This is a genomic window from Nonomuraea sp. NPDC001684, assembly GCF_053596515.1.
Genome location: NZ_JBSFGJ010000014.1, coordinates 1 through 55,815, shown reverse-complemented (window position 1 = coordinate 55,815; position 55,815 = coordinate 1). Strand labels below are relative to the sequence as shown.

At 72.2% G+C, this 55,815-nt stretch carries 52 protein-coding genes (1 of these 52 only partly in view); 36 read left to right on the top strand and 16 right to left on the bottom strand.

Annotated features, from left to right (window positions below; all coding sequences use genetic code 11):
• Positions 1-665: the 5' portion of a dimethylargininase gene (ddaH, locus tag ACWCSD_RS05220; protein ID WP_358292070.1), read on the bottom strand. It extends 94 nt beyond the left edge of the window; only the first 665 of its 759 coding nucleotides appear in the window; its start codon is at positions 663-665; its stop codon lies beyond the left edge, outside the window.
• A gap of 38 nt (positions 666-703) precedes the next feature.
• On the opposite strand from ddaH, the gene ACWCSD_RS05215 reads away from it, so the two are divergent.
• The 6 genes from ACWCSD_RS05215 (at position 704) to ACWCSD_RS05190 (ending at position 7,524) form a co-directional block, all read left to right on the top strand.
• Positions 704-949, top strand: coding sequence for a DUF2630 family protein (locus tag ACWCSD_RS05215; RefSeq protein ID WP_352327988.1), 246 nt, complete (start codon positions 704-706; stop codon positions 947-949).
• A 58-nt stretch (positions 950-1,007) separates the two neighbouring features.
• A complete protein-coding gene (locus tag ACWCSD_RS05210) occupies positions 1,008-1,982 on the top strand; it encodes a GNAT family N-acetyltransferase (RefSeq protein WP_449913183.1) in 975 nt (324 codons plus the stop codon).
• Between the two features lie 26 nt (positions 1,983-2,008).
• Positions 2,009-4,108, top strand: a complete 2,100-nt coding sequence (locus tag ACWCSD_RS05205) for a glycoside hydrolase family 6 protein (RefSeq protein ID WP_449913181.1) — start codon at positions 2,009-2,011, stop codon at positions 4,106-4,108.
• A gap of 108 nt (positions 4,109-4,216) precedes the next feature.
• Positions 4,217-5,527, top strand: coding sequence for an MFS transporter (locus ACWCSD_RS05200; protein WP_449913180.1), 1,311 nt, complete (start codon positions 4,217-4,219; stop codon positions 5,525-5,527).
• 9 nt (positions 5,528-5,536) lie between these two features.
• Positions 5,537-6,202, top strand: coding sequence for a response regulator transcription factor (locus ACWCSD_RS05195; RefSeq protein WP_358292061.1), 666 nt, complete (start codon positions 5,537-5,539; stop codon positions 6,200-6,202).
• Entirely contained in the window at positions 6,199-7,524 is a 1,326-nt protein-coding gene (locus tag ACWCSD_RS05190; RefSeq protein ID WP_397160633.1) for a sensor histidine kinase, read from the top strand. Before ACWCSD_RS05195 ends, ACWCSD_RS05190 begins: the two co-directional genes overlap by 4 nt.
• Here the strand turns inward: ACWCSD_RS05190 and ACWCSD_RS05185 are convergent.
• On the bottom strand, positions 7,515-8,414 hold the full coding sequence (locus ACWCSD_RS05185; RefSeq protein WP_397160635.1) for a TAXI family TRAP transporter solute-binding subunit: 900 nt from the start codon (positions 8,412-8,414) through the stop codon (positions 7,515-7,517). The two genes, ACWCSD_RS05190 and ACWCSD_RS05185, sit on opposite strands and share 10 nt — an antisense overlap.
• A gap of 26 nt (positions 8,415-8,440) precedes the next feature.
• On the opposite strand from ACWCSD_RS05185, the gene ACWCSD_RS05180 reads away from it, so the two are divergent.
• Positions 8,441-9,172, top strand: a complete 732-nt coding sequence (locus ACWCSD_RS05180) for a Mut7-C RNAse domain-containing protein (RefSeq protein WP_449913178.1) — start codon at positions 8,441-8,443, stop codon at positions 9,170-9,172.
• A 325-nt stretch (positions 9,173-9,497) separates the two neighbouring features.
• Positions 9,498-9,977 (top strand): hypothetical protein, encoded by a 480-nt coding sequence (locus ACWCSD_RS05175; protein ID WP_358292051.1) that lies wholly within the window; start codon positions 9,498-9,500, stop codon positions 9,975-9,977.
• A gap of 20 nt (positions 9,978-9,997) precedes the next feature.
• Here ACWCSD_RS05175 and ACWCSD_RS05170 read toward each other — a convergent pair whose 3' ends face one another.
• Both ACWCSD_RS05170 and ACWCSD_RS05165 read right to left on the bottom strand, forming a co-directional pair.
• Positions 9,998-10,237 carry a DUF397 domain-containing protein gene (locus tag ACWCSD_RS05170; protein WP_352352481.1) on the bottom strand — a complete coding sequence of 80 codons (240 nt, stop codon included), beginning with the start codon at positions 10,235-10,237 and terminating at the stop codon, positions 9,998-10,000.
• The gene (locus tag ACWCSD_RS05165; protein WP_352352480.1) at positions 10,228-11,001 is read right to left on the bottom strand and encodes a helix-turn-helix domain-containing protein; all 774 of its coding nucleotides are present in this window, start codon (positions 10,999-11,001) and stop codon (positions 10,228-10,230) included. The genes ACWCSD_RS05170 and ACWCSD_RS05165 overlap by 10 nt, the downstream gene beginning before the upstream one ends.
• A gap of 107 nt (positions 11,002-11,108) precedes the next feature.
• Between ACWCSD_RS05165 and ACWCSD_RS05160 the strand changes: the two genes are divergently transcribed.
• Positions 11,109-11,549: an ATP-binding protein gene (locus ACWCSD_RS05160; protein WP_397160643.1), complete on the top strand. Its 441-nt coding sequence runs from the start codon at positions 11,109-11,111 to the stop codon at positions 11,547-11,549.
• Here ACWCSD_RS05160 and ACWCSD_RS05155 read toward each other — a convergent pair.
• Positions 11,546-12,355 (bottom strand): WD40 repeat domain-containing protein, encoded by an 810-nt coding sequence (locus ACWCSD_RS05155; RefSeq protein WP_449913175.1) that lies wholly within the window; start codon positions 12,353-12,355, stop codon positions 11,546-11,548. The two genes, ACWCSD_RS05160 and ACWCSD_RS05155, sit on opposite strands and share 4 nt — an antisense overlap.
• Before the next feature lie 80 nt (positions 12,356-12,435).
• Here ACWCSD_RS05155 and ACWCSD_RS05150 point away from each other — a divergent pair, with 80 nt between their 5' ends.
• The 4 genes from ACWCSD_RS05150 to ACWCSD_RS05135 all read left to right on the top strand — a co-directional run bounded on the left by ACWCSD_RS05150 (position 12,436) and on the right by ACWCSD_RS05135 (position 15,940).
• Positions 12,436-13,089: a response regulator transcription factor gene (locus tag ACWCSD_RS05150; protein WP_349451511.1), complete on the top strand. Its 654-nt coding sequence runs from the start codon at positions 12,436-12,438 to the stop codon at positions 13,087-13,089.
• A gap of 38 nt (positions 13,090-13,127) precedes the next feature.
• Complete coding sequence (locus tag ACWCSD_RS05145) at positions 13,128-14,396, top strand: sensor histidine kinase (RefSeq protein ID WP_449913189.1); 1,269 nt, start codon at positions 13,128-13,130, stop codon at positions 14,394-14,396.
• A 340-nt stretch (positions 14,397-14,736) separates the two neighbouring features.
• A complete protein-coding gene (locus tag ACWCSD_RS05140; protein WP_352324238.1) occupies positions 14,737-15,036 on the top strand; it encodes a DUF4193 domain-containing protein in 300 nt (99 codons plus the stop codon).
• Between the two features lie 94 nt (positions 15,037-15,130).
• A complete protein-coding gene (locus tag ACWCSD_RS05135) occupies positions 15,131-15,940 on the top strand; it encodes a hypothetical protein (protein WP_358284617.1) in 810 nt (269 codons plus the stop codon).
• Positions 15,941-15,956: 16 nt separating this feature from the next.
• Here the strand turns inward: ACWCSD_RS05135 and paaK are convergent, their stop codons facing one another.
• The gene (gene paaK / locus ACWCSD_RS05130; protein ID WP_364328672.1) at positions 15,957-17,255 is read right to left on the bottom strand and encodes a phenylacetate--CoA ligase PaaK; all 1,299 of its coding nucleotides are present in this window, start codon (positions 17,253-17,255) and stop codon (positions 15,957-15,959) included.
• Positions 17,252-17,620, bottom strand: coding sequence for a hydroxyphenylacetyl-CoA thioesterase PaaI (paaI, locus tag ACWCSD_RS05125; protein WP_387665278.1), 369 nt, complete (start codon positions 17,618-17,620; stop codon positions 17,252-17,254). Before paaI ends, paaK begins: the two co-directional genes overlap by 4 nt.
• 174 nt (positions 17,621-17,794) lie before the next feature.
• Between paaI and ACWCSD_RS05120 the strand changes: the two genes are divergently transcribed.
• The 3 genes from ACWCSD_RS05120 to ACWCSD_RS05110 are packed head-to-tail and all read left to right on the top strand — an operon-like array spanning position 17,795 to position 21,732.
• Entirely contained in the window at positions 17,795-18,742 is a 948-nt protein-coding gene (locus ACWCSD_RS05120) for an MBL fold metallo-hydrolase (RefSeq protein ID WP_352359151.1), read from the top strand.
• On the top strand, positions 18,739-20,289 hold the full coding sequence (locus ACWCSD_RS05115) for an FAD-dependent monooxygenase (RefSeq protein WP_387663938.1): 1,551 nt from the start codon (positions 18,739-18,741) through the stop codon (positions 20,287-20,289). Before ACWCSD_RS05120 ends, ACWCSD_RS05115 begins: the two co-directional genes overlap by 4 nt.
• A 9-nt stretch (positions 20,290-20,298) precedes the next feature.
• Complete coding sequence (locus ACWCSD_RS05110) at positions 20,299-21,732, top strand: trehalose-6-phosphate synthase (RefSeq protein WP_397163505.1); 1,434 nt, start codon at positions 20,299-20,301, stop codon at positions 21,730-21,732.
• On the opposite strand, the gene ACWCSD_RS05105 is transcribed toward ACWCSD_RS05110, so the two are convergent.
• Positions 21,665-21,949: a DUF4235 domain-containing protein gene (locus tag ACWCSD_RS05105; protein ID WP_352324039.1), complete on the bottom strand. Its 285-nt coding sequence runs from the start codon at positions 21,947-21,949 to the stop codon at positions 21,665-21,667. The two genes, ACWCSD_RS05110 and ACWCSD_RS05105, sit on opposite strands and share 68 nt — an antisense overlap.
• A 107-nt stretch (positions 21,950-22,056) precedes the next feature.
• Here ACWCSD_RS05105 and valS point away from each other — a divergent pair, with 107 nt between their 5' ends.
• From valS to ACWCSD_RS05060, 9 genes are all read left to right on the top strand, one after another.
• The gene (gene valS / locus ACWCSD_RS05100; protein ID WP_449913172.1) at positions 22,057-24,534 is read left to right on the top strand and encodes a valine--tRNA ligase; all 2,478 of its coding nucleotides are present in this window, start codon (positions 22,057-22,059) and stop codon (positions 24,532-24,534) included.
• A gap of 110 nt (positions 24,535-24,644) precedes the next feature.
• Positions 24,645-25,808: an AI-2E family transporter gene (locus ACWCSD_RS05095; protein WP_387663943.1), complete on the top strand. Its 1,164-nt coding sequence runs from the start codon at positions 24,645-24,647 to the stop codon at positions 25,806-25,808.
• A 75-nt stretch (positions 25,809-25,883) separates the two neighbouring features.
• On the top strand, positions 25,884-26,438 hold the full coding sequence (locus ACWCSD_RS05090) for a PaaI family thioesterase (protein ID WP_449913169.1): 555 nt from the start codon (positions 25,884-25,886) through the stop codon (positions 26,436-26,438).
• Positions 26,435-26,875, top strand: a complete 441-nt coding sequence (gene dut, locus ACWCSD_RS05085; RefSeq protein ID WP_387663945.1) for a dUTP diphosphatase — start codon at positions 26,435-26,437, stop codon at positions 26,873-26,875. The genes ACWCSD_RS05090 and dut overlap by 4 nt, the downstream gene beginning before the upstream one ends.
• A gap of 59 nt (positions 26,876-26,934) precedes the next feature.
• A complete protein-coding gene (locus tag ACWCSD_RS05080; RefSeq protein WP_449913167.1) occupies positions 26,935-27,573 on the top strand; it encodes a DUF3710 domain-containing protein in 639 nt (212 codons plus the stop codon).
• Between the two features lie 100 nt (positions 27,574-27,673).
• Positions 27,674-28,060 (top strand): OB-fold nucleic acid binding domain-containing protein, encoded by a 387-nt coding sequence (locus tag ACWCSD_RS05075; RefSeq protein WP_352324045.1) that lies wholly within the window; start codon positions 27,674-27,676, stop codon positions 28,058-28,060.
• A gap of 4 nt (positions 28,061-28,064) precedes the next feature.
• Positions 28,065-28,736 (top strand): DUF3159 domain-containing protein, encoded by a 672-nt coding sequence (locus ACWCSD_RS05070; protein WP_387663949.1) that lies wholly within the window; start codon positions 28,065-28,067, stop codon positions 28,734-28,736.
• A gap of 3 nt (positions 28,737-28,739) precedes the next feature.
• Positions 28,740-29,294, top strand: coding sequence for a Uma2 family endonuclease (locus ACWCSD_RS05065; RefSeq protein ID WP_449913166.1), 555 nt, complete (start codon positions 28,740-28,742; stop codon positions 29,292-29,294).
• 695 nt (positions 29,295-29,989) lie between these two features.
• On the top strand, positions 29,990-30,472 hold the full coding sequence (locus tag ACWCSD_RS05060; RefSeq protein WP_449913164.1) for an NUDIX domain-containing protein: 483 nt from the start codon (positions 29,990-29,992) through the stop codon (positions 30,470-30,472).
• On the opposite strand, the gene ACWCSD_RS05055 is transcribed toward ACWCSD_RS05060, so the two are convergent.
• The 3 genes from ACWCSD_RS05055 to ACWCSD_RS05045 are packed head-to-tail and all read right to left on the bottom strand — an operon-like array spanning position 30,438 to position 32,172.
• Positions 30,438-30,845: a TIGR03668 family PPOX class F420-dependent oxidoreductase gene (locus tag ACWCSD_RS05055; RefSeq protein WP_387663955.1), complete on the bottom strand. Its 408-nt coding sequence runs from the start codon at positions 30,843-30,845 to the stop codon at positions 30,438-30,440. The genes ACWCSD_RS05060 and ACWCSD_RS05055 overlap by 35 nt on opposite strands.
• 2 nt (positions 30,846-30,847) lie before the next feature.
• Positions 30,848-31,507 (bottom strand): potassium channel family protein, encoded by a 660-nt coding sequence (locus tag ACWCSD_RS05050; protein ID WP_352324051.1) that lies wholly within the window; start codon positions 31,505-31,507, stop codon positions 30,848-30,850.
• Entirely contained in the window at positions 31,507-32,172 is a 666-nt protein-coding gene (locus tag ACWCSD_RS05045) for a potassium channel family protein (protein ID WP_352324052.1), read from the bottom strand. Before ACWCSD_RS05045 ends, ACWCSD_RS05050 begins: the two co-directional genes overlap by 1 nt.
• Before the next feature lie 131 nt (positions 32,173-32,303).
• Between ACWCSD_RS05045 and ACWCSD_RS05040 the strand changes: the two genes are divergently transcribed.
• Positions 32,304-34,319 (top strand): APC family permease, encoded by a 2,016-nt coding sequence (locus tag ACWCSD_RS05040; RefSeq protein WP_449913161.1) that lies wholly within the window; start codon positions 32,304-32,306, stop codon positions 34,317-34,319.
• On the opposite strand, the gene ACWCSD_RS05035 is transcribed toward ACWCSD_RS05040, so the two are convergent.
• Complete coding sequence (locus ACWCSD_RS05035) at positions 34,306-35,943, bottom strand: alpha/beta hydrolase (protein WP_397163515.1); 1,638 nt, start codon at positions 35,941-35,943, stop codon at positions 34,306-34,308. The genes ACWCSD_RS05040 and ACWCSD_RS05035 overlap by 14 nt on opposite strands.
• Before the next feature lie 100 nt (positions 35,944-36,043).
• On the opposite strand from ACWCSD_RS05035, the gene ACWCSD_RS05030 reads away from it, so the two are divergent.
• The 3 genes from ACWCSD_RS05030 to ACWCSD_RS05020 all read left to right on the top strand — a co-directional run bounded on the left by ACWCSD_RS05030 (position 36,044) and on the right by ACWCSD_RS05020 (position 38,996).
• Positions 36,044-37,294, top strand: coding sequence for a class I SAM-dependent RNA methyltransferase (locus ACWCSD_RS05030; protein ID WP_449913160.1), 1,251 nt, complete (start codon positions 36,044-36,046; stop codon positions 37,292-37,294).
• 82 nt (positions 37,295-37,376) lie between these two features.
• The gene (locus ACWCSD_RS05025; protein ID WP_397163516.1) at positions 37,377-37,784 is read left to right on the top strand and encodes an STAS domain-containing protein; all 408 of its coding nucleotides are present in this window, start codon (positions 37,377-37,379) and stop codon (positions 37,782-37,784) included.
• Between the two features lie 69 nt (positions 37,785-37,853).
• Positions 37,854-38,996, top strand: a complete 1,143-nt coding sequence (locus tag ACWCSD_RS05020) for a DUF418 domain-containing protein (RefSeq protein ID WP_449913158.1) — start codon at positions 37,854-37,856, stop codon at positions 38,994-38,996.
• 32 nt (positions 38,997-39,028) lie between these two features.
• On the opposite strand, the gene ACWCSD_RS05015 is transcribed toward ACWCSD_RS05020, so the two are convergent.
• The 4 genes from ACWCSD_RS05015 to ACWCSD_RS05000 are packed head-to-tail and all read right to left on the bottom strand — an operon-like array spanning position 39,029 to position 42,877.
• A complete protein-coding gene (locus ACWCSD_RS05015; RefSeq protein ID WP_449913156.1) occupies positions 39,029-39,628 on the bottom strand; it encodes a response regulator in 600 nt (199 codons plus the stop codon).
• Positions 39,625-40,725 carry a sensor histidine kinase gene (locus tag ACWCSD_RS05010; protein WP_449913155.1) on the bottom strand — a complete coding sequence of 367 codons (1,101 nt, stop codon included), beginning with the start codon at positions 40,723-40,725 and terminating at the stop codon, positions 39,625-39,627. Before ACWCSD_RS05010 ends, ACWCSD_RS05015 begins: the two co-directional genes overlap by 4 nt.
• Positions 40,722-41,840, bottom strand: coding sequence for a sensor histidine kinase (locus ACWCSD_RS05005; protein ID WP_449913154.1), 1,119 nt, complete (start codon positions 41,838-41,840; stop codon positions 40,722-40,724). The genes ACWCSD_RS05010 and ACWCSD_RS05005 overlap by 4 nt, the downstream gene beginning before the upstream one ends.
• A gap of 38 nt (positions 41,841-41,878) precedes the next feature.
• Positions 41,879-42,877 (bottom strand): hypothetical protein, encoded by a 999-nt coding sequence (locus ACWCSD_RS05000; protein WP_397163525.1) that lies wholly within the window; start codon positions 42,875-42,877, stop codon positions 41,879-41,881.
• 119 nt (positions 42,878-42,996) lie between these two features.
• On the opposite strand from ACWCSD_RS05000, the gene ACWCSD_RS04995 reads away from it, so the two are divergent.
• The 7 genes from ACWCSD_RS04995 to ACWCSD_RS04965 form a co-directional block, all read left to right on the top strand.
• Positions 42,997-43,911, top strand: a complete 915-nt coding sequence (locus tag ACWCSD_RS04995; protein WP_397163526.1) for an LLM class F420-dependent oxidoreductase — start codon at positions 42,997-42,999, stop codon at positions 43,909-43,911.
• A 42-nt stretch (positions 43,912-43,953) separates the two neighbouring features.
• Positions 43,954-45,486, top strand: coding sequence for a 3' terminal RNA ribose 2'-O-methyltransferase Hen1 (locus ACWCSD_RS04990; protein ID WP_449913153.1), 1,533 nt, complete (start codon positions 43,954-43,956; stop codon positions 45,484-45,486).
• The gene (locus ACWCSD_RS04985; RefSeq protein ID WP_449913151.1) at positions 45,470-47,929 is read left to right on the top strand and encodes a polynucleotide kinase-phosphatase; all 2,460 of its coding nucleotides are present in this window, start codon (positions 45,470-45,472) and stop codon (positions 47,927-47,929) included. The genes ACWCSD_RS04990 and ACWCSD_RS04985 overlap by 17 nt, the downstream gene beginning before the upstream one ends.
• A 25-nt stretch (positions 47,930-47,954) precedes the next feature.
• Positions 47,955-48,080, top strand: coding sequence for a hypothetical protein (locus ACWCSD_RS04980; RefSeq protein ID WP_387663975.1), 126 nt, complete (start codon positions 47,955-47,957; stop codon positions 48,078-48,080).
• Between the two features lie 85 nt (positions 48,081-48,165).
• Positions 48,166-49,566, top strand: a complete 1,401-nt coding sequence (locus tag ACWCSD_RS04975; RefSeq protein ID WP_397163532.1) for a sugar porter family MFS transporter — start codon at positions 48,166-48,168, stop codon at positions 49,564-49,566.
• Positions 49,567-49,597: 31 nt separating this feature from the next.
• Positions 49,598-50,131, top strand: a complete 534-nt coding sequence (gene mug, locus ACWCSD_RS04970) for a G/U mismatch-specific DNA glycosylase (protein WP_449913148.1) — start codon at positions 49,598-49,600, stop codon at positions 50,129-50,131.
• A gap of 112 nt (positions 50,132-50,243) precedes the next feature.
• The coding region (locus ACWCSD_RS04965) for a hypothetical protein (protein ID WP_449913146.1) at positions 50,244-55,815 on the top strand (5,572 nt) is incomplete at its 3' end.

Sequence of the window (55,815 nt, the reverse complement as noted above, 5' to 3'; positions counted from 1 at the left end):
AGCCCGCGCCGCTCCAGCATCGCCGCGGTCCTCGGGGCGGAGGCGGCCAGCAGCACCCGGTCGCCGCCCAGCGGCACCACGTGCGCGCCCGGCTCCTCCGGCGGTTCGAGCAGGCCGGGCAGCTCGACGCGACCGGGATCGCCGATGAGCGTCCCGTCGGGCAGGGCGGTCACCGCCGACTTCAGGTGCAGCACGCCGCGCAGGCCCACGGGCACGACCCGCCGCTCGGGCAGCAGGGCGGCGAGCTGGCTGACGCCCTCGTCGTCGGTGCGGGCCGACCTGCCGACGTACACGGTGGGGCCGACCTGGAGCACGTCGCCGCCGTCCAGGGTGCCGGGGCGGGCGATCCGGACCGCCTTCAGGCCGAGCTCCCGTACGGCCCGCTCCACGGACTCCACCTCCGGACGCCGCTCCGGCGCGCCCGGCCGGGTGAGCACGGCCAGCCGCCCCGACACCACCACGGCGTCCTCCACGAAGGGCGCGTCGGGCAGGTGGTCGGCGTCCTCGGCGTAGACCGGCCGCCATCCGGCCGCGGCCAGCGCCGCGACGTAGGCGTCGTGCTGGTGACGTGCGCGTTCGTGGTCCACGGGCGCACGCTCGATGTGCGTGACGATGCCCTCGGCGATCCGGGGTCCGGGCTTCCTTACCAGCGCGATACCAGACATAGGGCGTGTTCTATCACGCAGTCGTTAGAGTCTTGGGCATGCGGGACGACGAGATTCTCACCAGGATCAGCGCTCTGGTCGCCGAGGAGCACGAGCTGCGCGGCAGGCTGTCGGCGGGCGAGGTCACCTCCGACGAGGAGCACGCGCGGGTCAAGCAGCTGGAGGTGGCGCTCGACCAGTGCTGGGACCTGCTCCGGCAGCGCCGGGCCAGGCGCGGCGCGGGCGAGGACCCCGACGGCGCGGCCGTCCGCCCGGCCGGCGAGGTGGAGAACTACCGGCAGTAGGGCCCACCGGCGGTAAAACGGCTGGCCGGAGGCGGCGCCGATGCGATTGGCTGGACGGATGCACATCCAGCCAATCGACTTCGACCGGCCGGGCGAGCTGATGACGGGCCTGCACGACGCCTACCTGGCCGCCCACGCGCACGAGCCCGGCCCCAAGTTGTCGCTCACCCGCCTGTCCGTCATCGCCCTCCTCGGCCCTCCCGGCGACCGGGTCGAGTCCTGGGTCCTGACCGACGGCGGCAAGGTCGCCGGCGGCTACAGCCTGGCGCTGCCCCAGTCCGACAACCGGCACATGGGCTGGCTGTTCCCGCTCGTGGTCCGGCCCGAGCTGCGCGGCCGCGGCCTCGGGAGCGAGCTGTTCGAGCACGCCCTCGGCCGGATGCGCGCCCACGGCCGCACCCTGCTGCTCACCGAGACGCCCACCACCGGCGTCGGCGCCCGCTTCGCCCGCGCCCACGGGATGACGGTCGCGCTCCAGGAGGCCCGCCGCACGCTCGACCTGCGCACGGCCGACTGGGCCGCGCTGCGCGGCATGCTGCCCGAGGTGCCGGGCTACCGCGTCGAGCGGTTCGCCGGCCCGGCCGGTCCTGAGCTGCTGGCCGACCTCGCCACGCTGATGAGCGGCATGAACGACGCCCCGCGCGACGCCGACGTCGAGGACATGACCTTCAACCTCGACCGCCTGCGCCTGCGCGAGGAGCGCGTCACGCTCGGCGGCGAGACCTGTTACACGGTGATCGCCAGGCGCGAGTCCGACGGCGCGCCCGCCGGCTACACGCGGATCTACCTCACCGCCGACCGCTCCGACGGCTGGGGCCACCAGGCCGACACCACCGTCCTGCGCGAGCACCGCGGCCATCGGCTGGGCCTGCTGCTCAAGCTGTCCAACCTGCTGTGGCTGCGCGAGCGCGAGCCCCACCTGGAGCGGATCATCACCTGGAACGCCACGTCCAACGCCCACATGCTGGCCATCAACGAGGCCATGGGGTTCGAGCTGCTCGACGAGTGGGACGAGTGGCGGCTGACGGTCTGACCTTTCCCCGGCTAACCTGACACGTCATGACGTTGGAGGCGCTGAGGGACGCGGATCCGCGGCAGGTGGGGCGCTACGCCCTCCTGGGCCGGCTGGGCGAGGGCGGCATGGGCGTCGTCTACCTGGGCGAGGAGCCCGGCGGCACCCGGGTGGCCGTCAAGCTCATCCACGCCAGGATGGACGCCGACCCCGACTTCCGGCGCAGGTTCGCCCGCGAGGTGGCCGCGGCCCGGCGGGTCGCCCGCTTCTGCACCGCCCCGGTGCTCGACGCCGACGTGCACGCGGACGTGGCGTACCTGGTCACCGAGTACGTCGAGGGGCCCAGCCTGGACGACGCGGTGCGCGACTCCGGGCCGCTGAAGGGCTCCGCGCTCGACGGGCTGGCCGCGGCCATGGCGATGGCGTTGCGGGCCATCCACGGAGCCGGGGTCGTGCACCGTGACCTCAAGCCGTCGAACGTGCTGCTGTCCCAGGTGGGGCCCAAGGTCATCGACTTCGGCATCGCGCGGCTGGCGGAGTCGGAGATGAGCAGCGCGATCGTGGGGACGCCGTCGTACATGTCGCCCGAGCAGGTGGCGGGGTCGCGGGTCGGGCCGGCCTCGGACATCTTCTCGTGGGGCTGCACGGTCGCCTTCGCCGCCGGGGGGCTGCCGCCGTTCGGGTCGGGGTCGGTGCCGACGATCCTGTTACGCATCGTCAACGAGGCTCCCGAGCTGCGGGGGTTGTCGGGGCCGCTGCTCGACCTGGTGACCGCGTCGCTGGCCAAGAGCCCGGCCGCCCGCCCCACGGCCCAGGACCTGATGGACGCCCTCAGCACCGCCACCCCCTCCGCCGCCCTCCCCACCCCACCCCCCTCCCCCACCACCGGGCCGCCGCCCACCGTCCCCCCTTCACCTCCCACCGCCGGGACGCCGGGCACCGTCCCCCCTTCTCCTCTCGAAGGGACGGACGCGACGGCGGCGGGGAAGCGGCGCATGAGGCTGCTGGCCGCGGCCGCGGCGGTCGTGGTGGCGGCCGCCGGCGTCACCACGGCCCTGCTGTGGCCCCACGACGACACCCCCGCGAGCACCCGCACGGCCACCGGCACAGAACCGGCCTCCACCGCCACACCCCGCAACCCGCTGCGCGAGAACGGCGTCACCTTCTGGTCCGAGAAGGAGAAGGCCGCCGCCCGCCAGGCCGCCGTGTGGCGCAAGGACCGCCCGGCCGACGCCGCGCTCATGGAGCGGCTGGCCGCCGTCCCGCACGCCATCCGCCTGAACCAGCCCGAGGTCAGGGCCACGGTCGAGACCGCCGTGACCGCCGCGCAGGAGGCGGGCGGCGTGCCCGTCTTCCTGGTCAACCACATGCCGGGCGGCGGCGACTGCGCCGCCGTCGGCGCGGGCGGGATGCAGGTCTACCAGGAGTGGGTCAAGGGCGTCGCCCGCCAGATCGGCGACCGCAAGGCCGTGATCATCCTGGAGCCGTCCAGCCTGGTCAACCTTCCCGGCACCAAGGACTGCACACTGGCCGGCACGGCCGAGCAGCGCTACCGGGACCTGCGCGAGGCCGTGCGATCGCTCAAGACCGGGCACCCCGGCACGGCCGTCTACCTCGACGGCAGCCAGGACCTCTACCCCGGCACCGAGGTCATGGCCCAGCGCTTGATCGGCGCCGGGATCGACCGGGCCGACGGGTTCTTCGTCAACACCGCCTCCTTCCAGCCCACCCCCAAGGCCGTCGAGTACGGCAAGTCGCTGTCGGCCTGCATCGCCGTCATGCGCAGGACGGGCGGCGCCACCTGCCCGAAGGACGCCGACCCCGGCGGCGACCTGCCGCACTTCGTGGTGGACACGGCCAGGAACGGCCAGGGCTCGTGGTCGCCGACGAAGAAGTACAAAGACCCGCAGACCTGGTGCAATCCACCGGGCCGGGGCGTCGGCGAGCGGCCCACGACCGACACGGGCGAGGAGCTGGCGGACGCCTACCTGTGGATCACCCGGGCCGGCAGCTCGGGCGGACGGTGCCGGCGCGGCACGAACGGCGACAAGGACCCCGAACGCGGCGTGGTGGCGCCGGCGAGCGGCGAGTGGTGGGCCGATCTGGCGCTCGAACGCGCGAAGAACGCCCGGCCCCCGTTGCGCTGAGGAAAACCCGATGTTAAGCGCACGTTAGATCTGAGCCGCCGCACCTTGTCCGAACAACCTTCTGGGGAGAGGCTCTGGCCTGCATCCACTCCCCCCAGGAGGTCCTACATGAACAAAGCGCGCGTGCCGTGGAAGGCAGTGATCGGCGGCTCCGTCGGCAATCTGGTCGAGTGGTACGACTGGTTCGTCTACAGCAGCTTCGCCGTGTACTTCGCCGCTTCGTTCTTCCCTGACGGGGACGACACGGCCAAGCTGCTCAACACCGCGGCCATCTTCGCCGTCGGCTTCTTCATGCGCCCGCTCGGCGGCTGGCTGCTCGGCCGCTACGCCGACCGCCGGGGCCGCAAGGCGGCGCTCACGCTCACCGTCACGCTGATGTCGGCCAGCGCGCTGCTGATCGCCATCGCGCCGACGTACGAGTCGGTCGGTTACGCCGGCGCGCTGGTCCTGGTGGTCGCGCGACTGCTCCAGGGCCTGTCGGTGGGCGGCGAGTACGCCGCCAGCGCCACGTACCTGACCGAGGCCACCCCGCGCGGCCGGCGCGGCTTCGCCTCCAGCTTCCAGTACGTCTCCATGACCGCCGGCCAGCTCGTCGGCCTCGGCCTGCAGATCATCCTGCAGAACACGATGTCGAAGGAGGCCCTGAGCTCCTACGGCTGGCGGGTGCCGTTCGTGGTCGGGGCCCTGGCCGCCGCCGTCGTGTTCTACCTGCGCCGCAGCCTGCTGGAGACCGAGGCGTACGGCGAGGAGGAAGAGGAGCGCCGGGACAAGGGCACGATCAGGCAGCTCCTGGCGCACAAGAAGGAGGCGCTGCTGGTCATCGCCCTGACCATGGGCGGCACGGTCGCGTACTACACCTACACGACGTACCTCACCAAGTACCTGTCGAACACCGCGGGCCTGCCGAAGGAGACGGCCACGCTGGTCAGCTTCTGCGCGTTGTTCATCTTCATGTGCCTGCAGCCGCTGGCCGGGTCGCTGTCGGACCGCATCGGGCGCCGGCCGCTGCTGATCACGTTCGGGATCGGGTCGATGCTGGGCACGGTGCCGCTGATGACCGCGCTGGGCGGGGCGAGCGGCTTCGGGGGCGCGCTCGTCCTGTCGCTCGCCGGCCTGGTGATCGTGACCGGCTACACCTCGATCAACGCGGTGGTGAAGGCCGAGCTGTTCCCGACGCACGTGCGCGCGCTGGGGGTGGCGCTGCCGTACGCGATCGCGAACGCGCTGTTCGGCGGCACCGCGGAGTACGTCGCCCTGTGGTTCAAGGACAAGGGCATCGAGTCCGGCTTCTACTGGTACGTCTCCGCCTGCGCCGCCGTCTCCCTGGTCGTCTACCTGACCATGCGCGAGACCCGCGACGCGGCGCTGTCCCGCAGCGAGGGCGCCGAGCCGTCGGATCCGGTCACCGCCCGCGTCTAACCTGGCACCATGCGGGTTCTCCTGGTCGAGGACGACGATCGTCTCGCCTCCGCGCTCACCACCGCGCTGGCCCGGCACGGCCATTCGGTCACCCGCGCCGGCCTGGCCGTCGACGCCCTCCGCCTGGCGGGGGGCGTCGACTTCGTCCTGCTCGACCTGGGCCTGCCCGACATGGACGGGCTCGACGTGCTGCGCCGGCTGCGCCGCGTCTCGGCGGTGCCGCTCATCGTGGTCACCGCCCGCACGCAGGAGCGCGAGGTGCTGCGCGGCCTGCGCTCGGGGGCCGACGACTACCTGGTCAAGCCGTTCCGCACGGTCGAGCTGATGGCCCGCATGGAGGCGGTGCTGCGGCGCGGCACGCGTCCGATGCCGGCGCGCGACCATGTGGTGTGCGTCGGCGACGTGCGCATCGACCTGGAGTGCAGGCAGGTCACGGTGGCCGGGCGGCCGGTGGCGCTGACCAGGCGCGAGTTCGACGTGCTGGCGCTGCTGGCCCGCGAGCCGGGCGTGGTGCGCAGCCGGGAGGAGATCCTCGACGAGGTCTGGGGCGATCCGCTGCTGTCGGCGTCCCGGTCGCTCGACGTGCACGTGGCGGGGCTGCGGTCCAAGACCGGGCGTCCTGGGCTGGTGGAGACGTTGCGCGGCACCGGCTACCGGCTGGGCCCGGCGGGATGAACGCGCGGCTGGTGGTCACGTTCACCACGCTGATCGTCTTCCTGATCGCGGCGCTGGCGGTGCCGCTCGGCCTGGCCTACGCCTCCCACCGGACCAACCGCCTGCTGCTCGACCGGCGCGCCGACGCCACCCGCTTCGCCGAGCTGGCCGACGCCGCGGCCCGCGACGACGACCGCACGGGCCTGATCACCGAGGTGTCCCGCTACGCCGACCTTTACGGCGCGGCCGTCCGGGTGCGCGACCGCGACGGCTCGATCCTGGTCTCGGCCGGCCGGTTCGAGGCCGACGACCGGGAGGCGACCCGGCTCGCGCTGTCCGGCCGCACGACCGAGGACCTGCCCACTGTCAGCCCGTTCGGCCCGGCCACGGTGCTGCTGGCCGAGCCCGCCGGGCGTGACGCGCAGGTGTCCGGCGTGGTGCTGCTGGAGGCCCCGACCGGGCAGGCCCGGCTGGACGTGTCGCTGGTCTGGGGCGCGCTGGCGGCGGGGGCGCTGGTCGCGCTGGCCTGGTCGGCGCTGGCGGCCCGGCGGCTGGCCCGCTGGATCCTGCGGCCGGTGACCGAGCTCGACCGCACCACGCGGGCCATCGCGCAGGGTCAGCTCGACGCGCGGGCGCATCCCGGGGCGGGCCCGTCGGAGCTGCGGCGGCTGGAGGAGCGCTTCAACGCGATGGCCGACGCGGTCTCGGCGGCGATGGAACGGCAGCGGGCCTTCGTGGCCGACGCCTCGCACGAGCTGCGCACCCCGCTCACCGTGCTCGGGCTGCGGCTGGAGAACCTGGAGCCGCACCTGCGCGAGGAGGGCACGGCCGAGTACGCCGAGGCGATGTCCGAGCTCGACCGGCTGGTGTTGCTGGTGGAGGACCTGCTGGTGCTGGCCAAGGTCGAGGCGGGCGCGGGCCTGGCGGGCAAGGAGGCCGGGCTCGGCGAGCGGCTGGCGGTGTGGCGCGAGGTCTACGCGGCCAAGGGCGTGTGCCTGGTGGCCGACGTCCCGGCGGGCGCGGTGGTGCCGGAGGCGGCGGCCAGGATCGCCGACATCGCCCTGGACAACGCCCAGAAGTTCGTCCCCGAGGGCGGCACGGTGACGGTCACGCTCGACGGCGGGACGCTGCGCGTGGCCGACGACGGGCCGGGGCTGGGCGCGGCGGAGCGGGCCGAGGCGCTGGGGCGGTTCTGGCGGTCGGGGGCGCACGCCAACGTCCCGGGCAGCGGGCTCGGCCTGGCCATCGCGGCCGAGCTGGCCAAGGCGTGCGGGGCCACCCTGCGGCTGCTGCCCGCCGTGCCGCACGGGCTGGTGGTCGAGCTGGCCCTGGCTCAGCCGTAGACCGAGCGGTAGTAGCGGGCCGCGCCCGGGTGCAGGGGCACGACGCCGGTGCCGATGGCGTAACGCCTGTCGAGGCGGCCGCCGGGAGCCGAGGGGGCCTGGAGGCGGTCGCGGGCGCGGAAGAGCGTCTCGGTGACGGTGAAGGCCAGGTCGTCGGGGAGCGTCGTACGGCACATCAGGTAGCTCGGCGTGCCCACGGTCGGCACCTGCCTGGCCAGCCCGTACGCGCCGGCCGGCACGGCGGCGTGCTCGTAGACCGGCCCGTAGCGGCGGCGCAGCACCGGCACCAGCGACTCCAGCGGCACCAGCGCGATGTCGTCGAGCGCGGCGAGCGCGGGCGTCGGCACGCCCCCCGACCAGAAGAACGCCTCGATGCGGCCGCCGCGCAGCTCGGTGACGGAGGCGTCGAGGCCGAGCCTGGTGATCTGCGGCGGCGTGCGCAGCCCGGCGGCCGACAACACGCGCGTCGCGGTCACCGCCGTGCCCGACCCCTCGACCCCGATCGACACCGGACGCCCCGCCAGGTCGCCGACGCCGGTGATGCGCGCGCCCTCGCGCACGACCAGATGCACGTAGTTCATGTACATCCGGGCCAGCGCGGAGACCGGCTGGTGGCGCACCCTGACCGCGTCGTCGGCGCTGTCTGCCAGCGCGAACCCGACGTCGGCCCGGCCGCCGGCCATCATGGTGAGGTTCTGGACGCTGGCCGCGGTCTCCACCACCCGCACGGTCAGCCCGTCGTGCCGCAGCTCGCCCGCCAGCCGCTGCCCGAGCGCGCCGTACGGGCCGCCCGCCAGCCCGGTGACCAGCCGCAGCTCGGCGGGCCTGGCCGTGGAGCAGCCGGCCGCGAGCGCGGCGAGCCCGAGGAAGGCTCGGCGGGACATGGGCATGATGTCACGGTATCCGGTCACGCAGAATGGACAGTGTGACCGAACGGGACGCACGCCTGCGCATCGCCGCCGAGCTGAGGATGTTCGTGCCCGTGAGCCGCCGCGGGGAGTGGCAGCGGGTGACCACCGACGGCACCTCGACGCTCGGCCATCACGTGGAGTCGCTCGGCATCCCGCTGACCGAGGCGGGGCCGATGCTGTCGGAAGGCCGCGGCGTGGCCCCGTCCCACCTGCTCGCGCCGGGCGAGACGGTCGAGGTGCACCCGATGCCCCGGCCGCAGCCGCTGCCCGCCGAGCCGCGGTTCCTGCTCGACGTGCACCTCGGCACGCTGGCCCGGCGGTTGCGCCTGCTCGGCGTGGACACCGCGTACCACAACGACATGGACGATCCGGCGCTGGTGGTCCAGGCCAACGAGGAGCGTCGGGTGCTGCTCACCCAGGACCGCGGCCTGCTGCGCCGCCGCGCGCTGTGGCTGGGCGCCTACGTCCACGGCTCGCGCGCCGCCGACCAGCTCCGCGACGTGCTCGAACGCTTCGAGCCGCCGCTGGCTCCGTGGACGCGCTGCACGGCCTGCAACGGCGTGCTCGTGCCGGTGACGAAGGAGGAGGTCGGGCCGCTGCTGGAGGCCGGCACCCGGCGCAGCTACGACGCCTACGGCCGGTGCGGCGACTGCGGACAGGTCTACTGGCAGGGCGCGCACAGCGACAACCTTGAGGAGATCGTGCAATCGGCGCGCATTTGGGCCAATAGCCGCTGATTCGCGCTTTGAGAACGACCGTCAAGTTGATCTCAAAAACACCCTCGGCCGGGGGTTACGCGGACGATCAAGGGTATGAGCAGGGGAAACGGCATCACCCGAAATCGGGTGCATACTGACACCCTTCCACCCCGTTGAGCAAAAGACTCCAATTCGACGTTTATCCGGAAAAATTCGGATACGTCGCGTTTCCGCGTATCCATCTCGCGGCGCACGATCGGGGGAAATACCGCAAATGGCCAAGAATCGAAAGCTCGGCCACGGCGCCGGGCCCGCTCCACGCGTATGGAGCGTCAGAAGGAAGTGGGCCACCGCCATTGTCGGCATGGCCACGACGCTGGTGGGCCTGCCCGGCGTCGTGGTGAAGTACAGCCAGGCGCAGAGCGAGCGGGAGACGCCCCGGCTCGTCATCACCGCGCCCGTCACCGGCCCTGGGGCCACCGCCTCGCCCTGCCCGCTGGTGAGAGGCACCGCCACGCTGCCCGAGGGCACGACCCTGCTGATCGGCGTACGCCGGACGACCGGCACGCCGCGCACCAGACACACCCGCTTCTACCGCGTCGACCCCGTGCGGGCCTCCGGCCAGTGGGACGTGCCCGTCTCGCTCGAAGGCGGCGACCCCGCGATGGCCGGGGAGTGGTACGCGATCACCGCGCTCACCGTGCCGACCGAGTGGGCCGACTTCCTGGAGAAGGTCGGCGGCACCCCGGGCGATCCGCTGATGTCCGCGTCCGCGATGCCGCCGCACGTGGGCGAGACGCCCTCCATAGAGGTCCAGCGGGACGCCGGCCCCGCCACCTGCTGAACCCCACCGTGACCTCGCCGTCAGGCGCGGTCGAACTCGCTCGCCTTCACGCCCGCCACGAACGCGTCCCACTCGGCGGGCGTGAAGAACAGCTTGGGCCCGTCGGGGTCCTTGGAGTCACGCACGACGACCAGCTCAGCCTGCCCGCCCTTGTGCGCAGGGCCGCCAGGAACGTTCTTGAGCTCGGCGATCTCGACGCAGTTGCCGCCGTTGTCGCCGGAAAAACTGGACTTCTGCCACTGGACACAGCTCAGGTCCATCGTTCCACCATGGCTTTCTTTATCGTTTCAAGGGACATGCTCAAGGGCAACGCCTCGGTACGGATGGCCTCGAACCGCTCCACGGCCGCCGAGACGTCCTCATGATCGCTCGTCGTGATGCCGCGCACCGCGGTTTCCGCGTACAACACCTCGGAGCCTCCGTCCAGGGTCGCGATCACGAAGCCACCCGTCAAGCCGGAGTGCAGCCCGTGCGGGAGGACCTGGATGCTGAGCCGCGGGGTGACCGCGTCGAGCAGCCGCCGCAGTTGACCCTTCATCAGCTCCGGCCCGCCGATGGGCCGGAACAGCACCGCCTCGTCGATGACGCAGCGCAGCGACGGAGGGTCGTCGCGGGCAAGGATCGCCTGCCTCTCCATGCGCGCGGCCACCGCGGCCTCGTTGCCGCGCAGCAGGGCGCGGGCGTACTGCTCGGTCTGCAGGAGGCCGGGCACCAGGAGCGGCTCGTAGGTGCGCAGGGTGAGCGCCGCCTGCTCCTTCTCGTGCCACTTGCCGAACCAGGAGGGGAAGATCTGACCCTTGCGCCAGTCGAGCAGGCGGCGCAGGGCTCCGCCGGTGCCGAGGGCCTTGTCGCAGGCCTCGGCGAACTCGGGGCTGGCCGGGAGCTGACCGGTCTCGACGCCGCTGATCAGGCCCTCGCTGAAATGGATGCGCTCGGCGAGCTGCCCCTGTGTCAGGCCCGCCGCCTTCCGGTAGTGCCGCAACTCTCTGCCCCATATCGCCTGAGGCGCGTAGAAGTCGGCCACCCTGCCCTCCCCTCGCCCGGGTTCAACGCCAACGGCACGGACTTCAAAGTCCACTCCTTGCAATCAGATCACTACCGACCGTAGTCATATGGCGTCACGCTGGCCACATGAAATCCGAAAGTCCCGCCGTGACGCTCGCCGACCGGCGGCCCCTGCCGGACACGGTCCTCGGCGAACGGCGGATGCCCCGGCACCCCGGTTGCGTCTCCTCCGTGCGGCGGTTCGTCCGCGACGTCGCCAAGGATCACGAAGCGGCGGAGGCCGCCGTCGAGATCGCCCAGCTTCTCGTCTCGGAGCTGGTCACCAACGCGCTCACCCACGCCCGCTCGGCGGAACCCGTCCGGGTCGTGGTGGTCCGGGAGGGCCGGCTGCTGACCGTGGAGGTCCGCGACTCGTGCGCCACCCTTCCCCGGATGGGCCAGGCCGACCCGCTGGCCTGCCGGGGGCGGGGGCTGGCCATCGTCCACAGCCTGTCCCACGACTGGGGCTGGAACCCCGTGCCGCCCGGCAAGGCGGTCTGGTTCCAGGTCGTCGCCTGGGCGTCCTAGCGGCACACGTCGAACGGCTCGACCCCCGGCAGGTACGCCCGCCACTCCGCCGCCGTGAGCGCGCGGCCGGCGCGGGCGCACACGGTCGCGGCCACATGCCGCCGGTCGAGGTCGTGCGTACGGAAGGCGCCGTCGTCGTCCAGGGTGTACAGCTTGGTGCCGTCGGCCGAGAAGCCGAGCCAGACGTTGTCGCCGGTCGACTCGGCCATCGCGTCGAACACGACCCCGACGTACCGCCGCGAGGCCACGTCCCACAGGCGGATCCGCGGGCCCTTCTCGTACGTGGCGATCAGCCGTCCGTCGGGCGACCAGACCGGCAGCGCGAACTGCTCCGCGCCCGGCACGCTGGGGAAGGCGCCGAGCATGGTCCGCAGGTCCCGGTCCCACAGCGTGATCCGGTCAGGATGCGAGAAGGCCACCTGGCGGCCGTCCGGGCTGTAGGCGAAGGCGCCGCCGACCCGCCGGGCCTCGGCCCCCAACGGCAGCGCGGTCCCGCCCGCCGGATCGTAGAGCCGCACCTCAGGGCCTCCCATGAGCAGCCGCGAACCGTCCGGCGCGAAGCTCATCGGCCCGGCGCCCGTCACCTTCGTGGTCCGCGCCCGCGAACTCGTGAGGTCGTGCAGCTCCAGCGGCAGCGGCCCCTCGAACCTGGACGGCAGCACGGCCAGGGTCCGGCCGCCGGGGTCGAAGGCGAGCGCGTCGGCCTTCTCCGCCCCCTTCCCGGCCAGCCCGAACGCCTGCGCGACGGCATACCCCGGGTTATCGCCCTCTGAAACATGAATTTGTGCGGCCCCTGCCCGGCACACCCCTGGACATGCCTTACCGTGCGCTTATCGAGCCTGTAGGCAGAATGAGACACCGGAACCGGAAAGAGGGTGTACCAGGCGTGCGAGTGCTGGTTGTCGAGGATGAGCGGGTGCTCGCCGACGCGATCGCGACCGGGCTGCGGCGTGAGGCCATGGCCGTCGACGTCGCCTACGACGGCGGCGGCGCCCTTGAGCGCACCTCCTACATCGACTACGACGTGATCGTGCTCGACCGCGACCTGCCGGTCGTGCACGGCGACGAGGTGTGCCGCCGGCTGGTCGAGCAGCGCTCGGCCTCGCGGATCCTCATGCTGACCGCCTCCGGCGACGTGGACGACAAGGTGGAGGGGCTCGGCCTCGGGGCCGACGACTACCTGGCCAAGCCGTTCGTGTTCATCGAGCTGGTGGCCCGGGTGCGCGCGCTCGGCCGGCGTTCGGCGCCCGCCCTGCCGCCCGTGCTGGAGCGGGCCGGGATCCGCCTCGACCCGGGCAAGCGGCTGGTCGAGCGCGACGGCAAGGAGATCGTGCTCACCAAGAAGGAGTTCGCGGTCCTGGAGGAGCTGATGCGCGCCGAGGGCGCGGTGGTCAGCCAGGAGGACCTGCTGGACAAGGCGTGGGACGAGAACATCGACCCGTTCACCAACGTCGTCCGGGTGACCATGATGACGCTGCGGAAGAAGCTGGGCGAGCCTCAGGTGATCGAGACCGTGCCCGGGGTTGGGTACAAGTTGTGAGCGAACGGCCAGAGCGCGGGGCGGGGCCGACGCATCCGATGATCAGCCCCCATTCGGCAAGGAAGGCGACGCGCGTGCAGGAGGCGCCACCCCCGACCGGCCCGCCGGCCTGGGACGGCCCGCCCCCGCCCGGCTCCGAGACGCCCGCCCGCAGCACCCTGGAACGGGTCAGGGGGCTGCCGGCCAAGGTGAGCATCCGGTGGCGGCTCACGCTCACCTACAGCGCTCTGGTGTTCGCCGCCGCGGCGGTGCTGCTGTTCGTCGTCTACTCGATCGTCGGCAAGTCGATCGAGAACGCCTGGCCCGACCTGATCACCGACGACCTCGACCCGCTCGACGCCGCCATCATGCAGAACCGGTGGACCCTGGCCAAGGGGCGGGCCGTCAGCAGCGCGCGCGACGCGCTGTTCACCAGCTCCTTCATGGCGCTGGCCGGGGTCGGCATCCTCGCGCTCATCATCGGCTACTTCGTGGCCGACCGGGCGCTGCGGCCGGTCACCCAGATGACCAGCGCGGCCCGCAAGCTCTCGGAGAGCACGCTCGCCCACCAGCGCATCGCCCTGCGCGGCCCCAACGACGAGCTGAAGGAGCTGGCCGACACCTTCGACGCCATGCTCACCCGGCTCAACATCGCCTTCGACACCCAGCGCAGATTCGTGGCCAACGCCTCCCACGAATTGCGCACGCCGTTGACGATTAACCGGACGGTCCTGGAGATCGCGTTGTCGGATCCGGAGGCGTCCGAGGACCTCAAAGCGCTCGGCCGCACGCTGCTGGAAGTCAACGCGCGTAACGAGAAGCTCATCGAGGGACTGCTGTTGCTCGCCAGGAGCGAACGAGAACTCGCGGTGCGCAAACCGCTCGACGTTCAGGAAGTCGCGCAGACGGCCGTGGAACAGCTCGCGCCCTTCGCCGCCGAACACGGCGTGACCGTTGTGGCCGAACTGGTCAGCGCGCCTACCGTGGGCGACCCGGTGCTTCTGGAGCGGTCGGTCAGCAACCTGCTGGAGAACGCCGTGAAGTACAACCTTCCCGAAAACGGAAAAGTCTGGATCCGGACGGGAATGGCAGACGGGGGGCTGGTTGTTCAGGTGGCCAACACGGGGCAGCACGTCCCGGCGTACGAGGTGAACAGCCTGTTCGAGCCGTTCAGGAGGCTCCACGCCGACCGCGTGGAATCGGCCAAGGGATCGGGTCTGGGGCTGTCCATCGTCCGTGCGGTGGTGCAGGCACACGGTGGAAACGTGACCGCGGTGCCGCGTGATGGCGGAGGACTTGTGGTGACGATTCGGCTTCCGACGCGTTGACCGAGCGTCCTTGAGTGGTCCATGGGGCGCCGACGGGTGACGTTCAGGGGTGTTCGTCCGCGTGTTGATGTAGTGGGGGCGTCTCGTTCTCGCCGTACATGTGGTTGGATGTGCCGTCGAACACGGTCGTGCATGACGCCAAGGCTGTGGGTTTCGCCATATTTGGCTAACCATTGCCGTCGGCAGCAGGCCCTGTCGTGTTGGGAGGTTCGTTGTCCGTTCGCGCGGGGTACCGATGGAAAATCTCCCCGACGGAACGGGCACAAGATGGGCCTCCCGGACGTTAGAAGACGCGCGATGAGCGCGAAGACATATAGATGAGGGGGATGGAGTAAGCACAATGGCTACCGACTACGACAGCCCGCGAAAGACAGACGACGACCTGGGGGAGGACAGCCTCCAAGAGCTCCAGGCACGGCGTACCGACAAGTCGTCCGGCAGCATCGACATCGACGAGACCGACCTCGCCGAGTCGCTGGAGCTGCCCGGCGCGGATCTGTCGAACGAAGAGCTCTCCCTGCGGGTGATTCCCCGTCAGGCCGACGAGTTCACCTGCTCGCGCTGCTTCCTGGTGCACCACCGCAGCCAGCTGGCCTCCGAGAAGAACGGCCAGCAGATCTGCCGGGAGTGCGCCGCCTGACCGCTGGAGCGAAGGAGCTCAGGGTGAGGGACCCAAGGCATGACCGAGCCCGCCTACCCTGAGCGGTCGCGACCAAGAGGACGGAGGCATCGCGTTGGCCGAGCCCGAGAAGGACAAGCAACAGACGGACGACGGGATCGCCGACCCCGACAAGGAGGTCGGCGAGCTCGTTGTGCGGCTCACCGCGCCCGGTGAGCTGGAGCCGGCCGAGCGGCGCAGACTGCTCGGCCGACTAGCCAGGTCCCTGGCCGCAGGGGCGAAGAAGGCCCGCGAGAGCGGCGCAGGCCGCGGCCGCTGGCTGGCCGACGTCTTCCTCAACATCGCGCCCCGCATCCCCATCCGCGACCTGTCGACGCTGTCCGAGCATCATCACGGCCTCACCGGCGAGGAGCTCGCCGACGACCTGGTGCGCACCGCCCAGAAGGCCACGATGACGGTCGGAGCCATCGGCGGAGCACTGGCGGCGGCCCAGTTCGCCGCACCACCCCTCCTGCTCTCCGCGCCCGCGCAGCTCGTCGCGGAGACCATCGTCGTCGCCGCGATCGAGGTCAAGCTTCTGGCCGAGCTGCACGAGGTCTACGGCGTCCGCGTCCAGGGCAACGGCACGCAGCGCGCCTTCGCCTTCGCCTCCGCCTGGGCCAAGCAGCGCGGGATCGACCCCCTCGCCCCCGCGTCCGTCTCGCTGGCGCTCGGAGCCGCGTCCAAGGCTGCTCTTCGCAACCGTCTCATGCGCACGCTCGGGCGCCATCTGACCACGTTCGGCCCCTTCCTCACCGGAGCCGTCGCCGGCGGCGCGCTCAACCGCGGCGCGACCGGCAAGCTCGGCAAGGCCATCCGCGCCGACCTGCGCCTCAAGGGCCCGTCGTTGCCGCCGCCCGACCCCCGTGACGAGCTGACGCCGTAGCCAGGCGGCCGCGAGGTCAGACGTCCCGGCTGTCCACCACGCGCTTGAGCTTGCCCACCGACCGCTCCAGCGTCTCGGGGTCCACCACCTCGACCTCGACGCTCACGCCGACGCCCGCCTTGACCGCGTGCCGCAGCGCGCGCCCGGCCTCCTCGCGGCCGGTCGCGCCCGGCCGCGCCTCGACCCTGACGGTGAGCACGTCGAGCCGGTCCGGCCGGGTCAGGTGCAGCTGGAAGTGCGGCGACAGGCCGGGCACGCGCAGCACGAGCTCCTCGATCTGGGTCGGGAACACGTTCACGCCGCGCAGGATGATCATGTCGTCGGTGCGGCCGGTGACCTTCTCCATGCGGCGGAAGGCGGGCCTGGCCGTGCCGGGCAGCAACCGGGTCAGGTCGCGGGTGCGGTAGCGGATGACCGGCATGGCCTCCTTGGTGAGGCTGGTGAACACCAGCTCGCCGCCGTCGGGGGCGGGCTCGCCGGTGAACGGGTCGACGGTCTCGGGATAGAAGTGGTCCTCCCAGACGTGCAGGCCGTCCTTGGTCTCGACGCACTCGTTGGCCACGCCGGGGCCCATGACCTCCGACAGCCCGTAGATGTCGACGGCGTGCAGGTCGAAGCGCTCCTCGATCTCGGCGCGCATGCGCTCGGTCCAGGGCTCGGCGCCGAAGATGCCGATCTCCAGCGAGCTCTCGCGCGGGTCGAGGCCCTGGGCGGCGAACTCGTCGAGCAGCGCCAGCAGGTACGACGGCGTGACCATGATGACCCTGGGCCGCAGGTCGGTGATGAGCTGGACCTGCCGGGCCGTCATGCCGCCGGAGACCGGCACCACCGTGCAGCCCAGCCGCTCGGCCCCGTAGTGGGCGCCGAGACCGCCGGTGAACAGCCCGTAGCCGTACGCCACGTGCACCACGTCGCCCGGACGCCCGCCGGACGCCCGGATCGACCGGGCCATCACCTGCGCCCAGACGTCGAGGTCGGCCTTGGTGTACCCGACGACCGTGGGCTTGCCCGTCGTGCCCGAGGAGGCGTGGACGCGCGCCACCCGCTCGCGCGGCACGGCGAACATGCCGAACGGGTACGACTCGCGCAGGTCCTCCTTGGTGGTGAACGGGAAGAGCGCGAGGTCGTCCAGGCTCCGGCAGTCGCCGGGACGGACGCCGTGCTCGTCGAACTTGCGCCGGTAGAGCGGCACGTTGTCGTAGGCGTGGGACAGCGTCCAGCGCAGGCGCTGCAGTTGCAGGGCCATGAGCTCGTCCCTGGAGACGCGCTCGACCGGGTCGAGCTCCTCGGGCGACGGCGGCGGGAAGGGCCTCATCTCAGCTCCCTGCTGCGCCCGCGGAACTCCGCGACCACCCGGCCGCCGGACCCGCGCACGGTGATGTCGTAGATGCCGCTGCGGCCGTAGGTGGTGCGCTCGGCCGCCTCGGCCACCAGCACGTCACCCTCGTGGGCGGGGGCGACGAAGGTGATCTCGGCCCCGGCCGCCACGGTGACCGGGCCCCGCGTGTTGCACGCGCAGGCGAAGGCGGTGTCGGCCAGGAGGAAGACGTAGCCGCCGTGGCAGATGGCGTGTCCGTTGATCATCTGGCCGGTCACGGCCATCCGGCACACCGCGCGCCCCTCGGCCAGCTCCACCAGCTCGATGCCCAGGGCGGCGGAGGCGGTGTCGGCGTCCAGCATGCGACGCGCGCTCTCCAACTGGTCTCCCTTGCTTACTGACCGAATGTTCGGTAAACACTTCCCCGTCCTGCCGAGCACTGTCAAGGGAGGGCCGGCGCAGCGCAGCTGCAAGGGCCGTCTGTGGGGTATGTCCTGGTTCGTCAGCGGGTCGGCCTCAGCGCGTGAGGAGAGACGATGATCAAGCCGTTCGCCTCGTCGGCGGATCTCGGTGAGAAGCGGCAGTCCCTTGAGGTGCTGGCGGAAGGCGTCTACGCGCTCACCGCCGAGGGCGATCCCAACGTGGGCGCGATCGAGGGCGAGGACTTCCTGGTCTGCTTCGAGGCCCTGGCCACGCCCACGGCCGCCGGCGACTGGCTGGCCAGGCTGCGCGAGCACACCGGCAAACCGGTCAGGTACCTCGTGCTCTCGCACTACCACGCGGTCCGCGTGCTGGGCGCCTCGGCGTTCGGCGCGGACGTCGTCGTGGCCCACGACAAGACCCGCGAGCTGATCGCCGAGCGCGGCGAGCAGGACTGGGCCAGCGAGTACGCCCGGATGCCCCGCCTGTTCAAGGATCCCGGCTCGATCCCCGGCCTGACCTGGCCCACCGCCACCTTCAGCGACACCTTCACCATCGACCTCGGCGGCGGCAGGGGCGACCTGGTGCTGGCCCACTGCGGACGCGGCCACACCGAGGGCGACCTGGTGGCCTGGCTGCCCGACCGGCGCATCCTGTTCGCCGGCGACCTGGTCGAGTCGCAGGCCGCGCTCTACACCGGCGACGCCTTCCACCGCGAATGGGCCTCCGGCACGCTCGACCGCGTCGCCTCGTTCGGGGCCGAGACGCTGGTCGGCGGCAGGGGAGCGGTGGCCCACGGCAAGGCCGAGGTCGAGGCGGCCATCGCCCAGAGCCGCGACTTCCTCACCGTGATGCTGCGCGAGGTCGGCGCGGCGAGCGGGCTGAAGGAGGCGTTCGAGCGCACCCACCGGGCCCTGCGGCCGCGCTACGGCGGCTGGCCCATCTTCGAGCACTGCCTGCCCTTCAACGTCTCCCGCCTCTGGGACGAGCTCCACGGCGTCGAACGGCCGCGCGTCTGGACCGCCGAGCGCGACCGCGAAGTGTGGGACGAGCTCCAGTCATGAGGCCCGCGGAGTCCGTGCCGCAGGTCATCGTCGTCGGCGCGGGCCCGGTCGGCCAGACCGCCGCGTTGCTGCTGGCCCGCTGGGGCATCCGGGTGCTGGTGCTGGACCGGCGGCAGGCCCGCGACGGCGGCGGCTCGAAGTCGATCTGCCAGCAGCGCGACGTGCTCGACATCTGGGCCGCGGCGGGCGCGGGCCGGGTGGCGGAGGAGGGGCTGGCCTGGACCACCGCCCGCACGTACTACCGCGACCGCGAGCTGTTCTCCTGGTCCTTCGACGGCCAGGGCCCGCTGCCGCCGTGCGTGAACATCTCCCAGGCCCGCACGGAGCAGCTGCTCGACGAGGTCATCGCCGACCAGCCGCTCATCGAGGTGCGCTGGGGCCACGAGGTCACCGGGCTGGTCCAGGACCCGGCGGGGGTGGAGGTCCAGTGCGGGCAGCGGCTGCTGCGCGCCCCCTACGTGCTGGTCTGCGCGGGCGCCAGGGCCCAGCAGGTACGCCGGTCGCTCGGCGTCTCCTTCGACGGTGAGGCGTTCGACGACCAGTTCCTGATCTGCGACATCCGGGCGGATCTGCCCGGCTGGGAGAACGAGCGGCGCTTCTACTTCGACCCCGTGTGGAACCCGGGCCGGCAGGTCCTCATCCATCCCTGCCCCAACGGGACGTACCGGATCGATTGGCAGATCGCGCCGGACTTCATCCCAACAAGAGACGATATTTCGCAGAAAATCCAGCAAATCATCGGGGATCGGCCGTACGAGCTGATCTGGCACAGCACGTACCGGTTCCACTCGCGCATCGCCTCGCGGATGCGGGTCGGACGGGTGCTGCTGGCGGGCGACTGCGCCCATCTGGTGGCGCCCTTCGGGGCCCGGGGGCTCAACTCCGGCGTGCCCGACGCCGAGAACGCGGCCTGGAAGCTGGCCTTCGCGCTCAACGGCTGGGCCGGGCCGGAGCTGCTGGAGTCCTACCACGCCGAGCGGCACGCGGCGGCGCGGGAGAACCTGGAGGTGACCGCCGCCACCATGCGCTTCCTCGCGCCGCGGACGGACCGGGACCGGGCCAGGCGGCGGGAGGTGCTGGAGGCCGGCCTGGTCGCCGAGGTGGACTCCGGGCGCTTCGCCGAGCCCTACTGGTACGTGGACTCGCCGCTCACCACGCCCGAGCCGGGCCGGCCGTTCGGGGGGCGTCCGCCGAAGGGCGCGCTGTGCGATCCGGCCCCCGGAGTGATCCTGCCGGACGTGCCGCTGGCGAAGGGCAGACTGCGCGAGTTCTGCCGGGACGGTTTCCTCATTCTGTTGGGCGATATGTGCGATTCGAGTTTGTTTGTGCAGGTCCTGGGCAAGGTCATTACGGCACCGCTCGCCGTCCGCGAGCTCACGGAGATGGATGCGACCGGCTCGCTCGCCGAAAGACTCGGTGCGCGGCCGGATGAAGCATGGGTGATCAGGCCAGATGCCCACATCGCCGCGATCATTCCCCGCGGGGGGCCGGACGAGGTCGCGGCCGCCGTGAGCCGCGCCTGCGGCTCTCCTCGACCTGAGCCCTAGGAGGACTGCGTGACCGGCCGTAGCTCGTTTCTGATCGTCGCGAACCGCTTGCCGGTCGATCGCACGATCGAGCCAGACGGAACGGCCTCGTGGCGCAGGAGCCCGGGGGGGCTCGTGACGGCCATAGCGCCCGTGATGAAGCGCCGCCACGGCGCCTGGGCCGGTTGGCACGGCGCGCCGGACGAGAAGCTCGAACCGTTCGAGCAGGACGGCATGAGCCTCATCCCCATCCCGCTGTCGGCCCGCGAGGTCGAGCTCTACTACGAGGGTTTCTCCAACGCCACGCTCTGGCCGCTCTACCACGACGTGGTGGCGCCGCCGGTGTTCGAGCGGGAGATGTGGGAGACCTACCGTTCGGTCAACGAGCGCTTCGCCGCGGCCGCCGCCGAGGCCGCCGAGGAGGGGGCCGTCGTCTGGGTGCAGGACTACCAGCTCCAGCTCGTGCCCGCGATGCTCCGGCGGCTGCGGCCCGACCTGCGGATCGGCTTCTTCCTGCACATCCCCTTCCCGCCCGTCGAGCTGTTCTGGCGGCTGCCCTGGCGCAAGGAGCTGGTCGAGGGGCTGCTCGGCGCCGACCTGGTCGGCTTCCAGCTGCCCGGCGGCGCCTCGAACTTCCGCAGGCTGTGCCGGCGGCTGCTCGGGCTGCCGTACAAGGGGAACGAGATCTTCCTGGACGACCGGGTGGTGACCACGCAGGCGTTCCCGATCTCGGTGGACTTCGGGCAGCTCGACTCGCTGGTGCGCGAGCCGCACGTGGTGGCGCGGGCCAAGGAGATCAGGGGCGAGCTGGGCGATCCCGAGCACGTGCTGCTCGGCGTGGACCGGCTCGACTACACCAAGGGCATCGGCCAGCGGCTGGAGGCGTTCGGCGAGCTGCTCAAGGACGGCAGCCTGCGCCCGAACGAGGCGGTCTTCGTGCAGATCGCGACCCCGAGCCGCGAGCGCGTGGACGAGTACCGCAAGCTGCGCGACGACATCGAGCTGCAGGTGGGCCGGATCAACGGCGAGCACGCCCAGATCGGGGTGCAGCCGATCCAGTACTTCCACCAGTCCTACGGCCACGACGAGCTGGCCGCGCTCTACCTGGCGGCCGACGTCATGGTCGTCACGCCCCTGCGCGACGGGATGAACCTGGTGGCCAAGGAGTACATCTCCTGCCACCACGACCTGCACGGCGCGCTGGTGCTCAGCGAGTTCACCGGCGCGGCCGACGAGCTGCGGCAGGCGTACCTGGTGAACCCGTACGACATCGAGGACGTCAAGCGGCAGATGATCGCCGCCATGCGGGCCACGCCGCACGAGCTGGCCCGGCGGATGCGCACGATGCGCCGCCGGGTGGCCACCTACGACGTGGACCGCTGGGCGAGCGAGTTCCTCAGTGCCCTTGAGTCACCTGCTTCACAGACTTCCATGCGTCGTAGCGCTTCTTGGCGGTCCGGTTGACCACGATCTGCGCCACGGACATCCCGACGCCGGTGAGGATCGCGTAACCGATCGCCTCACCCATGCTCACCTCGGGCGAGTCGTCGTCGAGGGGCGGCTCCTTGCCGGTCGCCTTGACCCAGACGAACCCGAGGAGTTTCCTCATCCCCCAGGCGGTCGCCATGCCCACCAGACCACCGATGACGCGCCAGGCGATGTCGGGTTTGTCCTCCGCCATGCCAACTCCCTTCCCCTATGTAACGAACACTAGTCTCTAACGCTTGCCGGGCCCCCGAAGCCGTACCATAAGGAGGCATGACTCAACAGCGACTACGCCATGCATCCATGCCGGAAAAGCCGACCCTCGACGGCTTGGAGCAGGTATGGGTAGCTCGCTGGCAGGAGGAGGGCACCTACCGCTTCGACCGGTCCAAGCCGCGCGAGCAGGTCTACTCCATCGACACGCCGCCGCCGACCGTGTCCGGCTCCCTCCACGTCGGTCATGTCTTCTCCTACACCCACAGCGACATCATGGCCCGCTACCAGCGGATGATCGGCAAGTCGGTGTTCTACCCCATCGGCTGGGACGACAACGGCCTGCCTACCGAACGGCGGGTGCAGAACGTCTACGGGGTGCGCTGCGATCCGTCGCTGCCGTACGATCCTGACTTCGTTCCACCGGACAAGCCGGGCAAACGTGAGATCTCGATTTCGCGGCGCAACTTCGTCGAGCTGTGTCACCAGCTCACCGCCATCGACGAGAAGGCGTTCGAGGAGGTCTGGCGCCGGGTCGGCCTGTCGGTCGACTGGGACCTGCTCTACACCACGATCAGCGACGAGTCGCAGGCGGTCTCCCAGCGGGCGTTCCTGCGCAACCTCGGCCGCGGCGAGGCCTACCTCGCCGAGGCGCCCACGCTGTGGGACGTCACCTACCGCACCGCGGTGGCCCAGGCCGAGCTGGAGGACCGCGAGTGGCCCGGCGCCTTCCACCGCATCTCCTTCTACGGCGAGCGCGGGCCGATCTGGATCGAGACGACCAGGCCCGAGCTGATCCCGGCCTGCGTCGCGCTGGTCGCCCACCCCGACGACGAGCGCTACCAGCCGCTGTTCGGCACGTCCGCGCTCACGCCGCTGTTCGGCGTCGAGGTGCCGATCCTGGCCCACCATCTGGCCGAGCCCGACAAGGGGTCCGGCATCGCGATGATCTGCACGTTCGGCGACGTCACCGACGTCACCTGGTGGCGTGAGCTGCACCTGCCCACCCGGCCGGTCATCGGCTGGGACGGCCGGCTGCTGCCCGAGCCGCCCGACGGCGTGGAGCCGGAGCCGTACAAGGAGCTGGCCGGCAAGACCGTCCACAGCGCGCGCGAGCGCATCGTCGAGCTGCTGCGCGAGTCCGGCGACCTCGACGGCGACCCGCGTCCGGTGCAGCGCCCGGTGAAGTTCTACGAGCGCGGCGACAAGCCGCTGGAGATCGTCACCACCCGCCAGTGGTACATCCGCAACGGCGGGCGCGAGCAGGCGCTGCGCGCCCGGCTGCTGGAACGCGGCAGCGAGCTGGCCTGGCACCCGCCGCACATGCGGGTGCGCTACGACAACTGGGTCGAGGGCCTGACCAGCGACTGGCTGATCTCCCGCCAGCGCTTCTTCGGCGTGCCGTTCCCGGTGTGGTATCCGCTGGACGAGGCCGGCAACCCGGTCCACGACGCGCCGATCCTGCCGGCCGAGGAGTCGCTGCCGGTCGACCCGTCCTCCGACGTGCCGCCCGGCTACAGCGAGGAGCAGCGGGGCGTGCCCGGCGGGTTCATGGCCGACCCCGACGTCATGGACACCTGGGCGACCTCGTCCCTGACGCCGCAGATCGCCGGCCGCTGGGCGAGCGACGACGACCTCTACCGGCGCGTGTCCCCCTACGACCTGCGGCCGCAGGCGCACGAGATCATCCGCACCTGGCTGTTCTCCACGGTGGTCCGCTCCCACCTGGAGTTCGACGCGCTGCCGTGGACCGACGTGGCGATCTCCGGCTGGATCCTCGACCCCGACCGCAAGAAGATGTCCAAGTCCAAGGGCAACGTGGTCACCCCGCTCGACCTGCTGGAGCAGCACGGCTCCGACGCCGTCCGCTACTGGGCCGCCAACGGCCGCTACGGCGTGGACACCACGTTCGACGTGGGCCAGCTCAAGATCGGGCGGCGGCTGGCGATCAAGATCCTCAACGCCTCGAAGTTCGTGCTCGGGCTGGCCGGCGGCGACGGCGAGGTCACCGAGCCGGTCGACCTGTCGATGCTCGCCGCCCTGTCCGACATGGCCCGCGAGGCCACGCAGGCGTTCGAGTCCTACGACCACACCCGCGCGCTGGAGGCCGTCGAGCGGTTCTTCTGGTCCTTCTGCGACGACTACCTGGAGCTGGTCAAGGCGCGGGCGTACGAGTCCGGGCCGGCCGCCGCCTCGGCGCACGCGGCGCTGCGTCAGGCGCTCGACGTGCTGCTGCGGCTGTTCGCGCCGGTGCTGCCGTTCGTGACCGAGGAGGTGTGGTCCTGGTGGCGCGAGGGCTCGGTCCACCGCGCCGCCTGGCCGGCTCCCGAGCGCGGCACGGGCGACCCGGCGGTGCTGACCGTGGCCTCTGAGGTGCTGCGGCGGATGCGCAAGGCCAAGTCGGAGGCCAAGTTGTCGATGCGGGCCGAGGTGTCCAGGCTGACCGTCACCGGGCCCGAGGCCGATCTCGTCCGGCAGGCCCAGGACGACCTGTGCGCGGCCGGAGTCGTCGAGGAGTTCGTCCTCGACGGCGGCGACGTGCTGACCGTCGAGGTGCACCTGGGCTGAGGCGCGGCCGTCCGGCACGGGCGGTGAGGGGCGCCTCCCTCACCGCCCGTCCGGCATCCCGGCGTTTTATCGGTGCGCATCCCCGGCCCGGACGTGCCAGTCTTGAACACGTGCAGATCGACCGCCCCACCACACTCGTACCGCCCGTGCTGGCCAAGATGGCCGCATGGTGCGGGTGCCTGATCCTCGTCGGCGTGGTCGTCTACTTCTTCGTCCAGGCGATCGCCCGGCTCACCTTCGTGGCGCTGCCCGTGGCCATCGCGCTGCTGCTGACCGCGCTGCTGTTCCCGCTGACCAAGAGCCTGCGGCGGGCGGGCCTGCGGCCCATCTACGCCACCTGGCTGACCATGCTGGTCGCGCTCGCCGTCCTGGCCGGCACCGGCTGGCTGGTCGGCGCGCGGGCCAGCGAGGAGTTCCCCAACCTGGTCACGCAGGTGCAGGCCACCGCGCGTTCGGTCCAGGAGTGGCTGATCACCGGCCCGCTGCACCTGAAGCAGGCCCAGATCACCGGCTACGTCGACGAGATCGCCACGATGGTCAACGCCCAGCGCACCGCCATCACCGGCACGGTGCTGTCGGCCAGCGCCGTCGCGATCGAGGTGCTCGCGTCCATCGTGCTGCTGCTGTTCGTGACGTTCTTCCTGCTCAAGGACGGCGACCGCATCTGGTCGTGGTTCCTGCGCGCCTTCGGCTCGATGTCGCCGCGGGTCGACCGGGCGGGCCGGGCGGCCTGGACCACGCTCTCCCACTACGTCCAGGGCACCGTGGCCGTGGCCGCCGTGCACGGCCTCATCATGGGCATCGTGCTGGCCGGCATGGGGGTGCCGCTGTGGGCGCCGCTGGCGGTGCTGATCTTCTTCGCCAGCTTCATCCCCATCGTCGGCATCTTCTTCGCCGGCACCGTCGCCACCCTCGTCACCCTCGGCGCCAAGGGCCTGGTCTACGCGCTGATCTTCCTCGGCATCCTCATCGTCGAGCAGCAGCTGGAGAACCACGTGCTCCAGCCGCTGATCGTGGGCAGGGCGCTCAACTTCCACCCGCTGGCGATCATCCTGGTGCTGTCGGTCGGCGGCATCCTGGCCGGCATCGCGGGAGCGGCCGTGGCCGTGCCGGTCGCGGCGGTGATCTACCGGGCGCTGCCCGAGCTGCGCCACAAGCCGCCCGCCCTGCCGCCACCGCCCCACCACGAGCCGCCGGCGGAGGAACCGCCGTCCGGAGGCGTCCCTCCCGCCGGCGAGCCGCCGTCCGGGGGTGCGGTTCCCGCGGCGGGGTGACGTGAGGCGGGCCGGGCGGTTCCGATCCGGTGTCGAGGACGAGTCCGGGGGCCGCAGCGAGTAACCTCGTCACCCGTGACGCGTTCCTCCCTCACCACCCCGCCGCCGGACGCCTCGGCGCCCGCGGCCCCTCCCGGCGCCCCGGCGCCGGGCAGTTCCCTCGGCTCCCACTACAGCCGCTGCTTCGGCTGCGGCGGCGACCACCCGACCGGCCTGCACCTGAAGGCCGCCACGCCCGACGGCGTCACGGTCGAGGCCGAGTTCACCGTGGGGGAGGCCCACCAGGGCGCGCCGATGCTCGCCCACGGCGGCGTGCTGGCCGCCGCGATGGACGAGGTCATCGGAATGTCGGTCTACCTGTTCCACAAGCCCTATGTGACGGCCCGGCTGGAGACCGACTACCTTCTCCCCGTTCCCGTGGGCACGACACTCCACCTGCGCGCCTGGTGCAACGGGATCACGGGCAGGAAGGCGTACCTTGAGGCTGAGGGGCGCGTCGGCGCCCCCGACGGACCGGTCGCCGTCCGCGCGGCGGCGCTGTTCATCGAGGTGAGCATGGAACACTTCGCTGAACACGGCGACCTTGCGGCCATCGCCGCCGAACACCAGGACTTCGAGGTGAACCCGTGAGCGACGTGGAGGTCCTCATCCAGCGGCTCGACACCGGGCTGCCGGTGCCGTCCTACGCCCACCCGGGCGACGCCGGCGCCGACCTCTACGCGGCCGAGGACGTCGAGCTGCTGCCCGGCGAGCGGGCCGTGGTCGGCACCGGCGTGGCGATCGCGCTGCCCGACGGCTACGCCGCGTTCGTGCACCCGCGCTCCGGCCTGGCGGCCCGCCACGGCGTCACGCTCGTCAACGCCCCCGGCACCGTCGACGCGGGCTACCGGGGCGAGATCAAGGTGACGCTGATCAACACCGACGCCAAGGAGCCGTTCCGCCTCCAGCGCGGCGACCGGGTGGCCCAGCTCGTGGTCCAGCGGGTCGAGCGCGCGGCCTTCCACGAGGTCGAACGCCTGCCCGGCTCGGTGCGCGGCGCCAACGGATTCGGATCGACGGGCCGCTGAAGCGGCCGGCCCGAAGCAAGCCTGGGGCTCCGGCCCCGCGAACAGGGAGAGTGAGGAACGTGTTCCGACGTCGTCGTCGTGAGCAGCCGGAGACGGTGGCCGAGCAGGAGTCCCAGGCCCCTACCCGCGAGTCCGGCCCGTGGGACGCCGACGAGCCCCACCCCGACACGGACAGGATCGACCTCGGCGGCCTGCGGCTGCCGCACAACCCCGACTTCGACGTGCGCCTGGCCTCGCTCGGCGACCAGCACGTCGGTGTCGTCGTCCTGTACGAGGACAGCTCGCTGCAGCTCCAGGCCCTGGCCGCGCCGCGCTCGGCCGGCCTGTGGGACGACGTCAGGACCAAGATCGTCGCCCAGGCCAAGACGCTGGAGGAGCAGGAGGGCCCGTTCGGCGTCGAGCTGGCCGGCGAGGTCGCCATGGAAGGCGGCAGCCGGGCGGCCCGCTACATCGGCATCGACGGCCCGCGCTGGTTCCTCCTGGCCGCCATCACCGGCCCCGGCGCCCTCGACGAGCGCGTCTCCGGGGCGTTCATCGACTTCGTCAAGGACGTCGTGGTCGTGCGCGGCGACGAGCCGATGGCCCGCGAGGAGCCCATCACGCTGAGCCGTCCGCACGAGCGGCAGGCCGGCGAGCAGGACGAACGCCCGGCGTTCAGCCCCTTCAAGCGCGGCCCGGAAATCAGCGAGACCCGCTGAGCGTTACCTCTCCGGGCCCCGCCCGGCCCAGCCCGGCGACATTCCCAAGACCCCCATCGGCTATTCGCTGACGGCTTACCATCACATAGGCTGAACCATCATGAGTACGGCAGAGCCTCCGAAACGCGGGGGATTGCGCGGCTTCTTCAGCCGGCTGGCCACCACCCAGTCGGAGATCGAGGCCCAGGAACTGCGGGAAGACGCCGACGAGGTCGGCGCGACGCCCATCGTGTCGTGTGGCGGGCGCCGCAGGTTCTGTGTAGCGGGTACGCTACGTACGGTGACATTGCGTCCGAGGGGCGGCGCCCCCGCCCTGGAGGCCGAGCTGTACGACGGGTCCGACGTGATCGACCTGGTGTGGCTCGGCCGCCGCAAGATCGTCGGCATCGAGCCGGGCCGCACGGTCAAGGCCGAGGGCCTGGTCAGTATGCAGGACGGGCGCAAGGTGATGTTCAATCCGCGATACGAACTGCGCCCAGGGAGTTGATCAGGTGAGTGCTGAGGCGGAAGAGGCCGCGCACGAGACCGTCGAGGCGGCGGTGCGAGCCCAGCTCGCCAAGGCCTTCGGCGGCGTCCGCGGCATCATCGAGGCCGCGGTGCCGACGATCGCCTTCACGGTCTCGTGGATCGTCACCGAAGACCTGAAGACGTCGCTCATCGTCAGCATCTCGCTCTCGGTGGTGCTCCTGCTGGTCAGGGTGGTCCAGCGGTCCACGCCGCAGTTCGTGATCAACAGCCTGATCGGCATCGCCATCGGCGCGTTCTTCGCCAGCCGTACCGGCAACGCGAAGGACTACTTCCTGCCCGGCATCCTGTGGAACGGCGCGTACTCGCTGGGCATGTTGCTGTCCATCGTCACCCGCTGGCCGGTCGTCGGGTTCCTCATCGGCTCGGTCACCAACGACCCGGTGGGCTGGCACAAAGACGCGGGCGTCGTCCGGCTCTGCACGCGGCTGACCTGGCTGCTCATGGTGCCGTGCGTGGTGCGGGTGGCCGTGCAGGGCCCGGTCTACCTGTTCGGCGGCGGTGACGAGGCGGTGGCCGCGCTCGGCTTCGCCAAGATCGTGATGGGCTGGCCCCTGCAGGTGGCGGCCCTGGCCGCGATGCTCTGGCTGCTCGGCCGCGGCCGCACCCCCATCAAGCCCCCGGTCGCCCCGGCCTGACCCATGCCGGAGGACGGGCGGGTCGAGCCTGGGGGTCTCGTCGCGGAAGACCTCGACCGTCTGCCTGACCTGCCCGCGCGTACGGAGCTGATCGACGGAAGGCTGGTCTGCGCGGGCCCCCAGTCGTCCTTCCGCTCGACCGTGGTCGATCTGCTCGTCGCCGGCCTGCGCCGGGCCGTCCCCCTGGAGTTCCGGGTGCGGCGGGGGATGAGCGTCATTCTGGGCGCCCGCCAGCGCCCCCAGCCGGACGTCAGCGTGGTCAGGGCGGGCGCGGTGCGTGACGACGGCGGCGAGACCTTCTACCGGGCCCACGATCTGCTGCTGGCCGCCGAGGTCGCCCCGGCCGAGTACCGCGACCGTAAGCCGGCTCTCTATGCCGCGGCCGGGATTCCGCACTTCTGGCGGGTCGAGGACGACGGCGGCGAGCCCGTCGTATACGTCTACGAGCGGGACCCCGCCACCCGCGCCTACGCGCTCACCGGCATCCACCACGACAGGCTCAAGCTGACCGTCCCCTTCGACCTCGACGTCGACCTGAGCCGGATCCATCGCCTCTGACCCCTCGGCCCGCCATGATGCTCGGACGAGCCATGGACGAGGACCCCTGGCGGGGCCAGTGGCCGGTGGGGACCGGGGGGAGCCACCGGGCGGACATCGGGTTCGCGGTGGCGCGCGAGCTGTCGGCGTCCGCCGCGCGGGTTGCGGCGCGGTCCTGGCCCTCGCAGGGCCCTGGCGCGGTAACCCGGCGGGCATCGACGGCATGCTCGGCGCGCTGGGCGGCACTTGGTGACGAGCTGATGCACATGGAGGCCGACCTGACGCCCTTGAGCGCGTGATGGAGCGGGCCGGGGACCGGGGTCGGGGACGCGTGGACGTGCCGGTGGCCGACCACGCGCGCAGCTCCCGCCAGGCGCTGGCTGAGCGGACCGCCGAGCTCGGCCTGGCGTGGGCGGTCAACGCGCGGGCCAGTGTGCTGCTGACGCGGGCGTTCGCCGCCCGCCACGATGCAACCGGAGCAGGCCCGTCGGGGCGGGGACGCGTTGACGGCGGGCCGGTGGGGCGGCCGGAGGAGGGCGGCCGGCGGGTGCGACGGCTCGTCACGGACGGGGCCGCCTGGATCACGGGCCAGGTCGTCCATCCGAGGGCGGCTTCCGCCGCTGGGGCCGGTGAACCCGGAACCCGCTGGGACGGCGTTCGCGGGCGGAACCGGAGCGGGGGAGCGGAAGGTCGGTGGGCGTGGGAGTCTGGGGGAGATGAGGGGGAATGTGGTGGGCTGGGTGGTGGCGCGGGTGTGGAAGGCGCTGGGCGGGCGGCTTCGCTGGCGGGTGTTGTGGCTGACCCACGCCACCTTCATGGTCGGCGTCACCGGCCTCGTACGCGACTCCGACGGCCGGGTGCTCGTCCTGCGTCACCGTCTGTGGCAGGAGGGGCGGCAGTGGGGCTTCCCCACCGGGTTCGCCAGGCGGGACGAGACGTTCGAGGGCACGGTCGAACGCGAGGTGTTCGAGGAGACCGGCCTGCGCGTGCGCACCGGCCGGCTGCTGCGCGTGCGCAGCGGGTTCGGACTGCGGGCCGAGGTGGCCTACGAGGCCAGGCTCGTCGGCGGCACGCTCAGGATCGACCCGCTGGAGATCCTCGAAGCCCGCTGGGTCAGCGCCGACGACCTGCCCGAGGGCCTGCAGGGCGCCCACCGCGACCTGCTCATCCCGAGTACGCCCACCCCGACCACCGACTGACCGCGACCACGATCACCGGCCCCTCGGGCGGCCGCCGCCGGTACTGGTGGTACTTGCCGGCCAGCGCCCGCAGGGCGGCGTCGTGGCCGTCCTCGCGCACGGTCGCGGTGCCGTCGGCGCGCGCCCACCACAGCCGGGTCCAGTCGTCCTCGTAGTGGTCGGCGAGCAGGCTGACCCGCGGGTTCGCCCGGATGTCGCGCAGCCGCGCCAGGTCGTGGGTGCTCTTCGGCTTGTGGTCGACGGCGGTGACCACGTCGTTCCCGAGGACGGCGAAGGTGACGGGCACCACGCGCGGCACCCCGGCCGCGTCGGCCGTCGCCAGGCGGGCGACGCGGGCGCCCTCGAACAGCGACCGGGCGCGGCCGGCGTCCATGCTCAGCGCTGCGAGAGCAGGTGGGCGAGCTCCTCCTCGACCTCCTGGCTGGCCACGAACAGCAGTTCGTCGCCCGCCTCCAGGGGGTCGTCGGCGGTGGGCACCAGCACCCGGCCCTCGCGCAGGATCGCCACCAGCGCGGAGTCGACCGGCCACGGCACCGACCCGGCGCGCTGGCCCACCACCGGGGCGTCCTCGGCCAGCGTCAGCTCGACCAGGTTGGCCTGGCCCTGGCGGAACGTCATCAGCCGCACCAGGTCGCCGACGCTGACCGCCTCCTCCACCAGCGCGCTCAGCAGCCGCGGCGTCGAGACGGCGACGTCGACGCCCCACGACTCGTTGAACAGCCACTCGTTGTTGGGGTGGTTGATGCGGGCCACCACGCGCGGCACGCCGTACTCGGTCTTGGCCAGCAGCGACACCACGAGGTTGACCTTGTCGTCGCCGGAGGAGGCCACCACGACGTGGCAGTTGCCGAGCCCGGCCTCGTCGAGCGAGGCGATCTCGCACGCGTCGGCGAGCAGCCACTCGGCGCGCGGCACGCTGTCGATCTTGATCGCCCGCGGGTCGACGTCGATGAGCAGGACCTCGTGGCCGTTCTCCAGCAGCTCGGAGGCGATGGAACGGCCCACGGCGCCCGCGCCGGCGATGGCGATGCGCATCAGTCGTCCTGTTCCGGCGCCGCGGCGAGCACCTTGTTGATCCGGTCCATGTCGTTCTCGGCCGCGATGACGTGGAGCAGGTCGCCCTCCTGCACCACGGTCTCGTCCGTGATGGTCAGGGCCTCGCCCATGCGGTTGATGAAGGCCACGCGGGCGCCGGCCCGGCTCTCCAGGTCGACCACGCGGGTGGCGATCCAGGCCTGGTTGGCGGCCACCTCGGCCAGCACGACCGTGCCCGTGGGGTCGCGCCACAGCGGCTCGGCGCCCTCGGGGAGGATGCGGCGCAGGATCTGGTCGGCCGTCCAGCGGACGGTGGCCACCGTGGGGATGCCCAGCCGCTGGTAGACCTCGGCGCGCCGGGGGTCGTAGATGCGGGCCACCACGTTGTCGACGCCGAACGTCTCGCGGGCCACGCGCGCGGAGATGATGTTGGAGTTGTCGCCGCTGGATACGGCGACGTAGGCGGCCGCCGACTCGATGCCGGCCTCGGTGAGCACGTCGCGATCGAAGCCGACGCCGGTCACCCGCCGCCCCCGGAACCCCGCGCGCAGGCGGCGGAACGCCTGCGGGTCACGGTCGATGATGGCGACGGAATGGCCGCTGTCCTCGAGGATGTGGGCGAGGGTCGAACCGACCCTGCCGCATCCCATGATCACAATATGCATACTCCCCCGCACTTCGCGGTCGGCCGGTTGCTCGACACCAGTATGGCCCGATGGGGGAGCGCCGCGTTTAGGGCATCGGCATGCGGCTAGCATCTCGTTACGTGGCGAAGGTAACGGATCTTGTCAAACGCGTGCTCGTGGGACGTGCCCTGCGAAGCGGGCAGCTCCACGAGCAACTCCTGCCCAAACGCATCGCTCTGCCGGTCTTCGCCAGTGACGCGCTGTCCTCGGTGGCCTACGCCCCGCAGGAGATTTTGGTCATCCTGTCGCTGGCGGGCGTCTCGTTCTATTCCTACAGTCCGTGGATCGCCGTCGCCGTCGTGGTGGTGATGCTCACGGTCGTGGCGTCGTACCGGCAGAACGTGCACGCCTATCCGAGCGGCGGCGGCGACTACGAGGTGGCCACCACCAACCTGGGCAAGAACGCGGGGCTCACCGTCGCCAGCGCCCTCATGGTCGACTACGTGCTGACCGTCGCGGTGTCGGTGGCCAACGGCGTCGACTACGTCGGCGCGACCATCCCGTTCGTGGCCGAGCACCGGCCCGCGATCGCCATCATCATCGTGATCCTGCTCACGGTGGTCAACCTGCGCGGCATCCGCGAGTCCGGCGCCGCCTTCGCCGTCCCCACGTACGCGTTCATGTTCGCGGTGATCGGCCTGGTCGCCTGGGGCGGCATCCGGCTGCTGGTGTTCGGCGACGAGCTGCAGGCGCCCAGCGCCGGGTTCACCATCCGGCCCGAGCAGACGAACCTGGCCTCCTTCGCCGCGGCCTTCCTGATCCTGCGCGCCTTCTCCTCCGGCTGCGCCGCGCTGACCGGCGTCGAGGCCATCAGCAACGGCGTGCCCGCCTTCCGCAAGCCCAAGAGCAAGAACGCCGCCACGACCCTGCTCATGATGGGCCTGATCGCCATCACCATGTTCGGCGGCATCATCGCGCTGGGGCTGGCCTCCGGCGTGCGGGTGGCCGAGCCGAGCGTCGTCGCCCACGACCTGCTCAGGCCGGACGGCACCCCGGTCGGCGAGGGCTACTACCAGCAGCCGATCATCTCGCAGGTGGCCGACGCGGTGTTCGGCGGCGGCTCGCTGCCGTTCGTGGTGATCTCCGCGGTGACCGCGCTCATCCTGTTCCTGGCCGCGAACACCGCCTTCAACGGCTTCCCCGTGCTCGGCTCGATCCTCGCCCAGGACCGCTACCTGCCGCGCCAGCTCCACACCCGCGGCGACCGCCTGGCCTTCTCCAACGGCATCATCATCCTGGCCCTCGGCGCCTGCCTGCTGCTGTGGGGCTTCCAGGCCGACGTCAGCCGCCTGCTCAACCTCTACATCGTCGGCGTGTTCGTCTCCTTCACGCTCAGCCAGACCGGCATGGTCATCCACTGGACCCGTCACCTGAAGACGGAGACCGACCGCCAGGTCCGCCACCAGATGCACCGCTCGCGCGTGATCAACTTCTTCGGCGCCATCATGACCGGCCTGGTGCTGATCGTCGTGCTGCTGACCAAGTTCCTGGTCGGGGCGTGGATCGTGGTCATCGCGATGCCGGTGCTGTTCCTCATGATGAAGGGCATCCGCCGCCACTACGACAAGGTCGCGACCGAGCTGGAGATCACCGACGACTACGAGCCCGCCATGCTGCCGGCCCGCAACCACGCGATCGTGCTGGTCTCCAAGATCCACAAGCCGACCATGCGGGCGCTCGCCTACGCCCGCGCCACCCGGCCGTCCTCGCTGGAGGCGATCACGGTCGGCGTCGAGGGCGAGGAGGCGCGCCAGCTGCAGGAGGAGTGGGAGCGGCGCGGCATCCCGGTGCCGCTCAAGATGCTCGACTCGCCCTACCGCGAGATCACGCAGCCCATCCTCGACTACGTCAAGACCCTGCGCCGCCGCTCGCCGCGCGACGTGGTCACCGTCTTCATCCCCGAGTACGTCGTCGGCCACTGGTGGGAGCACCTGCTGCACAACCAGAGCGCGCTGCGGCTGAAGGCCAGGCTGCTGTTCAAGCCGGGCGTCATGGTGACCAGCGTGCCCTGGCAGCTCCACTCCTCCGACCGGCTCAAGGGCCGGCCCGAGCCGTACGCGCCGGGCGCGGTGCGCCGTCCCTGGCACCAGACCGTCAAGGACGAGGGGGAGATCAAGGCGCGCTGACCAGCGTCCGCAGCCGCTGCGTGTCGGACGCCGTCCAGCCCGGCGGCGCGGCTACGGCGGCCCACCCGTCCACGATGTTGGCGCCGTAGCGGTGGCCGTGGCCGGGCGGCACGGACATCGCCGCCGTCATGTCCACCAGCACCTGCCAGAACGTCACCAGCGGGAACCAGTTCATCTGCGGGTTCACCCCGGGCCCCCGCGGGCCCTCCAGCCAGGCGGGCCGGTGGTAGATCAGCGTGGGCGACCACCACACGACGGGGTCGGTGGCGTTCTGCAGGTAGACCACGCGCGGCGGCGGCCACGGGCTCTGGGGGCGCCACAGGTCGGCCGGGTGCTGGGCGAAGCGGGCCGTCCTGCCGCCCTGGTAGACCGGCCGCCAGACGGGGGTGCCGGGATCGCGGTGGGCGGTGAGGTGGTCCCAGATGTGGTTGGCGTTGGGCGGGCCGACGAACAGCGCGCCGTCGGTCCGGGCGACCAGGTCGGTCAGGTCGCGGAAGGCGTTCTCCAGCTCGTAGGAGCCGAGGCTCTCGCCGGCGACCATCAGCCGGGGCCGGTGGCCGGGCGGGAGCCGCTCCCACCTGGCGCGCACCGCCTCGAACAGGGCCCGTCCGGCGGCCGCCGCCTTGTGCCGGTCGGCCAGGAACGACACCCAGCTCGGCAGGTAGGAGTACTGCACCGCGACCATGGCGGTGTCGCCGTTGTACATGAACTCCAGCGAGTCGGCGATGTGCTGGTCGACCCAGCCGGTGCCGGTCGTGCCGAGCACCGCGAGCACCGGACGGCCGAAGCCGCCCGTCCGTTCCAGCTCCCGTACGGCCACCGCGGCCTGCTGCCGGGGCGAGGAGGTGGCGCCGAGGCCGACGTACACGCGGATGGGCTCGGTCGCCGGCCGGCCGGAGAAGGCGGTCAGCTCGGAGACCGTGGAGGCGGTGCCGGTGAAGCGGCGGCCCTCGCGGCCCAGGGAGTCCCAGGCCACCAGCGACCCGGGCCCGCCGGACACCTTGGCCGAGCCGGGCCTGCGCACGCCCGGATGGGTGCCCTGGTTGGTGACCGAGGAGACGTCGCTCATCGTGTTGAGGAACCCCGAGAACAGCACGTCGTCGGCGAGCACCGCGACCACGGAGGCGACGATCAGCACGCCGGCGATGTGGCCCACGTAGGCGGGGACGTACCGGTCGAGCCAGTCGATCAGCCTGCGCCCGGCCAGCCGGACGAGACGGGCCAGCAGCAGGCACAGCGCGAAGAGCGTGACCGCCACCGCGAGGATCACCGGCGGGAACCAGGTGATCCGGGTGTCCATGCCCATGAGCGCCCGCACGTCGCGCTGCCAGTCGATGCTGTACCAGAGCGCCACGACGGTCAGCCCCGAGCAGCCGCCGATCATGATCTGCCAGGCGGCCCGCCGTCCTCGCTCCGGCAGCCGGTACGGGATCGCCGCCCGCCCCAGCGCGCCCGCCGCGGCCCCCACGCCGTAGCCGAGGATGCCGGTGACCGCGCCCATCACGCCCTGGAACAGCCACGTGCGCGGCAGCAGCGACGGCGTCAGCGAGGCGCAGGCGAACAGCACGGCCAGCAGCGTGCCCCCGAATCCGAGCCGCCGGCGCACCACCCGACCTCTGTCCATCCTCACCCACAGTAGTGACTCAAGTCCGGAAAGTGAGTGTCCGGGGCGCGAGGCGGGGGACGAGGACGTCGGCCGTGGCGGCTCACCATAGGGTGGGGGTGTGGAACAGGCATCTCTGGAGCTGACGGTCGGTCCGGTCGCGCATGGCGGCTGGTGTGTGGCACGCCATGAAGGGCGGGTGGTCTTCGTCCGGCACGCGCTGCCCGGCGAGCGGGTGATCGCCGACGTGACCGAGGAGACCAGCCGCTTCCTGCGCGCCGACGCCGTGGAGATCCTGGAGCCCTCGCCCGACCGCGTCGTCCCGCCCTGCCAGTACGCCGGCCCCGGCCGCTGCGGCGGCTGCGACTGGCAGCACGCCACGCTTGAGGCGCAGCGCCGGCTCAAGGCCCAGGTCGTGGCCGAGCAGCTGCACCGGCTGGCGGGCATCGAGCGCGAGGTCGTCGTGGAGGAGGTGCCCGGCGCCAAGGACGGGCTCGGCTGGCGCACCCGCGTGCAGTTCGCCGCCACGCCCGCCGGCGAGCTGGGCTTCCGCCGGCACCGCTCGCACGAGATCGAGGTCGTCGACGCCTGCCTGATCGCCCACCCCGAGGTCGAGGCGGTCGCCGCCGAAGACCACGCGTGGCCCGGCGCGGCCGGCATCGAGGTCATCGCCTCCGCCGGCGGCGACCGTGCCGTGGTGGTCTCGCCGCGCCCGCGGCGCAGCGTGAGCGTGCCCGAGCTCGACGCGCCCGCCTCGATCCTGCTCGACCAGGGCAAGGGCCGCACGGTGCCGCGCCGCGGCTCCGGCGTGCTGCACGAGCACGTGGGCGACCGCGAGTTCCGGGTCGCGGGCAGCGGCTTCTGGCAGGTGCACCCGGGGGCGGCCGAGACGCTGCTCGACGCGGTGCTGGCCTACGCCGCGCCCGAGCCGGGGGAGTGGGCGCTCGACCTCTACTGCGGGGTCGGCCTGTTCGCGGCCGGGCTGGCCGAGGCGGTCGGGCCTGAGGGCGCGGTGTTCGGGCTGGAGTCCGACGCGGCGGCCGTCCGTGACGCCCGCGCCAACCTGCGCGACCTGCCGCAGGCCAGGGTCGAGCGCGGCCGGGTCGAGGAGGCGCTCGACCGGTTCCAGATCGAGCGCGCCGACCTCGTCGTGGTCGACCCGCCGCGGTCGGGCCTCGGGCGCGAGGTGGTGGAGCGCGTCGCGGGGCTGGAGGCGCTGCGCATCGTCTACGTCTCCTGCGATCCGGCGACGCTGGCCAGAGACCTCAAGTGGCTGGGCGAGCTGGGCTACGAGCTGACCGACCTGCGCGCCTTCGACGCCTTCCCGATGACCCACCACGTCGAGTGCGTGGCGCTGCTGGTGAAGCGCTGACTGCCGCCGCCCGGCCAAGGCGTGACCTCATCGTGACGGTTTGCCGGAACCCCGGGCGGGTGAAGCTGTCTATCGTGCATCCATGGTCGCCTCCGGAGGCGCGGGCCGCCCAGGATCGGACAGGCCGCCGATGACGCCGCTGACGATGAGCCATCGGCACCTGCCCGGCGTGACCGTGATCGAGGTGTGCGGTGAGGTCGACGCCACCAACCACACGCGATTACGGGAGCACGTCCGGCAGGCCAGGGCGCGTCCGGCCGATCACGTGGTGTTCGACCTGAGCGCGATGACGTTCATGGACAGCTCGGGGCTGCACGCCCTGCTCGCCTGCCACCAGGAGGCCCGCACGCACGACGCGCGGGTCTACCTCGCGGCCCCGCAGGGCGCCCCCGCCCGGCTGCTGGAGATCACCGGGGTCGATGCCCATCTGCCGGTCTACCCCACCGCCGAGGCCGCCGTGGCCGCCGCAGCGGCCGATCCGCCCCGCTGAGCCTTTGGTCACGCCCGTCCAGACCAAGGACGGACGCGCCGCGCGGGCAGGCGTCCCTAGCGTCGGGGCATGACGCAAACCACCCTCGCCGGACGCGTTCAGGAGATCGACGCCGTACGCGGGTTCGCGCTGGCGGGCATCCTGGTCGCGAACATCGGCTTCCTGGCCGACCCGGGGTACGCGCTGTCGGGCGCCATGCCCATCCCCGACGGGCCCGTGGCTCTGGCGATCACGGCGTTCGTGCTGACGAAGTTCTACATCATCTTCTCGTTCCTGTTCGGGTACTCCTTCACGCTGCAGATGCGGGCGGCCGAGCGGGCGGGGGCGAGCGTGCGGGCCAGGACGTTGCGCCGCTGCCTGGCGCTGTTCGTCATCGGGCTGGCCCACGGCCTGCTGCTGTGGATCGGCGACATCCTCACCCTGTACGCCGTGCTCGGCCTGGTGCTGCTGGCCCTGCGCGGGCTCAGACCGAGGACGGCCGTCATCGCCGGCTCCTCGATCATCGGCGTGCTGACCCTGTTCTGGCTGGCCCTCGCCTGGCTGTCCACCCTCGACCCGGCCGCCGGGCAGCCCGCCGCGGCCGACCCGGCGGCGGCCGCCCGCGTGCTGGCCCTGGCCACCGGCGGGCCGCTGGACTTCCTGACGATGCAGACCGAGCTCTACCCGCCGCTGGTGGCCATGATCTGGCTCTTCCAGGGGCCGACCGCGCTGGCCATGTTCCTGTTCGGGCTCGCGGCCGGCAAGTCCAGGCTGCTGGAGGGCCTCGGGCAGCGGCCCCGCCTGCTGGCCCGCGTCCAGTGGGCGGGCTTCGGCGCCGGCCTGCCCGGCGGCCTGCTGTACGCCTGGACGTCCGGCCGGACCGGCGCGGTCGAGCTGCTCGGCGGCGCGGTCAACACGCTCACCTCGATCCTGCTGGCCGCCGCCTACGTCGCCACCCTGCTCCGGCTGATCGGCCGCTTCCCTGCGGCGGGCCGCGTCCTGGCCGCGCCGGGACGGGTGGCCGCCTCCAACTACGTCGGCCAGTCGCTGCTCATCGCCCTGGTCTTCACCGGGTACGGGCTCGCACTCGCGGGCAGGCTGTCACCGATCGCGGTGATGGGCGTCGCCCTGGTGATCTACACCGTGCTCGTGTGGGCGAGCGGACGCTGGCTGCGCACCCACCGCCACGGCCCGGTGGAGTACGTGCTGCGCCGGATCACCAACTGGCGCTGAGAGGGCCGGGGCTGAGGGGGGCGGCGCCGAGGTCAGAGCCAGCCCATGCGCTGGGCGGTGCGGATCGCCTCCAGCCGGTTCTGGGCGTTGAGCTTGGTCATGGCGCTGGACAGGTAGTTGCGCACCGTGCCCTCGGTGAGGTGCAGCTCGCCGGCGATCCTGGAGATCGTCGCCCCGTCGCCCGCCAGGCGCAGCGCGTCGCGCTCCCGTTCGGTCAGCGGGCTGTCGCCGGCGGCCATCGCGGCGGCGGCCAGCTCGGCGTCCAGGTAGCGGCCGCCGGCCATGACCTTGCGGATCGCCATGGCCAGTTCCTCGGCGGAGGCGTCCTTGCCCAGGAAGCCGCTCACGCCGGCGGCCATCGCCCTGCGCAGGTAGCCGGGGCGGCCCAGGCTGGTCAGGATGACGATCTTGCACTGGGCGCTGATCCGCTCGGCGGCGGTCAGGCCGTCCATGCCGGGCATCTCGATGTCCAGCACGGCCACGTCGGGGCGGTGTTCGGCGACCGCGGCCACGACCTCGTCGCCCCGGCCCACCTGGGCGACGACCTCGATGCCGTCCTCCAGGTCGAGCAGGGCGGCGATCGCGCCGCGGATCAGGTGCTCGTCGTCGGCGAGCAGCACGCGGGTGGTCATGCCGGCACCGCCGCGCGCAGCAGGTAGCCGCCGTCGGACGTCGGCTCGGCCCGCAGCACGCCGCCCGCCGCGCCGACCCGCTGGGCCAGGCCCGCCAGCCCGTTGGCCGCGTGCTCGCCCACCGGGCCGCTCACCCCGTCGTTGGACATCTCCAGGACCCCGTTCTCGATCGTGATCGTGCAGCGTTCGGCCTTGCTGTGCTTGAGCACGTTGGTGGCGCCCTCGCGGACGACGGTGGCGAGCAGGGTGCGCGCCTCCGGGGCCAGCGCCGTGGTGTCGGCCCGTACCGTGCAGCGGACCTCGGCCGCCTCCAGCACCGCCCGGACGCCGGCCAGCACCTCGTCCAGGTCGAGCGCCCGGTAGTTCTGCACCACGGCCCGCACCTCGCGCAGCGACCGCCTGGCCAGGTCGCGCACCTCGAACATGGCCCGCTCGGCGGCGGCCGGGTCGCCGGGCAGCGAGCCGGCGGCGCCGGCGGTCCTGGCCGAGACGTCGGCCAGGCTCTGCCCGAGCAGGTCGTTGAGGTCGCGGGCGAAGCGCAGCCGTTCCTCCGAGACCGCCAGCCTGGACCTGGCCTCCTGCCCTTCGTGCGCCTCCTTGGCCACCCGCCACAACCACAGGTTCGCCAGCACGCCGCCCACGCCGATCCCGGTGAACACGGCCAGCACCACGACCGCCGACAACATCTCCACGGGCAGGCCCATGGTCAGCGCGAGGACGACCACCAGGACGGCGATCCAGCCGACCGACAACGTGACGATCGTCCGGCGGCGGACGAAGGGGGCCAGCATCGCCAGCCACACCGGCACGGTGTACAGGATCGTGCCGGCCGCGAGGACCAGGGCGAGCACCCCGGCGACGGCCAGCAGCGCCGTCGGGCGGGGTCCGCCGCGCACGGCGATCCGGAACGGCCGCGTGGCCAGCGCCATGAACACCAGCAGCAGCACGCCGGCGGCCACGAACACCTGCCGGGGCAGGTCGACGTTCTGCCCGAGCAGGTACAGGTTGTAGAAGCCGGTCGCGGACACCAGCAGGATGATGTCGGTGGAGTAGACGATCAGCCAGCGGACCTTGTCCAGCCGGGTCGGCCGCCTCACGCGGGCACCGCCGCGCGCAGCAGGAACTCGCCGGTGGGCGTCGGGGCGGCCGAGAGCGAGCCGCCCGCCGTGGTCAGGCGCTCCGACAGGCCGCGCAGGCCGCTGCCCGGGGCCGCGGAGAGGTCTTTGACGCCGTCGTTGCGCATCTCCAGCACGCCGCCCTCGATCGTGATCGCGCAGGTGGTGGCCGAGCTGTGCTTGAGCACGTTCGTGCCGCCCTCGCGCACGACCCACGCCAGCAGCGCGCGCCCGGCGGGGGACAGGTCGCCGGCCCTGGTCTCGATCAGGCAGCGGGCGCCGGCCGCCTCCAGCGCCGACCGTACGCCGGCCAGCTCGGTGTCCAGGTCGAGCGTGTGGTAGCCGTCCACGGCCAGTTGCACCTCGGCCAGCGAGTCGCGGGCCAGTTCGCGCACCGCGTCCATCTCGGCCAGGGCCCTGGCCTGGTCCTTGGCCGACAACTTGGCCGCCAGCTCGCTCTTCAGCGTGATCACCGACAGGCTGCGGCCAAGCAGGTCGTGCAGGTCGCGGGCGAAGCGCAGGCGCTCCTCGGCGATGGCCAGGCGCGCCTTGGCCTCCTGGCCGTCGTTGGCGTCCCTGATCGTCCACCACAGCCAGCGCCACAGCAGCATGGCCGCGACCATGAGCGCGCAACTGGCCGCCTCGGGGATCAGCGTGCCGGCCCAGGACCGGTCGGTGATCAGCACGACGTACGCGCTGACCAGGACGGTCACGGCGGCGCCCAGGCAGGCCGTGGCCCACAGCGGCAGGTAGAACGCGACCACCGACACCCACAGGACGCCGGTCTCCAGCCAGGTGGCCGTGCTCGCCATCTCGTCGTGCGGCAGCAGCAGCACCGAGCCGGCCGCGCACGCCCCGGACACCAGCAGCTTCGCCGTGGGCCGCGGGCGGTCGTCGAAGGCGGCCCGCAGGACGGAGGGGAACAGCGTGAACTGGCCCGCCAGGAAGGCGATCGCGAGCAGCGCCTGCGGGACGCCCATCTGGCCGCGCGCGGCGTAGATGAGGACGAGGGTGACGAACACCAGGCCCAGGAGGATGACCATGGCGTCCATCCAGTGGATGAGGATCTTGCGCGCGCTCGCGGCACGGCTCGCCATCGTCGTCCTCACCCCCTGGATTCGGGGAAAATCCTATGTCAGGAGTGGGTCCTCCAGAGAATGCGGGATATTTCCGGTTTGGGGGGTGCGCCGCGCAGCGACAACCAGGCCAGCCCGTGCCGGACGGCGTACTCCGACAACTTGCGGGCCTCCGGCTCGTCCAGATCGCCGGGCCTGGCGAGCACCGGGGTCAGGGCGAGCCGCTCCCACACCTGCTCCTCGCCGGGCAGGCCGTAGGCCCGCGCGAGCTGCCCGGCCGCCGCCCGCACGGCCGATCCCAGCCTGCGCAGCCGCCCCTGCGGCCCGGTGCGCGGCTCCATCTCGGCCAGCAGCTCGACGGCGTCCACCCGGACGCCCTCCCGCCGGGTCGCGCGCAGCGCCGCCAGGTCGGCCGCGTCGAGGCCGTCCGGTGTCAGGCGCAGGGTGAAGAAGACCCGCAGCGGCCGTTCCCCTTGGAGGGCGTGCAGCGCCCGCGCCCTGCGCAGCGCGGCGGCCGGGTCGGCGTCGCGGATCTCGAACCCCGCCGCGGCGGCCCCGAACGCGCCGACCGCCCTGCGGTAGGCGGTGGCCAGGCCGCCCGGCCTGGTGCACGTGACGGCCGGGTCGTCCCCGCCGGGCCCGCCGAACACCGGGAAGGCGTCGCCGCCCGCCGCCCTCAGCCGTCCGAGCCCCGCGGCCACCGGGTCGCCCGCCGGCCGCGGCGGCCCGGCCCACCGGACGAGGCAGCCGTCGTCGCCGGCGACGAGATGGCCGAGCGCGTACCGGGCGACGCCGGTGGCGCGCGACTCGGCCGCCAGGTCGAAGCCCGGGTCGCGGGCGGTGTCGACGAACCCCACGAACGAACGCGGCGGCTGCCGGACCGCCGCCGGCCGCTCCGGCGGCGCGAAGCGGACGGGAGCGGCGCCGGACGGCGGCGCGGGCTCGGCGCCCGCGGGCAACATCCGGATCGCCAGGGCCGTGGCTCCGGCGAGCGCGAGCGCGGCGAGCACCGCCAGCGGGCGGGGGAGCGTGCCGGACTCTCTTGCTTTCCGCGACATATGCCACCCATCGTGATCGATCGGCTACTTTCAGCGGTTGCTGGTGAAGGTAGCAAGCGTTCGCCGGACGGCGCGGGGCTTTTCCGGTCGCCGTCCGATGTGGGCGGATAATGAGCCTCATGAAGCTGCGGATCTTCACCGAGCCCCAGCAGGGCGCCACCTATGACGACCTGCTCGCCGTCGCCCAGGCCGCGGAACGCCTGGGGTTCGACGCCTTCTTCCGGTCCGACCACTACCAGCGCATCGGCCCCGGCGACCCCGGCGCCGGCTCCACCGACGCCTGGGTGACGCTCGGCGCCCTGGCCAGGGAGACCTCCACGATCAGGCTCGGCACGCTGGTGACGCCGGCCACGTTCCGGCTGCCCGGCCCGCTGGCGATCAGCGTGGCCCAGGTCGACCAGATGAGCGGCGGCCGGGTCGAGCTGGGTTTCGGCACCGGCTGGTTCGACGGGGAGCACTCCGCGTACGGCATCCCGTTCCCGCCGCTCGGCGAGCGGTTCGGCCGGTTCGAGGAGCAGCTGGAGATCGTCACCGGTCTGTGGACGGCGAAGGACTCCTACTCCTTCGAGGGCCGCTACTACCGGCTGGTCGACTCGCCGGCGCTGCCCAAGCCGGTCCAGCGGCCCCGCCCGCCGGTGATCATCGGCGGCTTCGGCGCCAAGCGCACGCCCCGGCTGGCGGCCGCGTACGCCGACGAGTACAACGTGCCGTTCCGCACCCTGGCCGACACCGGGCAGGCGTTCACGCGGGTCCGGGAGGCGGCCGACGAGGCGGGCCGCGGCCTGATCCTGTCGGCGGCGCAGACCGTCGTCGTGGGCGCCGACCAGGCCGAGATCGAGCGGCGCGCCGCCGCCATCGGCCAGGACCCCGGCGCGCTGAGCGAGGGCGGCCTGTGCGGCACCCCCGACGAGGTGCTGGCCAAGCTGGGCGCCTTCGCCAAGCTCGGGGCCGAGCGCGTCTACCTCCAGGTCCTCGACCTGGCCGACCTGGAGCACCTGGAGCTCATCGCCGCCGAGGTCCTGCCGCACGTGTAATTCCGTTGGCGGTGCTTCGTCCGGCTACGGCACACTTGGCACGTGCTGCTGACGATCACGACCACCGCCACGCCGGCCACCGACCTGGGCTTCCTCCTGCACAAGCATCCCGAGCGCGTGCAGGAGTTCGGCCAATCGTTCGGCACGGCCACGGTGTTCTATCCGGAGGCGGGCGAGGAGCGCTGCACGGCGGCCCTCCTGCTGGAGGTCGACCCGATCGCGCTGGTCCGCTCGCGCGGCCGGAACTCGCCCGACTTCAGCCTGTCGCAGTACGTCAACGACCGCCCGTACGCGGCCTCCTCGCTGCTGGCCGTCGCGCTCGCCGACGTCTTCCGCACCGCGCGGGCGGGCCGCTGCAAGGCCCGTCCGGAGCTGCCGGGCACCCCGCTGCCGCTGGAGATCCAGGTGCCCGCGCTGCCCTGCCGAGGCGGGCCTGAGCTGGCCCGGCGGCTGTTCGAGCCGCTGGGGTGGGTGGTGGAGGCGCAGACGCTGCCGCTCGACGAGGGCTTCCCCGAATGGGGCGAGTCCCGGTACGTGCGGCTGACCCTGCGCGGCACCGTCCTGCTGGCCGACGCGCTCAACCACCTCTACGTGCTGCTCCCCGTGCTCGACGACGGCAAGCACTACTGGATGGCCTCCGACGAGATCGACAAGCTGGTCAGGGCGGGGGCGGGCTGGCTCGGCGGTCATCCGGAGCGCGGCCTGATCGCCCGGCGCTACTTCGGGCGGCGCTGGGCGCTGGCCCGCACCGCGCTGACCAGGCTGGCCGAGCTGGGCGACGAGACCGAGGAGCAGCTGGAGCCGGCGCTCGCCGAGGAGGCCCCCGCCGGGGAGAGCGCGGCCGACGAGGCCGCCTTCGCCGAAGCCGTCGCCGGAGCCGGTGCCGATGGCGAAGGCGCTGCGGAAGGCGGCGTCCAGGGCGACGTCACCGAAGGCGGGGGTGAGGAGGCGGGCGCGGCGCGGAAGGCGCGGCCGCTCAACACGCTGCGGCGCGAGGCCGTGCTGCGCAGGCTCGAAGAGCTCGGCGCGACGAGCGTGATCGACCTGGGCTGCGGGCAGGGCGAGCTGGTCGCCGCGCTGCTGGCCAGGCCCAGGTTCGCGCGCGTCGCCGGCATGGACGTCTCCTCCCTGGCGCTCACCATCGCCGCCCGCAAGCTGCGCCTGGACCGCATGCCCGACAGCAAGCGGGCCCGGCTCACCCTGTTCCAGGGCGCGCTCACCTACACCGACAAGCGCCTGGCGGGCTACGACGCCGCCGTGCTCATGGAGGTCGTCGAGCACGTCGACCCACCGCGCCTGGCCGCGCTCGAACGCGTCGTGTTCGGCCGCGCCCGCCCGGGCCATGTGCTCGTCACCACCCCCAACATCGAGCACAACGTGCGCTACGAGTTCCTGACGGGCCTGCGCCACCCCGACCACCGCTTCGAGTGGACGCGGGCCGAGTTCGCCGCCTGGGCCGCCCGGGTGGCCGCCCAGTACGGCTACCACGTCGCCGTCGAACCCGTCGGCGAGGACGACCCCGAGGTCGGCCCGCCCACCCAGATGGGAGTCTTCACCCGTGATCAGCGTTCCTGAGCTGTCCCTCGTGGTGCTCGTCGGCGTCTCCGGCAGCGGAAAGTCCACCTTCGCGCGCCGGCACTTCAAGCCCACGCAGGTCATCTCCTCCGACTTCTGCCGCGGCCTGGTGTCCGACGACGAGAACGACCAGGCCGCCACGCCGGCGGCGTTCGACCTGCTGCACCACATCGTCGGCGTGCGCCTGGCCAGGGGGCTGTTCACCGTCGTGGACGCCACCAACGTCCAGTACCCCGCCCGCAAGAGCCTCATCGAGCTGGCCAGGAAGCACGACGTGCTGGCCGACGCCATCGTGCTGGACACGCCCGAGGAGGTGGCGATCGAGCGCAACGCCGCGCGTCCGGACCGCGACTTCGGCCCCGGCGTGGTGATCCGCCAGCGCAAGGAGCTGCGCCGCTCGCTGTCCAAGATCTCCGCCGACGGCTTCCGGCGGGTGCACGTGCTGCGCGGCCTGGAGGAGATCGACAACGCCGAGATCACCTACGAGAAGGCGTGGTCGGACCGGACCGAGCTGACCGGCCCGTTCGACATCATCGGCGACGTGCACGGCTGCCGTTCGGAGCTGGAGACGCTGCTGGCCAAGCTCGGCTGGCAGGGCCTGACCCACCCCGAGGGCCGCACCGCCGTGTTCGTCGGCGACCTGGTCGACCGCGGGCCCGACACGCCGGGCGTGCTGCGCCTGGTCATGGACATGGTCGAGGCGGGCACCGCGATCTGCGTGGCCGGCAACCACGAGCAGAAGCTCGTGCGGGCGATGAACGGCCGCAAGGTCACCGTCGCCCACGGCCTGCGCGAGTCGCTGGACCAGCTCGCCGCCGGGCCGCCCGAGTTCGCCGAGCGGGCTCGCACGTTCATGGACGGCCTGCTCAGCCACTACCGCCTGGACGGCGGCCGGCTCGTCGTCGCGCACGCCGGGCTGAAGGAGTCCTACCACGGCCGCGCCTCCAAGCGCGTGCGCGCCTTCGCCCTGTACGGCGACACCACCGGCGAGACCGACGAGTACGGCCTGCCGGTCCGCTACCCGTGGGCCGACGAGTACCGCGGCCGGGCCATGGTCGTCTACGGCCACACGCCCACGGTCACCCCCGAGTGGATCAACAACACGATCTGCCTGGACACCGGCTGCGTCTTCGGCGGCCATCTGACCGCGCTGCGCTACCCCGAGCGCGAGATCGTCCAGGTGCCGGCCGAGCAGGTCTGGTACGAGCCGGCCAAGCCGCTCGGCGACCCCGCCCGCGAGCCGGGCATGCTCGACGTCGGCGACGTGATCGGCACCCGGCACGTCGAGACCCGCTTCGGCGGCCGGGTCAAGGTGCTGGAGCAGAACGCGGCCGCCGCGCTGGAGGTCATGAGCCGGTTCGCGGTCGACCCGAGCTGGCTGGTCTACCTGCCGCCGACGATGGCGCCGCCGGAGACGTCCAGGCTCGACGGCTACCTGGAGCACCCGCACGAGGCGTTCGAGGAGTTCGCCGCGGCGGGGGTGAGCGAGGTCGTGTGCGAGGAGAAGCACATGGGCTCGCGGGCCGTCGCCGTGCTGGCCAGGACGCCCGAGGTCGCCGCGGCCCGGTTCGGCGTCGCCGACGGCAGCACCGGCGCGGTCTACACGCGTACCGGGCGGCCGTTCTTCCGGGACATGACGCCGCTGGTCGAGGCGGTGCGCGCGGCCTGCGAGCCGCTGTGGGAGGAGCTGGGCTCCGACTGGGTGGTGCTCGACTGCGAGCTGCTGCCCTGGTCGGCCAAGGCGGGCGAGCTGATCAGGTCGCAGTACGCCTCCGTCGGCGCCGCCGCGCGGGCCGCGCTGCCGGAGGCCGTCACGGCTCTGGAAGCGGCGGCCGGACGCGGGCTGGATGTGGGTGGGTTGTTGACCCGCACCCGACGCCGCTTCGACAACGCTGCCCTGTTCCGCGACGCCTATGCGCGCTACTGCTGGCCGGTGGACGGTCTCGACGGGATCAGGCTGGCGCCGTTCCAGATCCTGGCCTGCGAGGGACGGGCCACCGCGCTGGAGCCGCACGCCTGGCACCTGTCCACGCTGGCGCTGCTCGACTCGCCGCTGATCGCGCCGACCAGGAACGTGACGGTCACCCTCGACTCGCCGGAGTCCAGGGCCGCGGCCACCGCGTGGTGGGAGGCGCTGACCGCCGCCGGGGGAGAGGGCATGGTGGTCAAGCCGGCCACGTACGTGCCCGGCCGGGTGCAGGCCGGCGTGAAGGTGCGCGGCCGGGAGTACCTGCGGATCATCTACGGGCCCGACTACACCGAGTCCCTCGACGTGCTGCGCCGCCGTTTCCTCGGCAAGAAGCGCTCGCTCGCGCTGCGCGAGTACGCCCTCGGCCTGGAGGCGCTGTCGCGCCTGGCGGACGGCGAGGCGGGCTGGCGGGTGCACGAGCCGGTCTTCGCGGTGCTCGCCCTGGAGTCCGAGCCGGTGGACCCGCGCCTGTGACCCCGTCCCTCCGAAGGAGCCTGTGATGACCGCCGACCGTCACCGTCCCGGCTACGTCCGGCGCGCTCTCGGGCGCGCGCTGCTGCGGTACGCCGTGGCGGTGGCGGTGGCGGTCGTCGTGATCGCGGTCTTCTGGCTGACCCGGGCCTGACGTCCGGTTTGTGGCAAGGTTGGGTAAGCGCCGCGCTACACAGGTGATCTCCGGGTAGGTCCCCGATCACGGGGAAGGGACCTGTATGGCAACTCGGTACACCCATCAGGAGCATCTGGGCCACGTCGTCTTCATCACCGCGGCGGCGGCCATCGGCGGGTTCCTGTTCGGATACGACAGCTCGGTCATCAACGGCGCGGTCACCGGCATCCAGCGGCACTTCGACGTGGGAGCGGTTCAGATCGGCTTCGTCGTGGCCATCGCGCTGCTCGGGTCCGCGCTCGGGGCCTGGATCGGCGGCGGGCTGGCCGACCGGTGGGGGCGTACCCGGTCGATGCAGGTGGCCGCCGGTCTGTTCACCGTCAGCTCGATCGGGCAGATGTTGCCGTTCGCCATCTGGGACCTGGGGTTGTGGCGGGTCATCGCGGGCTTCGCGATCGGCATGGCCTCGGTGCTCGGGCCGGCCTACATCGCCGAGGTGGCGCCGCCCGCCTACCGGGGGCGGCTGGGCTCGTTCCAGCAGCTCGCCATCGTGCTCGGCATCGCGGTCTCGCAGCTCGTCAACTACCTGATCGCCGAGCTGGCCGGCGGCGACGTCAACAACCACCTGTGGGGGCTCCAGGCATGGCAGTGGATGCTGGGGGCCTGCGCCGTCCCAGCCCTGCTCTACCTGCTGTTCGCCTCCACCATCCCCGAGTCGCCGCGCTACCTGATCATGTCGGGACGGTCGCGGAAGGCCCGCGAGGTGCTGGCCGAGGTCGAGGGCGAGGACGTGGACCTCGACGCCCGGATCGCCGAGATCCAGCGCGTGCTGCGGACCGAACGCGTGCCGGGGGTGAAGGACCTGCGCGGCAGCGCGCTCGGTCTGCTGCCGATCGTCTGGGTCGGCGTCATCCTGTCGGCGTTCCAGCAGCTGGTCGGCATCAATGTGATCTTCTACTACTCGTCGGTGTTGTGGCAGTCGGTGGGCATCAACCAGAGCAACTCGCTGCTGATCAGCTTCTCCAGCTCGATCATCAACATCATCGGCACGTTCATCGCGATCGCGCTGGTCGACCGGATCGGGCGCAAGCCGCTGCTGCTCGTCGGCTCGGCCGGCATGGCGATCGCGCTGGGCACCGCGGCCTGGGCGTTCAGCGCGTCGCGGGAGGTCGGCGGCGTGGTCTCGCTGCCCAGCCCGCAGGGGCCGATCGCGCTCGTCGCGGCCAGCGTGTTCGTGCTGTTCTTCGCCCTGTCGTGGGGCGTGGTGGTCTGGGTGCTGCTCGGCGAGATGTTCCCCAACCGCATCCGCGCCGCCGCGCTCGGCGTCGCCGCCGCCGCGCAGTGGATCGCCAACTGGCTGATCACCGTCTCGTTCCCGGCGCTGTCGGAGTGGAACCTGCCGCTCACCTACGCCATGTACGCCCTGTTCGCCGCGCTGTCCTTCTTCTTCGTCAGCAAATGGGTCAAGGAGACCAAGGGCCGCAAGCTGGAAGACATGGGCTGACCACGCCGCGGAGTGGGCTAACCTCCGGCACGTGCTTGTCGACGTGCTCGGTCCCGGCCTGAACGTGCTCTTCTGCGGCATCAACCCCGGCCTGATGTCGGAGGCCACCGGCCACCACTTCGCCCGGCCGGGCAACAGGTTCTGGCCCGCGCTGCACCTGTCCGGCTTCACGCCGCGCCTGCTGACCCCGGCCGAGCAGCACCTGCTCCCCTCGTACGGGCTGGGCATCACGAACATCGTCCCCCGGGCCAGCGCCAAGGCGGCGGAGCTGACCAGGGACGAGCTGGTGGCGGGCGGCCGGCAGCTGGCGGAGAAGGTGGCCGAGCTGGGGCCGCGGGTGCTGGCCGTGCTCGGCATCTCGGCGTACCGGACGGCCTTCGCGCGGCCCAAGGCGGTCATCGGCCCCCAGCCCGAGCAGGTCGGCGGCGCCCGCGTGTGGGTGCTGCCGAACCCGAGCGGGCTCAACGCCCACTGGACCGTCGCCACGATCGCCGGGGAGATGGGCCGCCTGCGCGCCTCGCTGCGCCCGGGCCCGGAACCGACGGTCTCTGACCTGCGCTTGTAGACGGATCCAAGTCACGCACAAGCCTTGATCGCTAGATACGTACCCGGTTCGTTGTGTCTTCGCACTGGGGGGTCTGGTGGCAAGCCGGCGATTGTCGCGCGTGGTCTGCGCATTGGCGTTGTTAACGGGTCTGGTCGCGGCCGTGCCGCCACCGGCCGTCGCGTCCGCGGCACCGGACGCCGAGACCGCGGCGCTGCTGTCCGCGGTCGAACGGTTCACGGCCGCGGGCGGCGGCCTGGCCACGCTCGGCCCGATGGGCGAGCAGCTGCCGTTCGTCGGCCTGGTGCCCGGCGGCGAGGACGCCCTGGGCCTGGCCGACCTGTTCCAGGTGGCCGTCCACGACAAGCTCAAGGGCCTCACCACCCTGGACGACCTCCAGGACGAGTACGAGCTGTCCGGCCCCCGCGCAGGAAAGCTCCTGGCCAAGGCGAGCACGCAGAACGGGATCAGGCGGCTCGACCTGACCCTGGAGGTCACCAGGACGGCGGCCGGCCGCCCGATCTCCGTCAGCAGCGCCCAGCCCAAGGTCTCGCTGACCACCTCGGGCGGCGTGGACGTCACGCTGAAGCTCACCGCCAAGCTGCCCTTCGCCTACGACCCGGCCACCAAGTCCGCCTGGCTGGCCAAGGACGCCGGGATGACCGTGCGGGCCGAAGGCAGGCTCGCCGCCGGGGCCAGGCCCACCGCCGCCTTCGGCATCCTCGGCGTCGACCTCTCGGCGGCCTCGACGCTCTCCGTCGACGCCGAGTTCGCCGCCACCGCCGCCGACCCGGACGGCAACGGCAGGCTGGACACCCCGGAACTGGGCTCGGAGAGCCTGTTCAGCTTCGCCCGCAAGGGCTCGGCCGCCGCCCGGCTGCAGGTCACCGCGCAGCCGTTCGCCGGCGCCCAGGTCGAGGGGGCCGCCGCGACCATCGACGCGAGCTGGCCCGACCTCGCCACCGGCGGGCCCGCCGTCAGCGTGACCCAGGCCGACCTGGACCGGCTCGGCCGCTTCCAGACGCTCACGCCCAAGGACCTGCTCGACGGCCTGACCCACCTGGCCAACGCCGTCACCGCCGCCCAGCGCGCCCGCTGGGACGGGCAGGGCGACCTCGACCTGCCGTTCATGCGCGGCTCGCTGGCCGACGCCGTGCAGGTGTCGGAGGCGATCCACGCCTTCGCCGCCGCCAGCGTGGACCGCAACACCGGCCGGCCCACCTTCACCTCGATCCAGGACCTGTTCGCCGCGCTGGGCAAGGCCCGCGGCCTGCCCGGAGGCGCGATCATCAAGGTCGCCGACGCCGGGTACGACGACGCCGCCAAGAAGATCGCCTTCACCCTCGTCGTGGACCGGACCGTCAACCCGGCCCCCGAGCCGCTCAACCCCGCCGGCCAGACCGTCAGCGGGACGGGCGCGGGCGTCACGTACGCGGCCAAGACGCTGCGGCACGCCGGGCAGAAGTGGACGCCGGGGCAGTTCGCCGGGCGCACGGTCACCGCCGGAGCGTCGAGCGGCATCGTGGCCGACAACACCGCCGACACCGTCACCCTCGCCGAGGAGGGCTGGCGCGGGGGCGTGCCCGCCGCGGGCGCGCCGTACCGGATCTCCGCGAACGACCCCATGATCGGGCAGATCGCCTTCGGCGACACGTTCAAGGCCGCCGCCGGGCTCGACCGCGCCAACGCCACCGCCGCCGTGGCGGGCGTCATGCGCGGCTACCACGCCTCGGCCACGGTCGTGCTCGACCTGAGCGACCCGGTGACCGGCCAGGGATGCGCGCAGCGGCCGGACGGGCAGCAGAAGGCGTGCCCGTACAAGCACGTCAACGGCGACGGCAGCGCCACCGTGGTGAACGAGCTGCCCAGGGCCGCGGACCGGATCATGTTGCGGACCGGCCGCGACCTGTTCGGCGCCCGCGTGTCGGTGCTCTCCTCGGTCAACGTCAACGCCGTCGCGGGCTACCTGGGCGTCCAGCTCACCGGTGACCTCACCATGGGCAGCAGGAACGGCGGCGACCTGGTCAAGGTCGGTCTCAAGGACCTCGGCGACGTGCCGCTGACCAGGCTGTTCGAGCGGCTGGCGAGCAAGCCGGGCGACGTCCTGACCTCCCAGGTGGACGCGGTGGCCAAGGCGCGGCTCACGCTGGGCGTGCCGGGTCTGGCCGACTTCTTCGGCGGCAGGGTCTCCGGCGAGGTGGAGATGCCGGACCTCGGCAAGCCCGCCACCGTCAGCTTCCGCGGTTTCGACCAGATCGGCCGGGTGAAGGACTTCGCCTTCGACCCCGACAACCCGCAGGCGCTGTTCGGCGCGCTGATCAAGTCCCTGGGCGCGGTGGCCACCTACCTCGACGGCGTCAAGGGCACCGGGCCGGTCAACGAGGCGATGACGGCGAAGCTGCCGCTGCTCGGCCGCTCGCTGTCCGACCTGGTGGCCGCGGAGGAGACGGGCTCGGGCCCCGGCGTCGTCTACGGCGACGGCGCCTGCGGCAACGAGAACGCCTACGTCACCGACCCTTCGCGCACGTTCACCCAGGCGCACGTCGGCCGCCGCGTCGCCGTCGGCACCCGGGTGCTGACCGTCGCGACCGCGTGCGGCGAGCACACGTTGTCCTTCGCCGAGAGGTTCGGCCAGGCCGTGCCCGAGGCGGGCGCCGCCTACGCGCTGCGCTCGCCGCTGCGGGACGCGATCGACCGCCTGACCGCCGCGCCGCCGGACACCGTCCAGGCGCTGGTGGCCGAGCTGAACAAGGCGCTGGGCGGCCAGGTGCGCATCGGCTACGAGGACGGCGCCCTGCGGCTGTCGCTGGCCTACGACAAGAAGGCGGCCGTGCAGGAGCCGCTGCGCTTCGCCTTCGGCGACAGCAGCCTGGTCGCCGCCAAGGGCTCGGCCACGCTGGACGCCGCCGTCGAGGGCGAGGTGCGCCTCGGCCTGCGCGTGGCGCTCAAGCGCGGCTTCGACCCGGCCCGCGACCTGCTCATCGAGACCGACTCCGGCCTCGACCTCCAGGCGAAGGCACAGCTCGACGGCACGGTCCAGGCCGACGTCGGCCCGCTGCCGCTGGCGATCGGCAAGGAGGGCGACGACCCGCTGCAGGCCAGGCTCGGATACGGCGTGAGCCTGCGCTACGGCGGCGAGTCCCAGGACGCGGTGACCCCCGCCGCGTTCTTCTCCGGGCTCGACCTGGCGCTGAACGAGACGAGCGAGCCGGTCGCCTGCGACCGCGACCCGCACCGCGACGACACCGACCTGGCGCTGTGCGCCGTCCTGCCCGCCTACCTCAACGGCGCGCCGCTCACCGCGGACGGCAGGCACGCGCTCGTGCTGCGGCTGCCCAGGGCCGCCCCGCTGGCCGAGATGTTCGACCTCACCAAGAAGCTGCCCGGCGACGTGAACCGGCTGGAGCTGCCCTCCTTCGACTTCTCCACCCTGCCTCCGGGCCTGGAGCTGGACTGGACCAACCTGGGCGACGGCATCGACCGCTACCTCACCGCCCTGGAGACCGGCATGCGCATGGCCTCCGGCAAGGGCAGGTTGCCCATGGTCGGCGCCGACCTCCAGCAGGGGGCCGACTTCGTCGGCGCCAAGCGTCAGGAGATCAAGGCCGCCCTCGCCAAGCTGCCGAACGGCGGCAAGGTGCCCACCGGCGGCGACCTGCGCAAGTGGTACAACGACGAGCTCGCGCCCAAGGTCGGGCCGGGCGTGCAGCCGGTGATCACCTGCGTGCAGGCGCCCGTCCCCGACCCCGCCAAGCCCGAGGCGTGCGACGCGGCCAAGGGCGCCGAGCTGACCGGCATCGCGTTCAAGGTCAGCGTCGGCAAGGGCGACGTCGATCCGGAACAGGGCTGCGTCAAGGACTGCCTGGGCGTGGAGCGGCCGCTCGACGTCGGCGTCCCCGGCCTCGCGCTGAAGCAGGGCAAGGGCAAGGGCGTACGGGCCGAGGTCGGCTGGCACGCCGAGGTCATGGTGGGCCTGGACCGGACCAGCGGCTTCTACGTCGACGCCGGCGAGGCCAACCGGCCGCGGGCGACCGTCGGCGTGAACGTCTCGCTGCCCGAGGAGATCAACGCCCGGCTGGCGATCCTCGACGTCACGCTCAAGAACCGCGAGCAGAACGCCCCCGACCTGTTCGCGGGCGCCTTCACCATCGGCTTCAAGCCGGTCGGCCGGATCGGCCTGGACCAGCTCGCCGACGCCGGCGGTCTGGTGGAGACGTCACTGAACGCCAAGGTCGCGGTGGACTGGCGCTTCAAGGTGACGGCCGGCTCGGCCATGTTCCCCGGCCTGTACGGCGACTTCGACCTGGACTGGGACCTCACCAAGGGCGGCTCGCCTGACCCGGCGAACCTGAACATCGCCTTCAACAACGTGAACCTGGAGGCCGGCGACTTCTTCCGGAGCGTCCTCGGGCCGGTGGTGACCCAGGTCAAGAAGGTCACAGACCCGGTCAAACCGGTGATCGACCAGCTCTACGCGCCCATCCCCGTGCTGTCGGACCTGAGCAGGGCCGCGGGCGGCGGCGAGGTGAACCTGATGACGATCGCCAAGAAGTACAACACGGTCGCCGGCGGCGGCACGACGAAGTTCATCGAGCGGATGATCGAGGTCGGCAGGCTGGTGACGTCGCTGCCCGACTGCCAGGGAGAGCTGCACATCCCGATCGGCAGCTTCACCGTGGCCGGTGACCGCGCGCTGGACACCGAGAACTCGCCCGACGTCGCCGACTCGCTGATCAAGGACGTGGCGCCCGCCACGGACGACCTGTTCGCCGCGCTCGACCAGGGCGCCAGGTCGTGCGGGAAGGCCAAGGCCGCCGCCGCCGACGCGCAGGGGCCGATGGAGCACTCCGCGAAGGCGGGCTTCAGCTTCCCCGTGCTGCAGAACGCCGGACGGTCGATCTTCAGCCTGCTGATGGGCAAGGACGTGGAGCTGGTCGCGTTCGACTCCGGGCCGCTGCGCCTCGGCTTCTCCTACAGCCAGTCCTTCGGCCCGGTCTGGTCGCCGCCGCCGATCATGGTGGTCATCTCCGGCACCGCCGGGGTCGAGGCCCAGATCAGGGCGGGCTTCGACACGTACGGCATCCGCAAGGCGATCGAGCAGGGCAAGGTCGACCTCCAGGTCCTCGACAGCCTCTACCTGAAGACCACCGACGACCAGGGCCGACCACTGCCGGCGATCTCCCTGACCGGGCGGCTGGAGGCGGGCGCGGCGGTCGACGTGGTGCTGGTCAAGGCGGGCGTGAGCGGCGGCATCTTCCTCACCGTCGCCATGAACTGGCTCGATCCCACCAACGACGGCAAGTTCCGGTTCTTCGAGTTCGCCGACGTCCTGCTGCGCAACCCGCTGTGCCTGTTCTCGCTGGACGGCGAGCTGAAGGTCTACCTGAAGGCATGGGTCGAGGTGGGCATCTCGATCTTCAAGAAGCGGTTCGACTGGACCATCGTCGAGGCCAAACTGCTCGACTTCTCCGTCCGGCCCAAGTGCGACGAGGACCCGCCGAAGCTCGCGACCGAGGCGGGCGACGCCCTGGTGCTGCACGTCGGCGGGATGCGCAAGGCCAGGGGCGGCAGCACCGCCAAGCCGGGCGACGACGCCGAGCAGTGGACCGTCAGCCAGCTCCCCGGCGACATCGTCTCCAACAGCGCCGTACGCGTCGCCGGTCGCCTCGACCCGGCCGAGGCCGCCCGCTCCGAGTACGGCTGGC

What these genes read in the sequence shown, in the direction of transcription:
- ACWCSD_RS05215 (WP_352327988.1), top strand. Translation starts at nt 704, where the DNA reads ATGCGGGACGACGAGATTCTCACCAGGATCAGCGCTCTGGTCGCCGAG.
- ACWCSD_RS05210 (WP_449913183.1), top strand. Translation starts at nt 1,008, where the DNA reads ATGCACATCCAGCCAATCGACTTCGACCGGCCGGGCGAGCTGATGACG.
- ACWCSD_RS05205 (WP_449913181.1), top strand. Translation starts at nt 2,009, where the DNA reads ATGACGTTGGAGGCGCTGAGGGACGCGGATCCGCGGCAGGTGGGGCGC.
- ACWCSD_RS05200 (WP_449913180.1), top strand. Translation starts at nt 4,217, where the DNA reads ATGAACAAAGCGCGCGTGCCGTGGAAGGCAGTGATCGGCGGCTCCGTC.
- ACWCSD_RS05195 (WP_358292061.1), top strand. Translation starts at nt 5,537, where the DNA reads ATGCGGGTTCTCCTGGTCGAGGACGACGATCGTCTCGCCTCCGCGCTC.
- ACWCSD_RS05190 (WP_397160633.1), top strand. Translation starts at nt 6,199, where the DNA reads ATGAACGCGCGGCTGGTGGTCACGTTCACCACGCTGATCGTCTTCCTG.
- ACWCSD_RS05185 (WP_397160635.1), bottom strand. Translation starts at nt 8,414, where the DNA reads ATGCCCATGTCCCGCCGAGCCTTCCTCGGGCTCGCCGCGCTCGCGGCC.
- ACWCSD_RS05180 (WP_449913178.1), top strand. Translation starts at nt 8,441, where the DNA reads ATGGACAGTGTGACCGAACGGGACGCACGCCTGCGCATCGCCGCCGAG.
- ACWCSD_RS05175 (WP_358292051.1), top strand. Translation starts at nt 9,498, where the DNA reads ATGGCCACGACGCTGGTGGGCCTGCCCGGCGTCGTGGTGAAGTACAGC.
- ACWCSD_RS05170 (WP_352352481.1), bottom strand. Translation starts at nt 10,237, where the DNA reads ATGGACCTGAGCTGTGTCCAGTGGCAGAAGTCCAGTTTTTCCGGCGAC.
- ACWCSD_RS05160 (WP_397160643.1), top strand. Translation starts at nt 11,109, where the DNA reads ATGAAATCCGAAAGTCCCGCCGTGACGCTCGCCGACCGGCGGCCCCTG.
- ACWCSD_RS05145 (WP_449913189.1), top strand. Translation starts at nt 13,128, where the DNA reads ATGATCAGCCCCCATTCGGCAAGGAAGGCGACGCGCGTGCAGGAGGCG.
- ACWCSD_RS05140 (WP_352324238.1), top strand. Translation starts at nt 14,737, where the DNA reads ATGGCTACCGACTACGACAGCCCGCGAAAGACAGACGACGACCTGGGG.
- paaK (WP_364328672.1), bottom strand. Translation starts at nt 17,255, where the DNA reads ATGAGGCCCTTCCCGCCGCCGTCGCCCGAGGAGCTCGACCCGGTCGAG.
- paaI (WP_387665278.1), bottom strand. Translation starts at nt 17,620, where the DNA reads ATGCTGGACGCCGACACCGCCTCCGCCGCCCTGGGCATCGAGCTGGTG.
- ACWCSD_RS05120 (WP_352359151.1), top strand. Translation starts at nt 17,795, where the DNA reads ATGATCAAGCCGTTCGCCTCGTCGGCGGATCTCGGTGAGAAGCGGCAG.
- ACWCSD_RS05115 (WP_387663938.1), top strand. Translation starts at nt 18,739, where the DNA reads ATGAGGCCCGCGGAGTCCGTGCCGCAGGTCATCGTCGTCGGCGCGGGC.
- ACWCSD_RS05105 (WP_352324039.1), bottom strand. Translation starts at nt 21,949, where the DNA reads ATGGCGGAGGACAAACCCGACATCGCCTGGCGCGTCATCGGTGGTCTG.
- valS (WP_449913172.1), top strand. Translation starts at nt 22,057, where the DNA reads ATGCCGGAAAAGCCGACCCTCGACGGCTTGGAGCAGGTATGGGTAGCT.
- ACWCSD_RS05075 (WP_352324045.1), top strand. Translation starts at nt 27,674, where the DNA reads ATGAGTACGGCAGAGCCTCCGAAACGCGGGGGATTGCGCGGCTTCTTC.
- ACWCSD_RS05065 (WP_449913166.1), top strand. Translation starts at nt 28,740, where the DNA reads ATGCCGGAGGACGGGCGGGTCGAGCCTGGGGGTCTCGTCGCGGAAGAC.
- ACWCSD_RS05060 (WP_449913164.1), top strand. Translation starts at nt 29,990, where the DNA reads ATGAGGGGGAATGTGGTGGGCTGGGTGGTGGCGCGGGTGTGGAAGGCG.
- ACWCSD_RS05055 (WP_387663955.1), bottom strand. Translation starts at nt 30,845, where the DNA reads ATGGACGCCGGCCGCGCCCGGTCGCTGTTCGAGGGCGCCCGCGTCGCC.
- ACWCSD_RS05050 (WP_352324051.1), bottom strand. Translation starts at nt 31,507, where the DNA reads ATGCGCATCGCCATCGCCGGCGCGGGCGCCGTGGGCCGTTCCATCGCC.
- ACWCSD_RS05045 (WP_352324052.1), bottom strand. Translation starts at nt 32,172, where the DNA reads ATGCATATTGTGATCATGGGATGCGGCAGGGTCGGTTCGACCCTCGCC.
- ACWCSD_RS05035 (WP_397163515.1), bottom strand. Translation starts at nt 35,943, where the DNA reads ATGGACAGAGGTCGGGTGGTGCGCCGGCGGCTCGGATTCGGGGGCACG.
- ACWCSD_RS05025 (WP_397163516.1), top strand. Translation starts at nt 37,377, where the DNA reads ATGGTCGCCTCCGGAGGCGCGGGCCGCCCAGGATCGGACAGGCCGCCG.
- ACWCSD_RS05020 (WP_449913158.1), top strand. Translation starts at nt 37,854, where the DNA reads ATGACGCAAACCACCCTCGCCGGACGCGTTCAGGAGATCGACGCCGTA.
- ACWCSD_RS05015 (WP_449913156.1), bottom strand. Translation starts at nt 39,628, where the DNA reads ATGACCACCCGCGTGCTGCTCGCCGACGACGAGCACCTGATCCGCGGC.
- ACWCSD_RS05005 (WP_449913154.1), bottom strand. Translation starts at nt 41,840, where the DNA reads ATGGCGAGCCGTGCCGCGAGCGCGCGCAAGATCCTCATCCACTGGATG.
- ACWCSD_RS05000 (WP_397163525.1), bottom strand. Translation starts at nt 42,877, where the DNA reads ATGTCGCGGAAAGCAAGAGAGTCCGGCACGCTCCCCCGCCCGCTGGCG.
- ACWCSD_RS04995 (WP_397163526.1), top strand. Translation starts at nt 42,997, where the DNA reads ATGAAGCTGCGGATCTTCACCGAGCCCCAGCAGGGCGCCACCTATGAC.
- ACWCSD_RS04980 (WP_387663975.1), top strand. Translation starts at nt 47,955, where the DNA reads ATGACCGCCGACCGTCACCGTCCCGGCTACGTCCGGCGCGCTCTCGGG.
- ACWCSD_RS04975 (WP_397163532.1), top strand. Translation starts at nt 48,166, where the DNA reads ATGGCAACTCGGTACACCCATCAGGAGCATCTGGGCCACGTCGTCTTC.